Consider the following 47,614-nt stretch of genomic DNA (forward strand, 5'->3'; position numbering starts at 1 on the left):
TCGTCTCGTCGAACTTCGACTTGGCGCGCTCCTTGACCATCTTGATGGCATCCGCGAGCGGATAGAGCTTCTCGCGATCGACGCCCTCGCGGGCCTTCTTCAAACGCTTTCCGATTGACATGGCCCGTTACCCCGCAACTTCCAGACCCATCGAACGGGCAGAGCCCTCGACCATCTTCATGGCCGATTCGATGTTGTCGCAATTCAAGTCCTTCATCTTCTTCTCGGCGATCTCGCGCACCTGCGCCTTGGTCACCTTGCCGGCCTTGTCACGGCCCGGCGCCTTCGATCCGGACTGGATCTTGGCGGCCTGCTTGAGGAAGTAGGACATCGGAGGGGTCTTCATCTCGAAGGTGAAGGACCGGTCCGCATAGATCGTGATGATCACCGGGATCGGGGTGTTCTTCTCTTCCTTCTGGGTCTGCGCGTTGAACGCCTTGCAGAACTCCATGATGTTGAGGCCGCGCTGACCAAGCGCGGGGCCGATCGGGGGCGAAGGATTCGCCGCACCGGCCGGGACCTGAAGCTTCAGGTATCCGGTCACTTTCTTTGCCATTTATCACTCCTGTTGTGCCGGACAGGGCCGGCGGTTTCAGGTTCCGTGGTTCGGTTGAAGGGGCTGGCGACCGCCTCCTCCCTCCCACGGCCTCTCTACTTGACGCGAGGCATATACCCCGCGCCGTCCGGTCAGACCACCTTTTCGACCTGACCGAATTCCAGTTCCACGGGGGTCGCGCGGCCGAAGATCGACACCGCGACCTTCACGCGCGAGCGCGCCTCGTCGATTTCCTCCACCACGCCGGAGAACGAGGCGAACGGGCCGTCGGCCACGCGCACGTTCTCGCCGATTTCGAACGACACCGACGCCTTCGGACGCTCCACGCCCTCCTGCACCTGGTGCAGGATCCGCATCGCTTCCGCTTCCGAGATCGGCATCGGCTTGTTTTCCGCGCCGAGGAAGCCGGTCACCTTCGGGGTGTTCTTGATCAGATGGAACGCCTCGTCGGTCAGCTTCATCTTCACCAGCACATAGCCCGGGAAGAACTTGCGCTCGGCGTCGATCTTGCGGCCGCGGCGCACCTCGGTGACCTTCTCGGTCGGCACCAGCACCTGCTCGAACAGCTCTTCCAGCCCGCGCTGCTTGGCCTGCTCACGGATCGATTCCGCGACCTTCTTCTCGAAATTCGAATAGGCGTGAACGATGTACCAGCGCTTGTCCATCAATTGAGTTCCCATGCTCATCAGTGGATGCCCAGTATCAGGGTGATGAGATAGCGGATGATCTGATCCGCGGCGAAGAAGAAGATCGAGGCCAGCGCCACCATCACGAACACCATGATGGTGGTGATGGTCGTCTCGCGGCGCGTCGGCCAGGTGACCTTGGCGGTCTCCGAGCGCACTTCCTGCAGGAATTTGAACGGGCTGAAAGCCATCGTGAGATCCGCGTCCGTTACCGGACGATTGCAACGTTTCAAGGAATCCGAACAGCCGACCTTGCGGACCCAGCCCTCGTTTGGAAGGTTGAGCCGATAAACGAGCTCGAATGTTCGGGGAATTAGGCCGCGCCGGATATCCGCCATCTAAGCGGGCCGGCTGCGAGTGCCGGGTATCTACTGCGAGACCGGCCAAACGTCAAGGTCGGCGGGGTCGCGCCCGGCGCCCGCCCGGTTCGGGCAGATCGGATATTGGTCTCTCCAAATCAAGGGCTTAGCCGGCACTCTGCGACACCCTGGCGTCCTGTCGAGATCAGGATCGTTCGTCTCGCCTCGTCTAGGCCAAGGTCTAGGCCAAGCCGGGTCCTGGCGGCAGCAGCATCGATACAAGCAGTCCGCTCGGCTCCCGCAGCCTCAACGCGATGCTGCCGCCATGGCGCTTGGCAATATCCTGCGCGATCGATAGCCCCAGCCCGAAGCCCCCCTCCTGCCGGGCGCTGTCGGCCTTGAAGAAGGGCTCGAACACCTTGTCGTGGAGCGCCGGCGGAATGCCCGGACCGTCGTCGGCCACCTCGATCTCGATGTGGCCGGCCTCCGTGAGGCGAAGCATCACCGCGACCTTGCTGCCGTGCTTGACCGCGTTCTCCACGATATTGGTGACGGCGCGCGACAGCGCGCGGGGCCGACAGGCATAAGGCAGACGCGCCGGCCCGGCATAGGATACCGCGTGGCCCATGTCGGCGAAGTCCGAGCAGATGGTCTGCAGGAAGCTCGGCAGGTCGATGAACGACGCCGCCTCCGAGCGGGCATCCTCGCGCAGATACTCCAGGGTCTCGTTGATCATGCGCGTCATCTTGGCGATATCGCCCAGCATCGCCGGGCGCAGGGTGTCGTCGCCGACGCGCTCGGAACGCAACCTGAGCCGGGTCAGCGGCGTCCGCAGGTCATGACTGATGGCGGCGAGCATGCGGGTGCGGTCGTCGAGCAGCGCTGCGATACGCGTTCGCATGTCGTTCAGCGCGTCGGCGACCTGGGCGATTTCGAGCGGACCGCGCCGGCGCAACACCTCGGGAGACCGCGGCGAGCGGCCGAACGAGGTCGCGGCACGCGCGACGTCGGCCAGCGGCGCGATCACCCAACGCACCGCATAGACCGACAGCAGCAGCATGGAGATCAGCACGATGATCCCGCCTCCGGCCACCGGGCGGAGCAAAAAGGACCAGAAGCCGCCCTTGACCGCAACGTCGGCCATCAACGCGTGGCCGTCGTCGAGCTTCACGACCACCTGTGACGACGAGCCTGCCGGATGGCGCAGTTCTTCCAGCAACTCAATGCCAGACTCGGCCGCCAGCTGCCGAAACGCTCTTATGGAAAACGGCCGCGTCTCGCCGACCGTCCGAGGCACGAGTTCGCTCAATGCGACGCGCCTGACGTCGAGACCGCCGCGCCTGGCTGCCGCCAGCAGTTCATCGGCGTCGGTTGGCGTCTTCGTGGAGCGCAGAAGCTGCGTGAGCTCCGCGACCCGCCCGGCCAGAAACTTCTGCGTGTCGTTGACTGAGGGAGAATCAAACAGAAAGATCACGGTCGCCGCGGCGAGCGTGATGCCGATCAATTCCGAGAGCGCGACGAGGCTCATGAGTTGCGCAGCGACGCTGCGCGGCATCAGCCGCTGCGCCCATCCCATCATATCTGCTCGACCGCAGGCGTGAACACATAGCCGCCGAGCCGCACCGTCTTGATCATCGAGCGGTCCCTCGGATCCGGCTCGATCTTCTGCCTGATGCGGCTGATATGCACATCGACGCTGCGCTCGACCGACGCAATCAGGCCGCCGAAGGCCTGCTCGATCAATTGCTCGCGCGACAACACCTGCCCCGGATTGCGGCAGAACGCCAGCAGCAGATCGAACTCGGCACCGGTCAGCGTGATCCGGACGCCCGCGGGGTCATGCAGCTCACGGGTGGTGGGGTTGATGCGCCATCCGGCAAAGGTCAGCGGACGCGGCCGTGACCGCGACGAGGCGCCGCTCTCGACGCGGCGCAGCAGTGCCCGGATACGGGCGACCAGTTCGCGCGAATTGAACGGCTTGGTGACGTAGTCGTCGGCACCGAGTTCGAGGCCGAGGATGCGGTCGATGTCCTCGCCGCGCGCGGTGACCATGATGATCGGAATCGAAGACGACATGCGCAGGCGTCGGCAGATGCTCAGCCCATCCTCGCCCGGCAGCATCACGTCGAGCACGACGAGATCAAAACTCTCGCGCTTGAGCAGCGCATCCATCTCCACCGCCGAGCCGACCAGCACCGGCCTGAAGCCGTTGTCCTCAAGCACCTCGGCCAGCATGCGCGCGATATCGGCATCGTCCTCGACGCAGAGGATGCGTGCGTTGGTGACGGGGAAAGCCACGAGGTCATATTCCAGGATTTGCATCACGGCATTTTAGAGGCCTCGGCCCCAAATGCGCAGCGCGCAAATATAGCGTTTTGTTAAGCCTGCACGGCCAAATGTGGCTCAAATAGGTCGCGCGGTTTCGCGAGCTACATCTGACTTAATATCTCTTAATCCCGACCCGGGCGGCCCTGCTCTATCGTGACGTGCGATCGTTCGTGGGGTGAGCGGTCGTTCGAGGGGTACATGAGAGTCGAATTTCTGCCGGACGTCGCGACTGATGCGCGGAGCACGGGCCGGGCGTCGCGCAATGGTCAGCCCAATCGGTCATCCCTGCTTGCCGGCGCTGCGATTGCGGTGGCGTTGTTGTCGGGCTGCGCCAGCGCACCGATGACGCGGGGCGGGTCACTGGCATCCTACGACAATCTCACGCCGTCCGACGGCGTGCTGGCGAAATCGCTGGTTCGCGTCAACAAGGACGAGGTCCTCGCTGCGAAGACGGTGCGAATCGTTCCGACGACCTTCGCGCAGGCGGCTTCGCCGACGCTGTCCGAGGAGCAGAGACACCTGGTGGCCAACGCGATCGATCGCTCGCTGTGCGTCGGCCTGAGCGAGCGGCTTCAGGTCGTTGGTCCCGATCAGCCTGCGGATCTGTCCGTGCACGCGCTTGTCACCCAGGCGGCCCCTACCGACGAGGTCGCGGCGGGCACTTCCAAGGTGGTCAGCTTCCTGCCGAGCGCGCTCGGCGCAGGCGTGCCGGTGCCGGTGCCGCGGTTGCCGGTCGGGCTTGGCAGCTTGACCGTCGAAGCCGAGGTGCGGGATCAGGCCAGCCGCCAGCAGGCGGCGATGATCTGGGCCCGCGGGGCGAATTCGTTCACCAACTCGCCGATGGTTTCGAGCGCCGGTGACGCCTACGATCTCGCCCCTTCCTTCAGCGACGATTTCAGCAAGCTCGTCGTCACCGGCGCTACGCCATTCGGAAAGGCGCCGGAGCTGCCATCGTTCGACAAGATTGGCGCAACGTTCGGCGGCAAGCCGAAATACGCGGCCTGCGAGGCGTTCGGCCGCAGTCCCGGCCTGGTCGGAATGGCCGCCGGCAAGCTTGGCCTGCCGCCGGAATGGTCGGACAAGGCGCCGGCGGCAGCTGGCCAATAGACAGCCTAGCCGACGAAGCTCTTCTGCACCGCCTGGTCGAGCGTGGCGCCGCCGACATAGCGCTGGCGCAGCTCGCGCTTGAGCAGCTTGCCGCTCGGGTTCTTCGGCAAGGCATCCACGAAGATGACCTGCTTCGGCACCTTGAAATGGGCCATCGACGCCGCGCAATGCTTGATGACGGCGTCGGCATCGAGGCTCTGGCCGGCCTTGACCACGACGATCGCGGTCACCGCCTCGATCCAGCGCGGATCGGGCAGCCCGACCACCGCAACCTCCGACACCGAAGGCAGCCGGTAGATCATCTCCTCGACCTCGCGGCTCGCGACATTCTCGCCGCCGCTCTTGATCATGTCCTTCACGCGATCGACGACGCTGATGTAACCGTCGGCATCGACGATCGCGAGGTCGCCGGAATGAAACCAGCCGCCAGCGAACGCCGCCGCGGTCTTGACCGGATCATTGTAGTAGCCGGACAGGAGATGCGGCGAGCGGTGCACGATCTCGCCGACTTCCCCGACCTTGACGTCGGTCATGTCCGGCCTGACCACCCGCGTCTCGACGTTGATCGCGGGCTTGCCGGCCGAGCCGGCCTTCGGCAGCTGGTCCTGCGGTGTCAGCACGGTCGCGAGCGGCGCGATCTCGGTCTGGCCGTAGAAATTCCAGAACTTCACCTCGGGCAGCCGGCGCTGCAATTCGAGCAGCACCTCGACCGGCATGATCGAGGCGCCGTAATAGCCCTTGCGCAGGGTCGACAGATCGGTGCGGTCGAACGCGCCCGAGCGCAGCATCGCGATCCAGATCGTCGGCGGCGCGAAGAACGAATTGATCTTGTGGGCCGCGATCAGCGCCAGGACATTGTCGGGCACCGGCTTGCCGGTAATGAGGCTGGTGGCGCCGAGATAGATCGCGGGCCCCAGGAAAACGTCGAGCTGCGCGCAGTGATAGAGCGGCAGCGCGTGCAGCACCGTGTCGTCGGTCGCCATGCCACCGTCGATGATGCAACTGACATACTGCCACATGACAGCTTCATGGGTGAGGATTGCGCCCTTCGGCAGCGACTCGGTGCCGCTGGTGTAGATAATCTGCGCTGCATCGCGGCTGTCCACCGAGACATCCGGCGCCGACGCGTCGCTGTGCAACAGGCTGTCGAATGTCGTGATGCCGTTGGGCGCGGTGGCCGGATCCTCGCCGGGCAGCCAGACCAAGGTCTCGACCGCCGAGCCCTTGGCGGCCGCAGCCTGCGCCGTCTCCACGAAATCGGGGCCGACCGCGAGCAGCTTGGCGCCGGAATTGGCGAGGATGAAATTGATCTCGTCCGGATTGAGCATGAAGTTGATCGGCACCAGGACTGCGCCGATCCGCGCCACCGCAAAGCGCAGCGCGGCGAAGCCGTGCGAGTTGCGCGACAGCACCGCGACGCGATCACCCTTCGCAACGCCAAGCCCGAGCAAGCCGCGGCCGAGCCGATTGCAGATCGCGTCCATCTCCGCAAAGCTCCAGCTCACCTCGCCGCAGATCAGCGCGGTCTTGCCGGGGTAGCGCTTTGCCGACCGGCGCAACAGATCGCCGATGCTGTGCTCGCGGGCGCGCTGGATGGTTGCTGCGATGTCTCCGCTCATTAAGTCCCTCCCGAATGTGCTTTCTGTCGTTGTTTTCCGTCTTGTCTTGGCCGCTCCGTCCCTATTGCCGCGCGGCGTAAGCGTGTTCCATGTAGGTGTGCTCGACCGAGCGATCGAGCGAGGCGATCTTCTCGAAGCCGCGCCGCCAGTCCTGCAAATGCCGCCGCGTCCACAGCACGCCGGCCTCCTTGTCGCGCCGCTTGATCGCGTCGAGCAGATGATGGTGTGCCTCGACCAGCCGCGCGCCGCCCTCCGGCACGCCGCCCACGATCATCTCGGTGGTCGGAAAGAACAGTTGCGCGGCGGGCTCGCGCGCCAGCTGCAGCACGCGGTTCTGCGAGGCCTTGGCCATCAGCACATGGAATTCCGCATCGAGCTCGGCGAGTGCCGCGGGATTGCCGACGACAGCCGCGCTGCGCTCGAGATTGCCGGCAAGCTCGGCGATGTTCTCCTCGGTCGCGCGCTCCACCGCGCCCTCGACGCTTGCGACCTCCAGCGTCATCGAGGTCTCGAACAATTCGCGGAACGTCACCTCGTGCAGGATCAGCGCGCGGGACAGTCGCGTCGCGAGCTTGTTGTAGCGCGGCAGGCAGGCTTGCAGCCGGCGGCTGGAATCGCGGCGGATCAGCCCGCCCTCCTCGAGCACGCGAATGCCCTCGCGCACCGTCGAGCGGTTGACGCCGAACTGCGCTACCAGCTGCTGCTCGGTGCCGATCGGCTCGCCCGGCTTGATCCGGCCGTTGATGATCTCGCGTTCGATCGCGTCGGCGACCTTCTGATAGGCCGGCGCGACATCGATACGCCTGAACAGCGGCGTGGTGGGCATCTTCAGCTCCCCCGGACCCCGATTGTCGTTTGTCCGACAAAGGATAGGCGAAGGCCCTTGAGGCGTCAAACCGGCGATATTCGGCCTGATTGTCGCACCTAGGCGGCCGGAATTGACACCGGAACCGGGCAAATCTAGCTTTGTCGGACAAACTGATAAGAACACCTCGGGGAGGCACACCATCATGAAATCCATCGTCACGAGTCTGTCCGCCGCCGGCCTGATAGCGGCTGTGCTGGCAGGGCCGGCGCTCGCGCAGCAGGCGCCGCTCAAGATCGGCGTGCTCACGGATTTCCAGTCGGTTTATTCGGACATCGGCGGCGCCGGCAATGTCGAGGCCACCAAGATGGCGATCGAGGAGTTCGGCGGGTCGATGTTCGGCAAGCCGATCGAGCTCGTCACCGCCGACGCCCTCAACAAGGCCGACGTCGCCGCCACCATCACCCGCAAATGGTACGAGGCCGAGAATGTCGACATGATCATCGACATGCCGACCTCGGCGACCGCGCTCGCCGGCATGGAGATGTCGAAGCAGTTCGAGAAGATCATGATCGTGACGGACGCGGCGAGCTCCGACATCACCGGCAAGTCCTGCTCGCCCTACACGCTGCACTGGACCTACGACACCTATGCCAACGCCCACACCGTCGGCAGCGCGATCGTGAAGAACGGCGGCGACACCTGGTTCTTCATCACCGCCGACTATCTGTTCGGCCATTCGATCGAGCGCGACACCGGCGACGTGGTCCGCGCCGCCGGGGGCAAGGTGCTCGGCAGCGCGCGGCATCCGCTCAACACGCCGGACTTCTCGTCCTTCCTGCTGCAGGCGCAGGCTTCGAAGGCCAAGATCATCGGCATGGCCAATGGCGGCGCCGACACCATCAACACCATCAAGCAGGCCTCCGAATTCGGCATCGTCGCGGGCGGGCAGAACCTCGCCGGCATCGTGATGTTCATCTCTGACATCCACAGCCTCGGGCTGAAGCTCGCGCAGGGCCTGATCATCACCGAGGCCTACTACTGGGATCTCAACGACCGCACCCGCGCCTTCGGCAAGCGCTTCTTCGAGCGCATGAAGCGGATGCCAACGATGAACCAGGCCGCGACCTACAGCGCCACCCTGCACTACCTCAACGCGGTAAAGGCCGCCGGCACCAAGGAGACCAAGCAGGTTTTGGCCAAGATGCGCGCGACCCCGGTCCGCGACGCCTTCACCGATAACGGCATGGTCCGCGAGGACGGCCGCATGGTGCATTCGATGTTCCTGTTCGAGGTCAAGAAGCCCGAGGAATCGAAGGCGCCGTGGGATTATTACAAGGTGCTCGCCGAAGTCCCCGGCGACCAGGCGTTCCGGCCGCTGAAGGACGGCGGCTGCCCGCTCATCAAGTAGGCAAACATGATCATGGCCGGGGTCCAGGACCTCGGCCAACACCTTCAAATGATTGGGTAAAAGCTGGCAGGAGTGGCAGGGCTCGAACCTGCGACCCCCGGTTTTGGAGACCGGTGCTCTACCAATTGAGCTACACTCCTGCAGGGAACCCGCGTCGCCGCCGGTTCGCGCCGTTTCAAGCACAGGGCATGGCCGGTTTGCAAGGGCGAAGCGGTGAAGCTTCTGTTCATTGCAAAACTTCTGCGCCAGACTTCGGCGATCACCCCGCGTCGGCACCTCGCCGCAAGAATCAAGAACCAGGGAGAGACCATGAACGCTCAAACCGCCACCAAGCACGCCACCAGCCCGACCACCCCGTCCCTCCCCCTCGCCAAGCCCGAATCGATCGGGCTGTCGAGCGCGCGGCTGCAGGCGATGTCCGACACCTTCCGCCGCGAGGTCGACAAGGGAACCGTGCCGGGCGTGACGGTGCTGGTGGCACGGCGCGGCCAGATCGGCTGGTTCGACGCGATCGGCCGGCAAAGCCCGACCGCCTCCGCGCCGATGGCCCATGACACCATCTTCCGCATCTTCTCGATGACCAAGCCGATCGTCTCGGTCGGCATCATGCAGTTGCTGGAGGACGGCCACTTCCTGCTCAACGACCCCGTTGCGAAATTCATCCCCGAATTCGCCGAGACCAAGGTCGGCGTCGAGAACAACGGCAAGCTCGAGCTGGTCGCGGCGAAGCGGCAGATGACGATCCAGGACCTGCTCCGCCACACCTCCGGTCTGACCTACGACCACACCGGCAACGGCCCGGTGCAGCAGCTCTACCAGCAGTCGCGGCTGCGCAGCCGCAAGATCACCAATGCCGAGCACGCCACCATGCTCGCCGGCATGCCGCTGGTCTGCCAGCCCGGCGCCGAATGGAACTACAGCCGCTCCACCGACATCCTCGGCCGCATCATCGAGGTCGTCAGCGGCAAGACGCTCGGCGCGTTCCTCACTGAGCGCATCCTCTCGCCGCTGCAGATGACCGAGACCGCCTTCCACACCGGGGAAGCCAATGCCGGCCGCCTCGCCGAGGCGTTTGCCAACGACCCCTGGACCAACGAGAAGGTGCAGCTGTTCAACATGCTGGAGAAGCCGGCGATGGAATCCGGCGGCGGCGGATTGGTCTCGACCACGATGGACTATGCCCGCTTCGCGCAGATGCTGCTGGGTGGCGGCTCGCTCGACGGCACCAGGATCATCGGCCGCAAGACGCTCGAATTCATGGCCTCCGATCACCTCGGCGCCGGCGTCAAGATCCAGGGCACGCTGGTGTCGCCCGGCCACAGTTTCGGCCTCGGCTTCGCCGTGCGCATGCAGCAGGGCATCGCGCCGTTCTCCGGCTCGGTCGGCCAGTATTTCTGGAGCGGCATGGCCGGCACGTTCTTCTGGATCGATCCGAGCGAAGACCTGATCGCGGTCTTCATGATGCAGGGCCCGGGCCAGCGCGAATATACCCGCTCGCTGGTGCGCAACGGGGTGTACGCGGCGGTAGAGTGAGGCGAGCACGCCTCCCCTTGCTCCGTCATGCCCGGGCTTGTCCCGGGCATCCACGTCTTTGGGGTCGCAAAGGAAGACGTGGATGGCCGGGACAAGCCCGGCCATGACGACAATGCGCGACCTCGGCGACGCCGGCGTCAGCTGATCGTCGCGCCGCCGTCGATCACGATGGTCTGGCCGGTCATGAAGTCGCCGGCCCGCGAGCCCATCATCACGGCGGCGCCCGCGATCTCGTCCGGCACGCCGATCCGCAGCAGCGGCGAGCGCGCGGTCGAGGCCTTCAGATTGTCCGGATTGTCCCACAGCGCCTTCGCGAAGTCGGTCTTGATCAGGCCCGGCGCGATGCAGTTCACGCGGATATTGTGCTTGCCGTACTCGCAGGCGAGGTTGCGCGCGAGCTGCATGTCGGCGGCCTTGGAGATCGCGTAGGCGCCGAGGATGGTCGAGCCCTTCAGGCCGCCGATCGAGGACACGATGATGATCGAGCCGTCCTTGCGCTCGATCATCTGCGGCACCACCATCGAGATCAGCCAGTTGTTGGCGACGATGTTGTTGTCGAGGATCTTGCGGAACTGATCGTCGGAGATGCCGGCGAGCGGACCGTAATAAGGATTGGACGCCGCGTTGCAGACCAGCACGTCGATCTTGCCGAAGGCGCGGTTGCTCTCGTCGACCAGGTTCTGCAGGTTTTCCTTCGACGAGATGTTCGCCGCGATCGCAACCGCGGTGCCCTTGCCGTAGCTGTCGTTGATCTCCTTCGCCACCTGCTCGCAGACGTCGGCCTTGCGCGAGGAGATCACGACCTTGGCGCCGTGCTCGGCCATGCGCTCGGCGATCGCGCGTCCGATGCCGCGCGTCGAGCCGGTGATGACGGCGACTTTTCCCTTCATGTCGAACAAGGTCATGTTTCTCTCCCTGATGTTAAGTGTTCGTCTTAGCGTCATTCCGGGGCGACGCACCAGCGTCGAACCCGGAATCTCGAGATTCCGGGTCTGGTCCTTCGGACCATCCCGGAATGACGATCACGCAAGCTTGCTCGCCGGCCTGACTTCAGGTCCGGACGGCTGATGCATCGCGGCGTGGCGCGGATCGGCAATCCACGGCTGTTGGTTCACCATCGGCAGCCGCCAGGTCGACAGGCCGGCGCTCGCGATGTGATCGAGCCGCGTCACCGAGACGTTGTCGACGTCGAAGGACAATCCGCGGTCCGGCTGGCCGCCGAGCGCCAGCCCGACCGCGGCCTTGATCACGCCGCCATGGCCGACGGCGATGATATTCCTGCCCGCTTCCGCGGCGGTGATCCGCACAATGGTGCGGCAGACGCGGGTATAGAGATCCATGTAGCTCTCGCCGCCGGGCGCGGGCTCGTTGACATCGGCGAACCAGGCCGTGCCCGGCGGACGGCTGGCGAGAAACGCGGCGCGGTTCATGCCCTGCCATTGGCCGAGATGCTGCTCGGCGAAGTCGCGTTCCTGCGTCATGCTTTCCGGCTTTGGAAACCCGGCAGCCCAGATCGCGTCGGCTGTCTTGTGTGTGCGTTTCAAATTGCTCGAATACCAGACCGCATCGCGCGGCAGCATCTTGGCGACCGCCTCGAACACTTCGGTGTCGCCGGTGTCGCAGTCGATATCCTCTTGCCCGTAGATGTTGCCGCCGTCGCTGCGCACCGGCGCGTGGCGAACCCACCACCACCGCGTCACCTTCACGTCAGGCTTGTCTGGATTGGACATCGGATGAGCCCTTCAATAGTGTCCCGTCTCGCTGTACGTCACGCCGCACATCGCCTCAAGTGCTTCGGACGTTTGAAATTTTGTTTGAATTCCGTCGCGCGGCAGACGCGTCGGGGATCACATGAACAGGGAGAAAATCATGGGCCGCCTCGAAGGCAAATCCGTCATCATCACCGGCGCTGGCAGCGGCATCGGCCGCGCCGCCTCGCTGCTGTTCACCAGGGAAGGCGCCAAGCTGATCGCGGTCGATCGCACCGAGGGCGTGAACGAGACCGCCAAGCTGGTGCGCGACGCCGGCGGCACCGTTGAAGCCGTCACCGCCGATGCCGGCTCGGAGAGCGACGTGAAGGCCTTCATCGAGAAGGCGGTTTCGAAGTACGGCAAGCTCGATGCGATCTGGGCCAATGCCGGCGTCAGCGGCGGTCTCGTCCCGCTCGCCGACCAGACCGTCGAACATTGGCAGGAAGTGCTGCGCGTCAATCTGATCGGCCCGTTCCTCGCGATCAAGCATTCGATCCCGCACATGACGAAGCAAGGTTCCGGTTCGATCGTCTGCACCGCCTCCGTCGCGGGCCTGAAGTCGGGTGCCAGCGGACATCCGTATGGTGCGAGCAAGGCCGGCGTCATCAGCCTGGTGCAGACCACCGCCTACTCGCTCTCCGGCACCGGCGTGCGCATCAATGCGGTGTGCCCAGGCCTGATCGAGACCGGCATGACCAAGCCGGTGTTCGATCGCGCCAAGGAGCGCGGCACCCAGGACAAGATCGGCCAGCTCAATCCGCTCAAGCGCGCCGGCCAACCGCACGAGCTCGCCGCGATGGGATTGTTCCTGGCGAGCGATGAAGCGTCCTACGTCAACGGCCAGGCCATCCCGGTCGACGGCGGCCTGACGGCGTCGATGCCGTATACGGGCAAGCCGATTTAGCAAGGGCGCTCTCCGTTCGCTGGGCCTGCCAGTCCGTGTGACGCGACAACGGCGCCACATTCACAACTGTGGTCCCTGCGAAAGCAGGGACCCATACGCCGCGGCGCGTGTTGAGAACGGGACTCGTCGTCGCAGCATCGTTCAACAATCAGCATTTGTGGTTATGGGTCCCTGCCTTCGCAGGGACGACACCGAATATGTGGATGGGAGAGCGCAGCGAAACCCACCATGCTTCCGCGCCGATCAAAGTCGATCGGTTTCGCTGCGCTCTACCCAACCTTGCGCTGACTCATGGCCAGTGCCGTGCAATAACCGCCGGCAACGGTCCGAATATTGCTTGGCCTCGGAAGGCCAACCAGCTGTTATACTTCGCTGGCAGGATCGCCCGCACACTCGTCATTCCTCGCACAGTCCCTCGCAAACGAACAAGCAATGCAAAATCAACGTCCCGACCGCATCCGCAAGCTCTTGGCCGACCTCGTCGCCTTCGACACCGTCAGCGACCGCAGCAATCTGCCTCTGATCGACTACATCGAGCGCTACCTCGCCTCGCTTGGCCTCACGGGGCAACGCATCGTCGATGAGACCGGACAGAAATCCTCGTTGTGGGTCACGATCGGCCCCGAGGACAAGGCCGGGCTGGTGCTGTCGGGGCATACCGACGTCGTGCCGGTTGTGGGACAGGATTGGAGCCACAACCCGTTCGAGCTCGTCGAGCGCAATGGCCGGCTCTACGGCCGCGGCACCACCGACATGAAAGGCTTTGTCGCCGTCTGCCTCGCGATGGTTCCCGAGATGCTCGCGGCCGATCTGAAAACGCCGATCAATCTTGCCATCTCCTATGACGAGGAGATCGGCTGCGTCGGCGTGCGGCCGATGCTGCGCGAGGTCGCGCGCAGGCCGATCAAGCCGCTCGGCTGTTTCGTCGGCGAGCCGACCCAGATGCAGGTGATCATCGGGCACAAGGGCAAGCACGGCGTGCGCGCCACGTTCCGCGGGCTCGCCCGCCACTCCTCGATCGCGCCTGACGGCGTCAACGCCATCGAATATGCCGCCGACCTCATCACCGAAATCCGCCGCCGCGCCGCGTTGCTGGCCGCGGATGCCGAACAAGGCAGCCTCTACGATGTCCCGCACTCGACCCTGCTCACCAGCATCGTGCATGGCGGCGCCGCGCTGAACATCGTGCCCGACAGTTGCGTGGTGGAATTCGAATGCCGCGGCATCGGCATCACCGAGTCGAGAGAAGTGACAGACGCGATCATCGCCTGGGCGAAGGCCGAGATCGAGCCGGCGATGCGCAAGCGGCACCCCGAATGCGGCATCGACTTCGAGGAAATCCTCGACTACCCCGCGCTCGACACCGCCGCCGACGCTGCGATCGTCACGCTCGCCAAGCAATTTGCCGGCCGCAACGACCACGCCAAGGTCGCCTTCGGCACCGAGGCCAGCCTGTTCGTCAGCATGGCGGATGTGCCCTCCGTCGTGGTCGGCCCCGGCTCGATCGCACAGGCGCATACGCCGGACGAGTTCGTCGAGATGTCGCAGCTCGAGGCCTGCGGCGCATTCGTCGCGCGGCTGATCGCACATTGCGCGAAGTGATTTGCAAATGACTGCGTAGGATGGGTAGAGCGAGCGAAACCCATCACCTCGTATCCGCGGCGCCATGATGGGTATCGCTGCGCTCCACCCATCCTACGGATCACGGATGCCTCACAGCCCGTCCGGCGGCAATCCCGGTCCGGTCGCGGCGGGGCGGAGCTTGTCGCGCTTGCGCTCGCGGTAGAAGGCATAGAGGCCGGAGGCGACGATGATCGCGGCACCCGCGAGCATTGGACCGTCGGGCTTGTGGCCGAAGGCGAGATAACCTGTCAGCATCGCCCACGGCAGTGCGGTGTAGCGGAACGGCGCCACCGCCGAGATGTCGCCTGTGCGCAGCGACACGATGATGCACTGGTAACCGATCAGGATTAGCACCGCGGCGAAGGTGAGCAGGCCGAGCGCATTGCCGGACGGCGGCCGCCAGCCGCCGAGCGGGACAAGGACGACAGCACCCGCCGTCGTCACGGTCACGGTGGTGAGCAGCGTGATGAACACGGTCGGCAAGTGCTTCGGGATGCGGCGGGTGGCGAGATCGCGTACCGCGCAGAATCCGACCGACGCCAGCGCCAGCAGCGCAGCCTGGCTAAAGCCTTCCGCGCCGGGCCGAACGATGACGAGGACGCCGATGAAGCCGGCGGCGATCGCCAGCCAGCGCCGCCAGCCGACCGGCTCGCCGAACACCAGCGCGGCGCCGAGCGTGATGACCAGCGGCAGCGCCTGGAAGATCGCCGAGGCGTTGGCGAGCGGAATCTGCGAGATCGCCGAGAGATAGGTCAGCGTGCCGCCGATCTCGCCAAGGACGCGCAGTCCGACCGGCCAGATCAGCAGCGCGCCAAAACTGCGCAACGCGTCGCGGTACCAGGCGAGCGCCGCGACCAGCACCATCGCGACCAGGCCGCGGACGAGCAGGATCTCGCCGATGTTGAGCTCCGCCGACACCGCCTTGGTGATGGTGTCGTTGACCGTGAAGCTGGCCATGGCCGCAGCCATGAACAGGCTGCCGCGAAGGTTCGAGGAGAGGGTCAAAATGAAAATGTCCGATCAGGACCAGGGCGGCCGTTGACCGGACTGACTTGCCAAAGCGGCAGCGCGAACTCAAGTCACAGATGGCTACAATGCGGAAACATGCCGCACCTTGCAGCGGCGGCGCGATCTTGCTCTCTCGCCCCGCTCTTGCGGGGTCGAGACGAGCGCAGCTCGCTCTTAGAGGGTTGGGGTGAGAGGCTACCTCGGCAAACCCGGTGACAGATGAACTCGCGGAGAGTCCCCCTCACCCGGATCGCATTTCGCTTCGCTGCATGCGTTCCGACCTCTCCCCGCAAGCGGGGCGAGGTGAAAGCAAAGCGGCGCGAACCCTGCGGGATCGCGCCGCGTTCCTGGATCAGGTTGCGCCGGCCTTCTGCGCGTATTCCCATGACGCCTGCGACAGCGGCACGGTGCGCTTGGCCGACTCGAGGGCCTTGGCATTCGACGCGGTGCCGTCGCGCACCCGCCCCGCAATGCCCTGCGTGATGCCCGCAAGGCGGAACAGATTGTAGGAGAAATACCAGTTCAGGTCGGGCACCGGGATGCCGGTCACGTCGCAGTAGATCTGCGCCGCCTCATCCTGGCTCGGAATGTTCAATGCCTTGAGGTCGGCATTGACGAGGCCCGGCATGGTCCACTGCATCAGCAGATAGGTGAAGTCGGCCATGGGATCGCCGAGCGTCGACAATTCCCAGTCGAGCACCGCCTGCACCCGCGGCTCGGTGGCGTGGAAGATCATGTTGTCAAGGCGATAGTCGCCATGCACGATCGAGACGCGCTTCTGCTCCGGAACGGTTTTCGGCAGCCACTCGGCGAGCTTCTCGAATTCGGGAATGTGCTGCGTTTCGGAGGCGCGGTACTGCTTGGTCCAGCGATCGACCTGTCGCGCAAAATAATTGCCGGGCTTGCCGAAATCGCCGAGGCCGATCGCCTCGGGATTGAACAGATGAAGCTTGGCCAGCGTCTCGATCTTGCTGGCGAAGATCTTGCGGCGCGCGTCGGGCTCCTGGGTCGGTAGCGTCGGATCCCAGAACACCCGCCCCTCCTCCATCGACATGATGTAGAAGGCCGAGCCGATCACCGCGTCGTCGGTGCACAGCGCGTAGGCTTTCGCGACCGGGAAATTCTGCTTGCCGAGCGCCGCGATCACGCGGAACTCACGATCGACCGCATGCGCCGACGGCAACAATTTACCGAACGGCTTGCGCCGCATCACGTAGTTGCGGCCGGGGGTCTCGAGCTTGTAGGTCGGGTTGGATTGGCCACCCTTGAACTGCAGGACCGTGAGCGGGCCCTGATAACCCTCGACGTGTTCCCTCATCCAGGCGTCGAGACTGGCCTCGTTGATACGATGGCGCTCCTCGACTTCCCTTGTGCCGGAAAATTCTTCGTCTTTCCTGACGCCGTCCGCCACGATGACGCTCCCTCAACTCGATTTTTCAAGGAGCGCGTCGGGGCGCTCCCTCAATCAGGCTGGCACGCCAGCCTGATCTCTCTTTTTCATTCTGAGCACGATGTGCGCGCGAACGCCATGCGTTCCGCATCATGCTCAGTGCGACGTGTTTGCATACTTCCGAAGTTCAAGTCTGGCAATGGCGCGATTGTGCACTTCGTCCGGACCGTCGGCGAGACGGAGCGTGCGGATGTGGGCATAGGCGCGGGCGAGGCCTGCTTCGTCGGAGACGCCGCCGCCGCCATAGGCCTGGATCGCCTGGTCGATGATCTTCAGCGCCATGTTGGGAGCCGCGACCTTGATCATCGCAATCTCGGCCTGCGCGGTCTTGTTGCCGACCTTGTCCATCATGTCGGCGGCCTTGAGACAGAGCAGACGGTTCATCTCGATGTCGGCGCGGGCCTCGCCGATGCGCTGCTCCCAGACCGAGTGCTCGATGATCTTCTTACCGAACGCGGTGCGCGAGGCGAGCCGCTTCACCATCTTCTCCAGCGCCTCCTCGGCCTGGCCGATGGTGCGCATGCAGTGATGGATGCGGCCCGGACCGAGTCGGCCCTGCGCGATCTCGAAGCCGCGGCCTTCGCCAAGCAGGATGTTTTCCTTCGGCACGCGCACGTTCTCGAGCAGCACCTGGGCGTGGCCGTGCGGCGCGTCGTCGAAGCCGAACACCGGCAGCATCTTCTCGACCTTGATGCCGGGGGTGTCGAGCGGCACCAGGATCTGCGACTGCTGCTGATGCTTGGCGGCGTTGAAATCGGTCTTGCCCATCAGGATCGCGATCTTGCAGCGGGGATCGCCGACGCCCGACGACCACCATTTGCGGCCGTTGATGACGTAGTGGTCGCCGTCCTTCTCGATGCGGGTCTCGATGTTGGTGGCGTCGGAGGAAGCGACCGCCGGCTCGGTCATCAGGAAGGCGGAGCGGATCTCGCCGTCCATCAGCGGGCGCAGCCATTTGCGCTTCTGCTCCTTGGTGCCGTAGCGGATGAACACTTCCATGTTGCCGGTATCGGGGGCGGAGCAGTTGAACACTTCGGACGCCCAGGAGATGCGACCCATCTCTTCCGACAGCAGCGCGTATTCGAGATTGGTCAATCCCGCGCCATGGAATTCATCGTCCTCATGCGAGGACGGCGGCATGAACATGTTCCAAAGGCCTTCGGCCTTCGCCTTCTTCTTCAGATCCTCGAGGATCGGGATCACCTTCCAGCGCGGGCCCTCGGCGTCCTGCCTGTCGTAGATCGGCACGGCGGGGCGAACATGCGCTTTCATGAAAGCCTGAACGCGCTCCAGCCACTCCTTCTGCTTGGGCGACATCGTGAAATCCATGGGACGCTCCTCGTTTCCTAGACTTGGGCCGCTGACCCGGGCGGATGACCTGGGCCGTAGCCATTTGTCGACATTGTTGACCCCGCCTCCGCGGCTCGCAAGGGCGTTCGCGGAAGGGCGGCGGTGGTGTGCCAGAAGACCGCCCGCAATGCGCGGATTGACATTTCCGGCTCTTCAAACGATAGTTTCATACAAATGTTTGAAATGCAACTCCCTGTCGTCTTCGTCATTCCCCGGCGTACCGCGGAATAACGGAAAGGCTCCCAGCCATGGCCAGCGACCAGACCCGATCCGCCATTCTCGCCGCCGCCGAGCGGCTCTATGCCGACCGCGGCTTCGGCGACGTCACGCTGCGCGACATCGTCGCGGAGGCGAACGTCAACCTCGCGGCGGTGAACTATCATTTCGGCTCCAAGGACGAATTGATCGCGGAGCTGTTCGTCACCCGCAGCATCCAGACCAACCGCGAGCGCCTCAACGAACTGCGGGCGGCGGAGGAAAAAGGCGGCGGCCGCGCCGCGATCGAGGACATCATGCGCGCCCTCGTCGGCCCCACCCTGCGCGGCTGCCTCGGGCCGGATCGCGAGGGCTCGACCGCGGCGCGCTTCATGATCCGCGCCTCGATCGAATCCGTGCCGCCGATCCGTCGCATCAAGAATCGCGAGGTGGATCATTTGCGGAAATTCGCCGCCGCGATGCGCCGCGCGATGCCGGCCAGCAGCGACACCGAGCTCTATTGGGGCCTGCACTTCGCGCTCGCGATGGCGCATCACACCATCCGCGAGAAGGAACGCCTGCTGCGGCTGTCGGAAGGCAAATGCGACCTCGACGACGTCCGCGCCATCATCGACCGCGTGGTCACGGTCTCGGTGATGGCGCTGACGATGGGCGACGTGCCGAGCAGGCCGGCCGCGCGGCCGGTCGCGATGCACGGCCGGCTGACGCGCCAGGATCTGTGAAGCGAGGGCGCCGCTGCGGCGCCCTGCCCTTACACCATCGCGATGCAGTCGATCTCGACGTCGAACGGCCCGGTCCATTCCGGGATGCAGACGAAGGTCCGCGCCGGCGGCTGGTGCGGGAAGTACCTTGCATAGACTGCATTGAAGGTTGTGAAGTGCTTTGCCGAGGTGCAGAACACGTTGCACTTCATCACATTGTCGAGCGTGGCGCCGGCCGCCTCGAGGCATTGCTTGAGCTGCTCCATGACCAGCTCGCTTTGCCGCTCCATCGACGCGCCGGCGGCGAACTCGCCGGTCGCGGGATCGAACGGCGGCAGGCCGGAGACGAACACCATGTTGCCGGCCCGGGTCACCGGCGATGCCGGCGCCTTCCAGCGCTCAAGCCAGCTCGAGATCGGCTCGACGCGGACCACTTCCCGTTTCATGATGGGCACCTTCGATGAGGGATCGATGGCGCCAACCTAGCAGGTGGATGTCAATTATGCTTCGATATTGATCGAAGTGTTATTGCGCGGGCTCCACTGTCTAACCGTCATCCTGAGGAGGCCGCGCAGCGGCCGTCTCGAAGGATCGACGGGCACCAGCCGGCCCGTTCATCCTTCGAGACGCGGCCAAGTGGCCGCTCCTCAGGATGACGGAACGGTGGCCCGCGGCCTCGAAGTCAGCGCCTACAATATCCCCTGCGCCTTCAGCCCCTCGACCTTGGCGTCGTCATAACCGATGGTCGCCAACACTTCGTTGGTGTCGGCCCCTAACAGCGGCGGGGCGCGGTATTCGGTGATCGGCGTGCCCGAGAAGGTCAGCGCGTTGCGGATCAGCGACAGGTTCGGCTCGAAGGGATGGTCGACCTTGACCCGCATGCCGCGCGACTGCACGTGCGGATCGCTGAACACCTGCTCGAAATTGTTGATCGGGCCGGACGGCACGCCGGCCTCCTCGAGCTTCTCCAGCCAGTAGGCCACCGGATGCTTCAGGAACAGCCCGGCGAAGATCGCCATGATCTCCTTGCCGTGCACGACGCGGTCGTTGTTCTTGACGAAGCGCTTGTCGCTCGCGAGCTCGGGCTCGCCGAGCACGGCGCAGGTGCGCTGGAACTGGCCGTCATTGCCGACCACGAGCATCAGCTCGCCGTCGGTGCAGCGGAACACGCCGGCCGGCATGCCGCCATTGCCCCAGGTGCCGCGGCGCGGCGGGGTCTTGCCATTGACGAGGTAGATCTGCAGCCAGTGCGACAGCGACGCGATCACCGTGTCGAACAGGCAGACGTCGATATGCTGCCCTTCCCCGTTGTTGGCATCGCGATGGTAGAGCGCCGAGAGGATGCCGATCGAGGTGTTCATGCCGGTCATGTAGTCGACGATCGAAGGGCCGACCTTCATCGGGCCCTCGCCGGGCTCGCCGTCGATATGGCCGGTGACGCTCATCAGCCCGCCCATCGCCTGCAGGATCGCGTCATAGCCGGCGCGCGGCGCGTAAGGTCCGGTCTGGCCGAAACCGGTGACCGAGCAATAGATGATGCCGGGGTTGAGCTGCTTGATGGTCTCGTAGTCGAGGCCGTAGCGCTTGAGATCGCCGACCTTGTAGTTCTCCATCATCACGTCGGCCGTCTTGGCGAGCTCGCGGATGATCGCCTGCCCTTCCGGCTTGGCGATGTTGACGGTGACCGACTTCTTGTTGCGGTTGGCGCAGAGATAGAACGAGTTGTTGTTGTTCTGCTTGCCTTCGGGGTCGGCGAGATAGGGCGGGCCGAAGGCACGGGCGTCGTCGCCGCCGCCGGGCCGCTCGATCTTGATCACCTCGGCGCCGAGATCCGCCAGCATCTGGGCCGACAGCGGGCCCGCGAGCACCCGCGTCAGGTCGAGAATCTTGATGCCCGAGAGTGGCAGAGCCGACATGAACGTTCCTCCAAATCTTGATATCTTGATTGTGTGGCGCCGGGCCGCTGCCCGCGCGCGCTCAAGCCTGCCGATACACCATTTTGGTGTGGCGAGCACTGCATTGTCGGCATGAAGCCATCCCCGGGCGGCCTATGTGCGGCGCACCGGCGGTATTTGGCCGGAACCGGCCGGCCCCCGCCCGGATTGCCGCCACGCGAAATTGTGAAGATGGCCGACACCGATTTGCCTTGGCGTCAGCGGTATTTTGCCGCGACGAGGAGGAAAAGATGCGGACGATCACGACGGTCGGGTTGCTGCTGACGCTGGTTGCGGCCGCGATGCCGGCGGTGGATGCGCGCGGCGGCCACGGCCATGGCGGCGGGCACGCGATGCATGGCATGCACTTTGGCGGCGCCACTGGCGCCGGCGGTTTTGCCGACGACAAGCACCACGGCAACGATGCCTTTACCAAGGCAGCTTCGGATGAGGAGGACCGCCTGCTCAACAGCAAGCTGAAGAGCATCTGCCGCGGCTGCTAGGACGACATCCAGCGAAGCCGCGCCAGGATCGCGCGGCCCATGATCCAGTCCTTGTCGCTTTCGGTGAGGAACGGAAGCTCCTGCGTGAATTGCGTCACGCGCTGCCGGTAAGTGGCCCGGGCGAATGAATTGGTTATATCGGTTCCCCAGTGGCAGCGTTCCGGGCCGTAGGCGTCGAACAGGCGGTGGATATGCGGGATCACGTCGCGAAATGGATATGGCTCAGTCGAAATCAGCGGGATCGACGACAGCTTCACCGATACATTCGCATATTTTGCGAGCGCGGCCGCCTGGACGATAGCTTCCGGCACCATGTTGTTTTCCGATGAGCCGGGACGAGGGCGAAGTCCCGCGCCGACGCCCATGTGATCGATGATGAGCGTAAGTTGCGGGTGCCGCTCGGCGATGCGGGCGAACAGCGACGTCTGCCCCTCGGTGAGAAACATCACCGGCAGGCGGGCCTTCTCCGCCGCCGGCCAGAACCAGTCCGCGGTCCCGTCTGTCAGCCACGCCGCTTCGCCGGGGCCGAAGTTCAACCTCACGCCCAGTACGCCGGGCTGGTCGCGCCAAGTCGCCAGCCGTGCCGCGCGGTCGGGCTTGTCGAGGGCGACACGCGCCATGATGGCGAAGCGGCCCGGATACCGTCTGACTGCCTCTTGGGCATAATCGATGCGCTCACCTTCAAGCGACACTGGCGGAACGATGATGACGCGGTCGACGCCAGCCTCGTCCATCAGTGGAATGATTCGCTCGATGGTGAAGGGCTCCGGAAGCTGCGGTTTGGCACCGGGGAGCCAGGGTCTTTCCGGGGTGCTCGCCGGCCACAGGTGAACCTGCGAATCGACGATCACTCGTTTTTGCGGCGCGACTGCTGCCGTGGCGCGTTGCATTGACAGCGCGACGCCGGTCGCGACGGTGCCGGTCAGAAAATGACGGCGAGAAGGCATGTAATCTCCTTCCTGTTCGATAGCTTTGCTCACGACACAATGGTGATCGACACGGCGCCCCCTGGGCTGGGGTCAAAGCAAATTGGCTCGCAATATTGAAGATCACATCAGGAAATTGCGGCCGTAGAAATAGGGCTCAAGGTCAATTTGCGCCGCAACAATCTTGAACCACGCATGTCTCGGTTGGACCCTGGCGCGGCGGCGATGCGTAGCGACTTACGACGCGATCGCCTGCCGCGGCTGCGCGGTGGCGCCGATCAGCTTGCCGATCTCGGGCTTGCAGCCGCCGCAATTGGTGCCGGCCTTCAGGCAGCGGCCGATCGCATCGACGCTGTCGGCGCCCTTTTTGATCTCGGCGGTGATCTGGTGCCGTCCGACGCTGAAGCAGGAGCAGACGATCGGGCCGACATCCTCGCCCGCGCCGAACGGCCGTCCGGCGAGCAGCGCCATCCGCGCATTGGCCGACAATTGCTGTTCGGCGAACAGCCCGGTCAGCCAGGCCCGCGACGGCAGCGTGTGATCGGGCGCGATGAACACACAGCCCTCGAGCCGGCCGTCGCGCACCGCCGCGTAGCGGAAGCGGCCCGCGGCCGGATCGCGATAGGCGATCCATTCGATCTCGACACCTTCGAGGCCGAGCTGCGCCCGCGCCCAGTCGCGCCAGCTCTCCGGGCGGGTATCGAGCGCAAGTTCGAGCCGCGTGCAATCGCCGGCCTTGCCGTAAACCCAATAGCCGCTGGCCGGACGCCTGATCGCGTCGCGGCTCAGGATGAAGGCGTGCCATTTCGGCGCGTAAGGATCGGCCCTGACCGGCGTGTGCTTGGACTCCGGCTGGCCGGACAGCGGATCGACCGCCGGATTGACCAGCGCGTTGACGCGGCCCTCGCCGGCGAACTCCTCGTTCCAGTGCATCGGCACGAACACGCAGCCGCGGCGCTGGTCGGCGCTGACCACGACGCGCGCGATCATCTCGCCCCAGCTGCTGGTCAGCCGCACCAGCCCTTCGTTTTGCAGCCCGGCCTGCCGCGCGTCCTCGGGGTGGAACTCGGCATAGGGCTCGAAGACATGCGCCATCAATCGTCCGGTTTTTCCGGTCCGGGTCATGGTGTGCCACTGATCGCGCACGCGGCCGGTGTTGAGCACCAGCGGAAAGTCGCGGCTGGTGGCGTGGCGCGCCGCGCGCGGCGCCACCGGCACGAAGCGCGCCTTGCGGTCCGGCGTGAAGAATTGCTGGCTCTCGAACATCCGCGGCGTGCCGGCCGGATGGTCTGACGTCACCGGCCACTGCACCGGCGCCAGCGCGTCATAGGCGTCATCATCCAGCGTCGCCAGCGCCGAGATGTCGAAATCGCGCCGGCCGCTGTTCTCGAAGCCCGACAGTTCGGCGTGCTCGCGGAACACCTCGGCAACCGAAGCGTAGTCGAAGCCGGAATACCCCATCCGGACGGCGACGTCGCAGATGATGCGCCAGTCGGCGCGCGCCTCGCCCGGAGCTGCCAGGAACGGCCGCTGCCGCGAGATCCGGCGCTCGGAATTGGTGACAGTGCCGTCCTTCTCGCCCCACGCCAGCGCCGGCAGCAGCACGTCGGCATGGCGCGTGGTGTCGGTGTCGCGCATGCAATCCGTCACCACGACGAGCTCGCAGGCGTCGAGCGCGGCGCGCGCGCGATCGGCATCCGGCAGGCTCACCACCGGATTGGTCGAGATAATCCACACCGCTTTGATGCGGCCGTCGGCGATCGCATCGAACATGTCGACCGCCTTCAGCCCGGCCTTTTCCGCGATCACCGGCGCACGCCAGAACCGCTGCACCAGCGCGCGATGCGCGGGGTTGTCGATCTCCATATGCGCGGCGAGCTGGTTAGCGAGCCCGCCGACCTCGCGGCCGCCCATCGCGTTGGGCTGGCCGGTCAGCGAGAACGGCCCCATGCCGGGACGGCCGATGCGCCCAGTCAGGAGATGACAATTGATGATGGCGTTGACCTTGTCGACGCCGCTCGACGACTGGTTGATGCCTTGCGAATACAGCGTGACGACGCGCTCGGTCCGGGTGAACCAGTCGAAGAACAGCCCGACCGCGCCTTCGGTCAGGCCGCAGGTCGCCGCGGTCTGCGCCACGGTCTGGCCGCCGACCTGCTTGAGCGCGTCGACGACACCCGTCGTGCAATTGCCGACAAAGCCGCGGTCGACCGCGTTGCTGCCGGCAAGAAAGGCGAACAGGCCGTTGAACAGCACGGAGTCGCTGCCCGAGCGCAGCGGCAGATGCAGATCGGCGCCCTCGCAGGTCGCGGTGCGGCGCGGATCGATCACCACGATCTTGCAGGCCGGGTTCTTCTCCTTCGCCGCCAGCATGCGCTGGTGCAGGATCGGATGGCACCAGGCGGCGTTGGAGCCGACCAGCACCAGAAGGTCCGCCTGCTCGAGATCCTCGTAGCAACCCGGCACGGTGTCGCTGCCGAAGGCGCGCTTGTGCCCGGCGACGCTGGAGGCCATGCACAGCCGCGAATTGGTGTCGATATTGGCGGTGCCGACGAAGCCCTTGGCGAGCTTGTTGATGACGTAATAGTCCTCGGTCAGCAGCTGGCCGGAGACATAGAACGCGACCGCGTCCGGGCCGTGCTCACGAATAATGCGATTAAAGCCATCGGCGACGCGATCGAGCGCGTCGTCCCATGCCGCCGGCGCGCCGTCCACCATCGGCTCGAGCAGACGCCCGTCGAGATCGATGGTCTCGGCGAGCGCCGAGCCCTTGCTGCAGAGCCGGCCGAAATTGGCGGGATGCTGCCTGTCGCCCGCGACGGTGACGGCACCCGCCGCGTCCTTCGACGCGATGACGCCACAGCCGACACCGCAATAGGGACACGTGGTCTTGACGGACATTGCCTGACCGCTCAGCTCACCGCAGCCGCCTGCCGCACCGACAGCCAGACAATGCCGTTCTCGACCTTGGCCGGATGGGTATGGGTGCAGCCCTCGTCGGGCGCGACTGCCTGCCCGCTCGCCAGCTCGATGACGAAGTTATGCAGCGGGCAGGTCACGCGCTTGTTGTGCACGATGCCCTGCGACAGCGGCCCGCCCTTGTGCGGGCAGCGGTCGTCGAGCGCGAACACCTCGTCGCTCTCGGTCCGGAACACCGCGATGTTGCCGCCCGGCGTGCGCACCACGCGCGAGCCGAGCCGCGGAATGTCGGTCAATGCGCCGATTTCGATCCACTGGGTCATGCGAGCTCCAATTCGGCGAGAGGCGCGAACTCGTTGCGGTCGACGCCGCGGCTGGCACGCTCAGCCCACGGATCGGTCTGCGCGAACTGCTGCGAATAGGCAAAGCGGGCGAACAGCGCCTTGCGGTTCGCAACGTCGTCGACCACGCGCTTCCTGATCTGCTCGAGACCGACGCGGTCGCACCATTTGTACATGCGCTCGAGATACCAGCCCTCCTCGCGGTAGAGCTGGGTCAGCGCCACGATCACCCCGAGGCATTCATCCTCGGTCTCGACCTTGGTCAGGAACTCGGTGCCCTTGATGTGCAGTCCGGCGGCGCCGGCGAAATGGATCTCGTAACCGGAATCGACGCAGACCACGCCGACGTCCTTGCAGGTCGCTTCCGCGCAGTTGCGCGGGCAGCCGGAGACGCCGAGCTTGACCTTGGCCGGCGTCCACGATCCCCACATGAACTTCTCGAGCTTGACGCCGAGGCCGGTGGAATCCTGGGTGCCGAAGCGGCACCATTCGGAGCCGACGCAGGTCTTCACCGTGCGCAGGCCCTTGGCGTAGGCGTGGCCCGACACCATGCCGGCGTCGTTGAGGTCGGCCCACACCGCAGGCAGGTCCTCCTTCTTGACGCCGAGCAGGTCGATGCGCTGGCCGCCGGTGACCTTCACCGTCGGGATGCTGAACTTCTCGGCGACGTCGGCGATCGCGCGCAGCTCGCTCGGCGTCGTGACGCCGCCCCACATCCGCGGCACCACCGAATAGGTGCCGTCCTTCTGGATGTTGGCGTGGACGCGCTCGTTGATGAAGCGCGACTGCTGATCGTCACGATATTCACCAGGCCAGGTCGCGAGCAGATAGTAATTCAGCGCCGGACGGCAGGAGTGGCAGCCATTCAGGGTCTTCCACTCCATGAAGCGCATGACCGCGGGAATGGTCTTGAGCTGCTGCTCGACGATGACGCGGCGAACGTCGTCGTGGCTGTGATCGGTGCATTTGCACAGCGGCTTGACCTTCGGCGCCGCCGAATAGTCGCCGCCGAGCGTGAACGCCAGCACCTGCTCGACAAGGCCGGTGCAGGAGCCGCAGGACGACGACGCCTTGGTGTGGGCGCGGACATCGTCGAGCGTGAACAGCTTCTTCTCGCTGATCGCCTTGACGATGGCACCCTTGCAGACGCCGTTGCAGCCGCAGACCTCGGTCTCGTCGCTCATCGCGGCAACCGAGCTCTGGCCGCTGACGCCACCATCGCCGAGATTGGCGGCGCCGAACACCAGGCGCTCGCGCATATGCGAGACGTCGGTGCCGTCACGCAGGTGCTGGAAGTACCAGGGGCCGTCGATGGTGTCGCCATAGAGCACGGCGCCGACGATCTTCTTGTCCTTCAGGATTATGCGCTTGTAGACGCCACGGTTGGCGTCCTGCAGCACGATCTCCTCCTTGTCCGGCCCCGGTGCGAAGTCGCCGGCCGAGAACAGGTCGATGCCGGTGACCTTCAGCTTGGTCGAGGTGACCGAGCCGTCATAGGTGGCGAAACCCTTCATCGCGAGGTGGTTGGCGCAGACCTTGGCCTGGTCGAACAGCGGCGCGACGAGACCGTAGGTCTGGCGGCGGTGCTGCACGCACTCGCCGACCGCGTAGATGCGGCCGTCATAGGTCTGCATGGTGTCGGAGACGACGATGCCGCGCTCGCAATAGAGTCCGGCCTTCTTGGCGAGCTCGAAATTCGGGCGGATGCCGACCGCCATCACCACGAGATCGGCCGGCAGCTCGGTGCCGTCGCCGAAGCGCACGCCGGTGACGCGGTCCTCGCCCAGGATCGCCTGGGTCTGCGCCGGCATCTTGAACACCATGCCGCGCTCTTCCAGCGACTTGCGCAGGAGCCCGCCGGCCACCGGATCGAGCTGACGCTCCATCAGCGTGTCGAGCAGATGCACGACCGTGACGTTCATGCCGCGCTTCATCAGCCCGTTGGCGGCCTCGAGGCCCAACAGGCCGCCGCCGATCACGACCGCGTTGCGATAGTCGGTCGAGGCCTTGATCATGCGATCGACGTCATAGATGTCGCGGAAGCCGATCACGCCCGGCAGGTCCTTGCCCGGCAGCGGCAGCATGATCGGATTTGAGCCCGTCGCGATCAAGAGGCGGTCATAGGGCACGCGCTCGCCGGCTTCGGTGACGACCTCGCAGGTGCGGCGGTCGATCATGGTGACAGTCTCGCCCTTGCGCAGCGTGATGTTGTTGTCCTCGTACCAGTCGACGGTGTTGAGCATGATGTCGTCGACGGTCTTCTCGCCGGCGAGCACCGGCGACAGCAGGATGCGGTTGTAATTGCCGTAAGGCTCGGAGCCGAACACCGTGATGTCGTAGAGATCGGGCGCGCGCTCCAGCAGCGCCTCGACCGTCCGGATGCCGGCCATCCCGTTGCCGATCACCACGAGCTTCTGCTTGGTCACTTTGTCGAGCATGGTCTGCCTTTCAATTCCGACGGCGCTGCGCAGCGACGCGGCGTGCGTCGTTGATGGGCACCGATAAAGGTTTGGAGTTGTAGGAAGCCCAGCCGCGGGCGCAGACCGTCTTCGATGACGACCGATGTTCCGTTATTGATTGTTATTCAAAACGCGTGCCAACTCGCGGCGGGCGAATCCGGCTGCAAAATCAACAGGTTTCCGGCCGACCAAAATCCGCCGGGTCGCCCGCCGCGCCGACAGCCGGCCGAAATTTTAGCCACGCCGATGATCTCTTGTGCATCACAGCATCGCTGGCCGTGATGGCGATCGCGAAGTCGCATTTGATGCGCAATCGCACCGGCTTGGCGCATCGCACAAAAAAGCACCAGCGTGCGCGTTTGCGCGGCGGCACTTGCCGCAAGCCACGCCACGTGCGGCCGCGGAACGCTGTTCGCGATTGCGCGGCAACGTCTTGCGACTGCACGGCAAAGCGACGCGACCCGATCGATGGCATGGTAATTGCTGACCACAGCTGTCGACGGAGTGCGTCTCAACGACGAGCGCGCTCAGCATTCACCCACATTCCATTTGTCTGCGCTTGAGACGGCCGCGCCTTGTGCGGCTGCCTCCGCCGCATCAACGCGAGATGCTTGCGATGAAGCTAGCCGAGTTCAAGAAGGCAGGTCACTGGCCGACACTGCTTGCCGCGTTCCTGTACTTCGACATCAGTTTCATGGCGTGGGTCGCGCTCGGACCGCTGATCGTCTACATCGCGCGCGACATGAATCTGGCGGTGAACGAGAAGTTCACCTTGGTCGCCATTCCCGTGCTCGCCGGCGCGCTGCTGCGCGTGCCGATGGGCATTCTCGCCGACATCATCGGCGCCAAGCGCACCGGCATCATCGCCCAGTTCGTCGTGATCGCCGCGACCGCGGCGGTATGGCATTTCGGGCTGACCAGCAAGTTCGCGATCGAACTGTTCGGGCTGGCGCTCGGCGTCGGCGGCGCCTCGTTCGCGGTCGCCCTGCCCCAGGCGAGCCGCTGGTATCCGCCGCAATATCAGGGCGTGGTGATGGGGATTGCCGGCGCCGGCAATATGGGCGTCGTGCTCGACACGCTGCTTGCACCGACCATTGCCGAGCATTGGGGCTGGCAGGCCGTGTTCGGCTGCCTCTTGATTCCGATGCTGATGGTGCTCGCCTATTACGCGTTCGCAGCCAAGGACGCGCCGGGCGAGCGCAAGAAGGTCTCGCTCCAGGCTTACGGCGCGCTGCTGAAGGATTCCGACAGCCGCTGGTTCATGTTCTTCTACTTCATCACCTTCGGCGGCTTCGTCGGCCTCGCCAACGCGCTGCCGCTCTATTTCACCGTGCAGTATCATGTCTCCGGCGTCGCGGCCGGCATGCTGGTCGCGCTGATCGTCGCGTTCGGCTCGGGGTTCCGTCCCGTCGGCGGCATGATCGCCGACCGGATCGGCGGCATTCGTTCGCTGTCGATCCTGTTCGGCGTCGTGGTCGCCGCCTATCTTGTCATCGCCTTCATGCCGGAGGGCCCGACCGCGCCGACGGAGGCCGGCTGGGCGTTGACCGAACTGCCGCGCATCGCCTGGATCTCGGTGCTGCTGTTCTCGATCGGCGTGCTGGCGCTCGGCATGGGCAACGGCGCGGTATTCCAGCTGATCCCGCTGCGCTTCCGTCACGAGATCGGCCTGATGACCGGGCTGGTCGGCTGCGCCGGCGGCGTCGGCGGCTTCTTCCTTGCCCAGACGCTCGGCTTCGCCAAGGGCATGACCGGCGGATTCGGGGCGGGCTTCCTGTTCTTCGGCGGGCTGGCGTTGCTTGGCTTCATCGGACTTGCCATGGTCAAGGTCCGCTGGCGCACCACCTGGGGCGCGGTGTCGGGAGCGCGCGTCTGAGGACTCCGCTCCGCAATGTGACGGGGCTCGGACGTGGCGAACGGTTCGCAACGGGACTTGGGGGTGCGCGTCGGCTTCGCCAGCGAGACCGGCAAGCGCGCCGCCAATGAGGATTATGTCGCGGCCTGCCTCGGCCAGCCGGGCTCGGTCCATCGCGACGTCGTCGCCGCGGTCGCCGACGGCGTCGGCGGCCACAAGGGCGGACGCGAGGCCGCGGAGGTCGCGGTCCGCAGCTTCATCGACGCCTATTATTCGCTGCCCGAGACGCTCGGCGTCCGTCGCCGCGCCGCGCGGGCGCTGGAAGCCGCCAACAGCTGGATCTACGGCCAGGGCCGCGTCGATGCTGGGCGCAGCGGCATGGCCTGCGCGTTCTCCTCGATCATCCTGTCGCGGCGGCAATGTCATGTGATCCATATCGGCGACACCCGTGCCTATCGCCTGAGCGACGGCCGGCTGGAACGCCTGACGCAGGACCATATCGCCGGCCGCGGGGACCTCGCCCACATGCTGAGCCGCGCCATCGGTTTCGAGGAGTTCGCCCGCTTCGACTACACGTCCCTCGGGCTCCGGCAACACGACCGTCTCCTGATCTGCAGCGACGGGGTTCACGGCGCGCTCGGCGATTTGCGCCTCCAGCAATTGCTGGAGGAACGCACGCCGCCCGACGAGTCCGCGCGCAGCATCGTCGATGCCGCCCTCGGGGCCGGCAGCAGCGACAACACGACCGCGCTGGTGCTCGACGTCGTCGACCTGCCGCCGGCGGACCGCGACGATCTTACGCACGCGATCGCGACGCTGCCGATCCTCGATCTGCCGGTGACCGGCGATACGATCGACGATTTCAGCCTCGGCGACGTCTTGTCCGACGGGCGCTACAGCCGCCTGTTCAAGGCGACTGACAAGCGCGCCGGCCGCGAAGTGGTGCTGAAGTTTCCACATCCACGGGTCGCGAGCGAAGGCTCCTACCGCCTCGCCTTCGTGCGCGAGGCCTGGGTCGCGGCGCGCGTGCGCAGTCTCTGGATCGGCGAAATCATCGAGGTGCCGGCGGAGCGGCAGACCAGGCTCTATTCGGCGATGCCGCTCTACGAGGGTGAAACGCTGGAGCAACGGCTTGGCCGCGCGCCGCGGCTGTCGCTCACCGAGGGCATCGCGATCGCAACCAAGCTGGTGCGCGCGGTCACCGCGCTGCACCGCGCCGGCATCATCCATCGCGACATCAAGCCCGACAACGTGATCCTGCTGAAGGACGGCGGGTTGCGCCTTGTCGATCTCGGCGTCGCGCGGGTGCCGCTGCTCGAGGATTTTCCCGCCGAGGACATTCCGGGCACCGCGAGCTACATGGCGCCGGAACTGTTCGGCGGCAAGGCCGGCGACGAGGCCTCCGACCTGTTCGCGCTCGGCGTCACGGTCTACCGCATGTTCACGGCGAACTATCCTTTCGGCGAGATCGAGCCGTTCTCGCGGCCGCGCTTCGGCAAGCCGGCGCCGCTGTCGCGCTACCGGCCGGACCTGCCGGCCTGGCTCGACGCGGTGATCGGCAAGGCGCTCAGCGTCGATCCGGCGCAACGCTTCGGCGATGCCATCGAGTTCGCGCACGAACTGGAAAACGGCGCGACCTGGGCCGGCCCCGCCGTCGCGACCCGCAAGTCACTGCACGATCGCGATCCCGTCACCTTCTGGAAGGTGCTGTGCGCGATCCTGGCCCTGGTCGTCGTCGTGCTGCTGGCGCGGCACTGAGCATTGATGAGATCAAGTTGAAGACCGCCTGTACTCCCTCTCCCCGTTCTTACGGGGTCGAGACAAGCGAAGCTTGCTCTTAGAGGGTTGGGGTGAGGGGCCGTCTCCGCGTATTCGGAGATAGCTGCATGTGCAGAGACTCCCCCTCACCCGGAACGCATCTCACGATGCGTCATAGCCGAAGCTCTGGCTTCGGCGTTCTTGAGAACGGCCGCCGAAGGCGGCCTATGCCTCTCCCCGCACGCGGGGGCGAGGTGAAGCGGAGTTTGCAGCTCAGGACCCGGCGCGCCGGATCGTGATCCGGGTCTCGTCGGTCATGTCCTTGAGCTCCTTGTTCGGCTCGCGGTAGAGATGACGCTCGATCTCGACCGTGCGGCCGTCGGTGGTCTTGGTGCATTTCTCGTCGACAAATACGCCGCCGACCTCCTGCTTGTCGGCGCCCGGCTGTGCCTTCGAACAGGTCCAACCGTCCTCGCCATAGCGCGATCTCGCCTGTAGGCCGAGCAGGAACGCCTTCTTGCGCAGATAGAGCCGCGCCTTCGGATCGGTCTCGATCATGAGCGCCGCGATCTTGGCGTCCTTGTCGATCATGACGGTGAGGATCGCGGGATGGCCGCCGACCATGGTGCCTTCCCGCCCGCTCTCGCGATCATACTCGAAGCGGATGCCGCGCAGCTGGTCCGGTCCGGCCTGGCAAGCCTGCCACTGCGCCCAATCAGCCAATCTGTGGGTCTTCTCTCCGACGCAGGTCAGATTAATGTAGCCCGCGTCCGGCACGCTGCTGATCGCCATTCCGACGCTGATGTCGCGCAGGTCTCCCGCGGTCGCCATCGCCGGCACCGCTGCCGTGACGGTGACAGCGAAGACCAAGCCACGGATTGCCGATCCTTGCTTGCTCATGGCTTTGCCTTCTCGCTCTGGTCGGACGGCGCCGCGGCGTGGCCGGCCTCCTTGTAGATGTTGCAGACCCGCGAGCCATCGCCGAAGAACGCGATGCACTCATCGTAGGTCGGCTCGCCCTTGCCTTTGACCCGGGCGAGCACGTAATCGGCGACGGCCTCGATCTCGTTCGGCCGCAGGAACACATTCGCCTCGGGCGGCATGCGGTCCGCGACGTCCTGCCGGGTCATCTCGTAGCATTTCGTGGTGTCGTAGGAGCCGCGCACGAAGAACGGCATGCCGGTGCCCGGCCGCCCGCACGTCACGGTCTCGATGATCTGCTCGCGGGTCAGCTCGGTCTTGCGCAGCGACAGCGCGTCGCCGCCATAGCCGCCGCCGCCATTGCCGTGCCATTTGTGGCAGCCGACGCAATTGCCGCGCTTGAACACCGCCTTGCCCGCATCGGTCGGATCGCTCGCCGACTGCGCTTGCGCGGTACCGGTGGATCCCATCACCAGCGCGCAGCCGAGCCACGCGCCAACCAGCCATACTTTTTTCATTTGTCTTGTTTCTTGTCTTTTTTCTTGTCTTTCTCGGCCAAATCGACGCGGGAGGCCTCGGTGAGAGGCCTCCCGCGATTGCGACGTCAAAGGGCGAACACGTAGAGCATCGAGCCCGGCTGCATCCGCTTCAGCTCGGGCGTGGCATCGATGAACCACTTGTCCCAGGCACCGCCGAGGCCGACCAGGATCGCGACATACTGCTTGCCGTCCACCGAGAACGTCATCGGGGGCGCGTTGACGCCGCCGCCGGTGTTGAACTGCCAGAGCTGCTGCAGCGATTTCGCGTCATAGGCGATCACCTCGCCGGACGGCTGTCCGGAGAACACGAGGTCGGGCGTTGCCAGGATGCCGCCGAGGTTCGGGAATTCGGTCTCCGCCTTCCCCGCCACCTTGCCGGTGGTGACGTCGATCGCGGTGACGCTGCCGGTGATCTTGACCGGCTGGCTCGGTCCGCCGCCCGTGAAGAACTCGCGCTTCTTCAACTTGTCCGGCGTCGTCTCCTCGACCGTGATCCGGTTGCAGCTCTCGATCACCGGGATGTACCAGAGCTTCAGGTTCGGATTATACGCGGTCGGCGGCCAGTTCTTGCCGCCCATGTTGCCGGGGCAGATGTCCGTCACCTTGTTGGTCCGGCTTGGCGTCACCGCCGCGTTGTAGCGCTGCACGCCCTGCTTCGGATCATACTCCACCGGCTTGCCGGATTCGGGGTCGAGACCCTTGGTCCAAGTCACCTTCTTGACGAACGGCAGACCCCAGATGAACTTGCCGCTGTTGCGGTCGATCGCATAGGCAAAGCCGTTGCGGTCGGCCTCGAGCGCGAGCTTCTGCGTCGTGTTGTTCGGACCGGGGACGTCGACCAGCACGTTCTCCGCCACGCTGTCATAGTCGTAGGGATCGTTCGGCGTGTGCTGGTAGTGCCACTTGATCTTGCCGGTGTCGGCATCGAGACCAAGCGAGGAGTCGGTGTAGAGGTTGTCGCCGGGCCGATACTCGTTGTCCCAGTCCGGTCCGGGATTGCCGACGCCCCAGACGATGGTGTTGGTCGAGGGGTCGAAGCTGCCGGTGACCCAGGTCGATCCGCCGCCGCTCGCCTTGGCGTCCTTGTCGTCCTTCCAGGTCTCGTGACCCGCCTCGTCCTTGCCCGGGATGGTGTGGGTGCGCCACACTTCCTTCTGGCTCTTCAGGTCGGTCGCGGCGATCCAGCCGCGAATGCCGTATTCGGCGCCGGCCACGCCGGTGATCGCCATGTCCTTGACGATCAGCGGTGCGCCGGTGATCACCTCGCCCTTGTCGGGATCGGCGACCTGGCGCTGCCAGGCGACCTGCCCGGTCTCCTTGTTGGTCGCGATCAGGCGGCCGTCGAGCGTGTGCGAGACGACGAGGTTGCCCCACAATGCGACGCCGCGGTTGTCGACGCCGCAGCAGGCGACCGCGCCGGCCCAGTCATGGTCGGTCTTCGGGTCCATCTTCCAGAGCAGCACGCCTTTACCGCCATGCGCATCGATCTTGTAGACCGAACCCCAGCCGTCGGTGACGTACATGAAGCCGTTCTCGACGATCGGCGTTCCCTCCAGGCCGCCATGCGACCAGATTCCGCCGCCCTCGACGCCGCCGAGATGCATGGTCCAGGCGACCTTCAGGTTCTTGACGTTGTCCTTGTTGATATCGGCCAGCGACGAGAAGCGCGTCGCCGAATAGTTCTTGTGGTGGTGCAGCCAGTTGCCTGCTTCCTTGTCAGCATTGAGCAGACGGTCCTGATTGACATCGTCGGCGAGCGCCAAAGAGCCCGCGAAGGTCGCTGCGGATGCTACTGCCGCGGCGAGCATATGCGACTTTACCCAATTCAACCTTGTCATGAGTTCATTTCCTCCGGATCTAGCATTCTTCATTGATCGAACCGCCCGTCACACACGGGCGGTCACGCGAGAAGCCTTGAGTCCCGGCGCGTGGCTGTGCGCCACCCGCCGCCTTCTTGAGTCACTTGTGTTAGGTCACTTCTGGACCTGTACCTCCGTCTCGATGGTGCCTGCTTTCTGAAAAACGATCGCGCATTTGAAGGTCTCGCCCGGCGTGAGCGCCTGACGCATCTGCAGAAGCATGACGTGATAACCGTCACGCTTCAGCTCGAGCATTGCCTTTGCCGGCACTGGTATATTGGATATCGAGCGCATCGCTGGTGCGCCCTCGCCGCGATCCACAGTATGACGCTCGGAAAAATTCGCAACCGGGCAGCGGACACGAAGCAGCGCATCGGCGCTGTCGGCCTCGTTCTTGATCGTCATCGTCAACGGAAGGTCCCCGCCCGCTTTGTCGACCGCCGGCACGCGCGCGTCCACAATCTGCAAGGACTCGTTCGCGGCGGCGTTATGCACCACTCCGAACGTGCTGATCAGGCAGAATAATGGCAACGCGATCCATGATCGGCACGCAACGGCGCAATGCAACCCCCGCTCGAACGACATCAAGTTCTCTCCCAACATGATTTTTGCAGCATTGTTTCACGCTTCGTCGTGCGCTGCCAGCAATAGATCGCGAACGCTGATCAATGCGATTTCGGCACGCATGGCGGCCATGCTAACTTCTTGCGCATGAGTGCTCTCGATAAACTTCCGCCGATAGAGCGCGACGCAGCACATGCCGCACTGCGTCAGGTGATCGGCACCGCGGCGATCGACGCCGTCACATCCGTCTCGGGCGGCGCAACGTCGGCGCAATTGTTCCGGATCCATGCAGGCGGCGAGAATTATTTGCTCCGAATCGAAGGAATGCCGAGCCCGCTGCGCAATCCGTTTCAGTATGTGTCGCTCAGGATCGCGGCCGAGGCCGGCATCGCGCCGCGACTCCATTATGTCGACGAGGCCTCGCGCATCGCGGTGATGGATTTTGTGCAGCGGCAGCCGCTCGGCCGCTATCCCGGCGGCCTGCCGGCGCTGGCGAAGGCGCTCGGCGAATTGCTGGCGCGCCTGCAGGCGACGCCGACCTTTCCCGCTTTCGTGCGCTACCCCGACATCGTGGCCCGGCTCTGGGCCCATGTCGGCCGCACCGGCCTGTTCGCGCCCGGCGTGCTTGAGCGCTGCAACGCGCATCTCGCGCGGATCCGCGCGGCCTATGCCTGGGACGAGGCCAACTCGGTGTCGAGCCACAACGACTCGCTCCCCGCCAACATCCTGTTCGACGGCAACAGGCTCTGGATGATCGACTGGGAATCCGCCTATCGCACCGATCCGCTGGTCGACCTTGCGATTGTCGGCGACAGCCTGGCGCGCACGCCGAAGCTGGAAAACATCCTGCATCGTGCCTGGCTCGGCCGCCCGCTCGACGAGGCGCTGCGCGCACGGCTCGCACATGTCCGCGCGCTCACCCGGCTCTACTATGCCGGCGTGCTGCTCAGCGCATCCGCGACGGCGCCGCGCGCCACACCCGACACGAGCCTCGCAGCACCGACGCTTGCCGAGCTCGCAGAGGCTACACGCGCCGGCTTGCTCAAGGCCGGCACGCCGGCGGCCAAGCACGTGCTGGGCAAGATGTTCGTCGCCTCATTCCTGACCGAAATCGAGACGCCCGGCTTCGATCTTTCGGTCTGACGTTCAACCCGGCGGATCGAACGTCGACGGAAAACTGCGGCGCAGCTCACTGCGGCACCGGGTGCAGCCTTGCGAGCTGGTCGAGCGACAATTCGGCCTCGCGATCGCTCAGGGGAAAACGCACGATCACGTCCTGACGCGACAGCTGGCCCCACAGCCCGTCCGACGACCATTTCTGCGGCTCGGGTCCGCGCGGACCGTCGACCCAGATGAAATACCATTCCGCCATCGACGCGACCAAAGCTCCTCGCCGGAACATTGGTCCTTCGCCGGCCAATCCGCAACGCCCGATTTCGGGCGCGGCGCGGCAGGTGGGCTATTCGTACGGCGTGCCGTCCTTGTGCAGGAAGCGGCCGTCGGAGCTCGGGCTCATCATGTCGATGTCGGAGCAGGTGATGACGTCGGCGCGCGAGCGCGAGCCGACATCGAGATAGGTCGCCGTCATCTGCGACCTGTTGATCAGATGATGCCCGTTGCCGGAGTTTTTCGGAAATGCCGCGCAATCGCCGGCCCGCAGCACCGTCTCGCCGCCGTCTTCCACCAGCACCACTTCGCCCGCGAGCACATAGACGAACTCGTCCTCATCCGAATGCCAGTGGCGCTGGCTCGACCAGTTGCCGGGCGGCAGCCGCATCAGGTTGACGCCGAAGTCGGCGAGCCCGCCGGCATCACCGAGACGCTGCCGCGCCCGCTCGGCGCACGGCGCGGCGAACTCCGCCGGATAGCCGGTCCCCTTGCGTTCCGGCACGTTTGCAAGGTCGATCCTGGGCATGGCGTCTCTCCGGCGGTCGGTGGGCGAACGAGCGATCGGGCCGGCGGCAATCCGTCCATGGAAGGCGCCGGCAGCAGGTTCCGAGGTCAGCCGCCAAATCGCTTCACCAGTTTTGAACTTTTGGCCGTGCTGATCTGCTGACCGGTCAAATCGCTTCCCACGCTCAATCCCTTCGTCATCAAGTTGCTGCGCAGGGCGGCCTGCTTCTCATCGGCGTAATCTACGTCGACGTGGTCGAGACTCATCAAATGCCCAAGTTCATGGGCCCACGCGCGTCCGTTGGCAAAGTCATTGCCATACCATTGGACAAAGCTTGCCGGCTCGGGATCGCTATGAAGGTATGAGCTGCCACCGGCCGAGAGATTGACAATCGGGTTGACGAGATAAATGTGGACCGCGTTGTCGGGAGCATGCCGGAGACTGAGAACATCCAGCACGCGCTGGTCATTGTTGCGCGCGCTCTTCGCCATATCGAGCGGTTTATCTTCCACGTAATCATTGATCACGAACGCGATCTTGGCCTTCGCCCAGATCTTATTGACCACATCCAGTGCCTTCTTGGCGGCCTCGCCACTCCATTTTTGAGGCTCGGCGACACCTTTCTCGGCAAATGGCGTGACGTAGATTTTCAGCGGAATTGACATGTGCGTCTCCAACGCTAGAGATTTCCACGACACCTGCGGTGGGGGTCCACGCGTCGACGTCCGGATCCCGAGGACGCAGATTTCGATTCTTTCGGGACTCGCACGTCTCAGCTCGAGCGGATCGGCGTTGCTTCCAGATAGACGCAGTTCGCGCTCCTATGGAAGAGGCCCGCGGCGCGACAAACAGCCGAAACGAGCCGGCTGAACCTTGTCGACGCCACCGAGACTAACGACGCGGCCGCCACACCCTGACGATCCGCGCGAGCATCGCTTGAGCATGCGGGTCAATTCCGAGATCACTATCGAGAGATGGAACTTCGCTTGGCGAAGCCACCCGGATGGCGGCACTGCCAGCCATTCCGGCGCCAAAGATAAAAATCAGATATTTCAATATCTTACAGGTCAACTGACATTTGTTCGGCCGTCCGCCACCGGCCCTACACGCTTCGGTGTATCCTTGAACATTCTCGCTTCCCCAAGCGACAACATCAGGAATGGATTGGACTCAGGATTGTTACCGTACGGAGGCATGCCGGCGCTCGTAACGCTTGACGCAGTGGAGTTTGCGCGCGGCCACCTTCGATAAAGCTGCCGTTGTTTTGAGCCGATTTTGGACGTTCGCCATGCGCTACACGCTCCTCCGAGTTCTTGTTGTTCTTGCTGCTTCAGTTCTCCTGGCGTCTCAGCCAGCCTGGGCAACGAAGCGAGTGGCTTTGGTGGTCGGAAATTCGAACTATCAAAATGCGCCATTGCTTCCAAATCCTGCCAATGATGCCACCGCAATCGCCGCGACCTTGAAGGGCGCCGGGTTCGATTTGGTGGAGTCCCGGCTGAACCTGACCTCGAGCGACATGCGGCGGGCACTGAGGGATTTCGCCGACCAAGCTCGCGATGCAGACATCGCCATCGTCTACTATGCAGGTCACGGAATCGAGATCGACGGGACGAATTATCTGATTCCGACGGATGCCAGGCTTGAACGCGACACTGATATCTATGACGAGGCCTTCTCGCTCGATCGCGTCCTGCTGGCTATCGAGCCCGCGAAACAGCTCCGCGTCGTGATCGTTGACGCCTGCCGCAACAATCCATTCGCCGACACGATGAAGCGAACCGTCGCTTCGCGCGCGATCAGCCGCGGGCTCGCCCGGGTAGAACCCGCCGTATCCAATACGCTGATCGCGTTTGCGGCCAAAGCCGGACTAACCGCACTCGACGGCAACAGCACGAACAGTCCCTACGCGACGGCGCTGGTGAAATATATCGCAAAGCCTGGACTCGACCTGCGCAGGGCTTTCGGCTTCGTCCGCGATGATGTCTTGCAAGCCACCGGTAATCGACAGGAACCCTACGTTTACGGATCGCTGGGCGGTGAGGACGTTGCGCTCGTACCAAAGGCCGAGGAGCCGGCGCCGCCGCCGGCTAACGCCTCGTCGGAGATTCGTCGCGACTACGAATTGGCCCTGCAACTGGGTAACAAGGCCGCTATGAGCGCGTTCCTCGCCCAGCATCCCGACGGCTATTACGCAAATCTGGCCAAGCTTCAGCTCAATCAGATCGACGCGGAGGACGCGCGCGTCACCGCCACCAGGAAAGCGCAGGAAGCGGAGCAGCAGAAGGCTCGGCTTGCGTCCGAAGGTGCCCAGCGAGCGGAGCAGGAAAAGGCGGCCGCAGATTTCAAGGCTGCGGAGGATGCCCGCATCGCGGCAGAAAGAACAAAGCAGGCAGCGCAGGACCAAGCTGCTGAGGCTGAACGGAAGCGGACCGCATCCCAAACCTCAACGGTCGCCATGCTTTCCGCGAACGGACCCGCGCCCGACAGCGCCAGGCCGGATAATATTGCAACCGCTACCCCATCGCAGAATAGCGAGGGCGCGAAGGTTGCCGCCTTGAACACGGCGCCGCCGCAGGAGGATCTTGCCAAATCGGTGCAGAGCGAATTGAGCCGGGTTGGCTGTTTTACTGGCTCCATCGACGGTGAGTGGAACGCGGCCTCGCGTCGCTCCCTGACCCTGTTCAACCGGCACGCCGGAACCAAATTTGACGTCAAGCTTGCAAGCCTCGATGTGCTCGATGCGATCAAGCTGAAACCGGCCCGGGTTTGCCCGTTGATCTGCGAGCATGGCTACAAGGCCGACGGCGATCAGTGCCGCAAGATCACCTGCGCCGAGGGCTCGTTCCTGAACGAGGATAACGAATGCGAGAAGCGGCGCGGGAAAAAGCCGGTGGCGAAGCGCAACATGGATGAGCGGCCGTCGCGCGCCGATCGTCCGGTCCGCGAGAGGCCCGAGCCGCAAGCCGACGTTCCCCGACGACAGGCGACGGCCAGACCCTCTGGTGGCAGCGGCCAGATCGTGTGCGATGCTTATCTATGCCGCCCGGTCCGTCGCGGGTGTCATCTCGATTACCGTGGCGGCGGAGGTCCCGGCGGCGGTACCGGCAATGTCGAGGTTTGCAACTAGGACGGCATGCAGGGCGGCGCGCCCGAGATCGGGCCGCCGTCTCCTCCCCGCAATCGGCAATGCCGGGGGCAAGGGAACCGAACCGCGGGGCCCTGCACGCAAGACGCCGGACAGCAGCCTCGGCCACAAGAATATTCACCACATGATCCCGCCGGACGGTCTCCTCAACCGCCCGGGTAGCCGTAGCAACGCAATCGCTGACCTACTTGATGGAGTATGACTTGATGTCGAACGACCAATTGTTCGGCAACAGTCTTCCGCCGCCGCTGTCCGGTATCCGCAGCTGACTGGTCCAATCCGAGAGATAGCTCAACGTGTCGGCCGGCCCCTGAAGCTTGCGCTGAACGTCCGGCAAATCCAGCAATTGCACACGTCGCTCGCTCAGGATCGCAACGATCACGGCGGACCCGGCCGGCGGCGCGACGACATATTCAAATCCACGCTGCTGTGCCGCCGGCGTCGGAACAATGAATTGGACACCAGGCTTCACAAGATTCATGTCGGGTCCGACCGACTGCGCCAATAGCTCGGCAGTCGGGAAGATCTGGGACATCCGCCCTTCCGCATCCACATCCACCAGCATCAGATAGCCGGGCTTCCTGGCGGTTACGCCGAATGACACCTTGCCGCCAATGTTGACCGTTGGACCCGGCAGGATCTCAAGCGCCACGCCGGCAGCATTTGCCGCGCCGCGCGAGGCCTGTACGCGCCAGAGCAATGGAGCGTTCGTCGCACCTCCCGATGGAGAGGCCGATGGCGGCGGCGCCGCGAGCGCGACGCCGCTTCCCGCCAGCAACAGCACGATCGCGAACCATGATTGCTTGCGGCATACCAGTTCCGCTGGCGACATGGCCCGCTGCCCCAGGATTGTCAGGGAACGCTGAAGAAGCCGATTGACGCGATCCGCGCGTCCGCCGGCAGGTAGCGCTCCAGACTCTTGATCACCTGCCCCGAGGCGCGGCGCCGGTTGAGCTGCATCAGGACCGTCTCCAGATCGACCATCCGCTGCTGCGAGGTCACCGCGACGATCTGCTCGGCGCCGAACGGCTCGCCCACCCGGAGAGGCAGTCGCAGATTTGCCGATCGAGCCAGCGCGGCATCGGACCCCACCGGATACAGTATTTGGATGGTTCCATCACCGGACACGTTGAATAGCAGCACAGCCCGCGAACCGACGTCGGACAATTCGACCTCGACGGTCTGGCCGCTGCGCTGCTGTCGATCATCCGGCCAAATACGCATCAGCTGCGGCGACCGCGTCGCCATGCGCTTAAGCTCCCGAATTGCCGCGGTTCGGTTGACCACTGTCGTCAAACCGCCAACGTCAACGCCATAGGCGACCACGTCGCCCCAGGCGATCACGTCATGAGACACGGGGTCCCAGATCAGGTCGGGATTATCAGTCGGTTGAACTGCCTGCACGCTGGCGTCCTGTGGCTTGAGACTGGTGAAATAATTCATCTTGCCGTCAAGCGCCGCCAAACGGATCGGCGTGGTGAGGCGGAACGGCGGCAGCGCGGCACTGGGCGCGGCCGCGGCGCTCGCAGCGGCACTGGTTGGAGCAGTTTGCGACTTAGCCGTAACGGCCGGCGGCGCGGGAGATTGTTTCTCGGCGGACGCGACGTTAGCAACCTGGCCGGAGGCAGCTCTCGCGGCCGTCCCCTGGATCAGCACCACGCCGCGCGTCAATTCGAAGGCGACCTCGGTTTCCGGCATCTGGGCCGGCGACGATACCGTCACGATGTTCTGGCGCTGGTCGGACAGTTGATAGACCACCTGCCGAACATTGCTGAAAAGCTCCTTCAGGGTCACCTTGCCATCATGGTTGATGTCCGCGTTGCCCTCCACGGCCCGGGCTACGGCATAACTCAGGGCGCCGCGCAGGCCGTCGATCCCGGGAATCCGCACTTCCGGCGCCTTGGTGTGCCGATCGACCGCGGCGATGAACGCGGTGTGGTCGAGATCGAGTTCGGACTTCGGGTCGTCGCTGCTCGACACCGGCTTCAATTCATCGACCAGCAGCGTGTAGCGCGGCACCTGTCGAAAGCTCATCTCGGCCGCACGCGGATCGATATCGCGCACCATTCCGCCGCCATGGCAGGTATCCGCGACGAAGATCACCCTTGCGCCGCGCAATTCGAACTGCCGGATGAAATGATTGAATTCGCTTCCCAGAATGCGCTCGACCGATCCGGCCGGGGTGGTCGCGAATTCGGGCAGCAGGAACACGTTCTCCATTCCGTCCGGTTCGGAGCCCTTGATCCGCTCCGGCTCCTGCGTGCCGTGGCCTGCGATCGACAGGAAGACGAGATCGTTGCTCTTTGTCCGCTCCACCAGTGAGCTGATCTCGCGCAGCACGCTTGCCCTGTCGGCCTGTGCATTGGTCAGCTCGACCACATCGCTGACGCCCATGGTCCTCAGGCTGGACACGATGTCATTGGCGTCGGCGACCGCGCCCTTCAATTTGCGTACATGCTGGTAGTCGTCGATGCCGATGACGAGCGCCCGGAGAGCCGCACCGTCGGGATTGCTTATCGACAGTTCACCCGCCGCATGCGCGTGCTGGAGTGGCAGGCCGATCAACGCAGCGAGCAGGATGGCGGCACACAGCCAACCGGTCCTTCGATCAAAGCCCCTGAGCGTTCGCATCGCGATCCACCTCGATATCAACCAGGTCCGCCCTGGAACCACGCCGGCAAGGCAGAGCGGCAGGAGTGCCGTCCGGACCTCCAGAAACCAGCGCGCAGGCGGTGATCCATGTTCATCTGTAGCCTTGGCAAGACCTCAGGTTCAGCGCCGTTTATTCGCCGTCTTGCGGCCTGTCGGCGCCTCGGTCTCCTGATAGGCGTTCGCGGAAACGGTCGCCTGATCGTCTGCGAACGCCCGAAAGCGGACCGGAACGTAACCGCGCGCGAGCAGGCTTGCGAGCGGATAGACGTTGCGGCAGACCCGACCGTTGCAGCCACCCGTCGAGGATTCCATGACCTCGGCCTTGCGATCGGGCGTAAACCGCAGGAACAACATCACGTGGGAACCCGGCTTGTTCAGGGCGTCGCCAGGCTTGAGGTCCCAGGGGTTGGTCACAGGTGCGGCGATCGCGGGGATGGCGGCGGTCGTGTAGTGGACGGAAAGTCCCCACGTGGCACTGACGAATGCCGAACAGTCGACGCCGGCCACATCCGGCCGTGGCTCGTTGCGGGTGCAGACATTGCCCGCCAGCGTCCCGCTGTCGATCCGCTGCCGGAAGTTCGCGAGCGAACCGTGGCACCCCCAGCAATAGGGCACGCCGCGCACTTCCTGGTTTATCTTGCCCTGCAGGTACCACGGCCGGCGAATACGGCTGAAACCGGAGCATTGGCTGTCGGGATCGCTGCCGTAGTTGGCCGGTGTCAGCTTCCACTGAATGCCCTCAAAGGCGAAGGCGGTCTCGATCGCCTGCTGACGATTGGACGGCCGCACGGCAGCGGTCGCATTGAACTTGATATCCGGCCGCGCCGCCGCCGGCGCGGCCGCCGTGCGCGATGGCCTGACGTCAATGACGGATACCTTCCCCAGGGGGCGGAAGCCGACACCGACCACCTCGACACCATCCGGCTTGGTGCGCAGAAAATAGACGTCGCCATCGCCCGAAACGGTGACGAACCGCCGGGTCACGGGCGTGTTCTCCAGCGGCAGCTCGTAGATACCCTCTAGGCGTCCGTTCGCGGCATAGCGTGCGACGAAGGTGGAGGCATTCTTGCCCGACGGAGGAATGTCCTCGGCCAGCACGTAGAAGCGGTCGCTGTTGTCGATCTCGAGAAACTCAACGGTGCCGAGCTGGTTGCGGACGCGCAGGCCGAGCTGACCGATGGTCTCGTTGGATACCATGGTCTGGATTTCGACCCGAACGCCGGCATTGCCCTTGTCGGGAATGATATCGGCGATCACCGATCCCTTGCTGCGCGAGGCGATATATTGCCGGTCGGGCTGTCGCGTCGTCCTCACGATGGCCGCGCGCGTATTCTGATCGAGCAAGTCGGTCGGGCTGCTCAGCGCCTGCGAGCCCATCTGGGCGAAGGCCGAAATGGCGACCTGGTCGTCGGTTCCGCGGGATGAGACTTCCTCCAGCTGGATCTCGTCTCCACCCAGCCCGCGTGTGGACTGTCCTGGTGCCGCCTTCAGCATCCGCACGCCGCCGTCCCAAACCATGATGTCGTCGTTATGGACGACGAGGTCGGTGGGCTGCACATCGCCAGGCATCTTCAGGATGTCGGGAGCCGTGTTCGGTTGTTTGGGGTCGAATTGCAGAATACGGCCATTGATTTGATCGAGCACAAACAGGTTTCCCTGTCCGTCAGCGCTGAGCGCTTGCGGGCCCGCGAGTTCGACGTCCTGGCTGGCCGCGACGATCCCCACCATGGATGCAGCCGAACCGCCGGCAAAGCTTCGCACGACCGTATCGTCGGCCCTTGCCCCGGTGGCCGCTATGGCCGCGCCGACGATAGAGAGCCAGATCCAGCTAGATCGACGAAGCATATCCGCCTCAATGTAACCGAACCGAATGCGGCGTCAGTCCGACTAATCCAAGACTGCCTAATCCAAGACTGCGCGAGTGCAGCGTCAATTAGTGGCGAGCAACCCCGATCCCGTTCAACTCTTTCACTGGACGGTGATAGTCCGAACTCCTTCAGCTTGCAGTGCAAAATCATGGCCAGAAACAGATTTGAGCAAGTCAGCGAAATCCAGCCAGACGCGATTACTCTGGTTTTGAGGCGCGACAATGCCGGTGCCTCCGGGTCAATCGTGTTGCCGGCCGCCGCAAGCGGGGGACGCCTGAACAGCGACCAGGTCAGCGCCCATATGCCGGCCCAGGATGCCTTTCGCGGCGCAATCCGTCTCGCCAATGACATGAAGCTCGCGATCGTGGTTTGCGACCCCGATGGCGTCTGGAAGCCGGAATGGGGCGACCTCTACCAGGCGATCGATTGACCCACACGGACAGACGCTGCGGCGCCGCATGGAGGCCGGCATGGCAAATGGAGCGTTAAGCGGGCTGTCGTTGAGGTCGCGAGCCTTGATGATCGCCCTGTTGGCCGCAACCGGCTGGCCTGCGCGGGCAAATGATTCCGCGGCCGAATTGTCCATCGGCGGGCTGCAATTCGTCCGCACCAAGGACGTGGCCATGGCGAGCGAGGAGCTTCATATCGGGCTGGACCGGGTCACCGTTCGCTACCAATTCGTCAACCAGACGAGCAAGCCGGTTGCGCTCACTGTCGCCTTTCCGCTGCCCGACATCGACCTGTCCGAAGCCGAGAACATTGCCCTTCCATCGAGCGATCCGGTCAACTTCGTCGCGTTCGAGACCAGGATCGACGGCAACGCGGTGCCGCTGACCATCGATCAGCGCGCCATGGTCGGCAACAAGGATGTCACCGCCCTCCTCCGTCAGTTCAAGCTGCCTTTGCTGCCGCTCGGTGATCGGGAGATCCGAGTCGCCGACCTGCCGGCGACAACCCGCACCAAGTTGATCGACGACGGCCTTCTGATGCCTGCCGGCATGAGCGACAACGGTCGCCAGCAATATACGCCCGGCTGGGTAACCAAGACATCTGCCGTTCGCGAGCAGGTGTTTCCCGCGGCGCGTACCGTCACGGTCGAACATCAATATCGCCCGAGCGTCGGCTCCAGCCCTGACACGGTCCTGCGCTCGGGTCTGCGTCGCAGCGCGGCACTGGGACCGGAAGTCGAGCGGTACAGGAGAGACTATTGCGTTACGGATGCGTTCCTTGCCGAATTGGACAAGCGCACAGGTGACAGCCAGGCCAATACCGCAAAGCTGCAGGAGCGGCGCATTTCCTACGTGCTCAAGACAGGTGCGAACTGGGCGGGTCCAATCCGGTCCTTCACGTTGACGATCGATCCCGGCGGCGACGACCGTCTGGTCAGTTTTTGTCCTGGCCGGCTCAAGCCCTCATCTGCCGACAATGCACGGCAGTTCACGGCAAGCGACTTCGAGCCGGATGCCGACCTGAAGATCTTGATGATCGGCAAGTTCTGAACGCCGGCTCAATTGGTGAGCATGACATAGCGTCCAGCCGCGGTGATGGCCACGTTGCCGCGTTGAGCTTCGCTCGTCGCCTGCAGGAAGAATGTGTCGGCAGCCATCGGTCGCGGCTGGCGCAATGAATCCAGAACCCGCGGGGCTGCGACGGCCAACAGGAGTTGCGGACCGGTCGTGCGCTCCATCGGCAGGGCAAAGGACAGCGAGTCGACGCCCGGCTTCAGGAGATAGGACAGGCTGCGCACCTCGCCGCGATCCGAGACCATGAGCAGTTCCACCACCCGGTTGGCAAAATTTTCGACGGTCCCGTTGAGGGTCTCGCCGGCCTTCAGCTCCGTCGCCGACAGGTTGATGCGCGGCGCACGCGCTTGATCGCTTCCGACCTGACTGAGGAATTTGACGGCCGGACATTGTGCCTGATTCACCTGCCTGACGCCGACCGAAGCCTCAAATCCCTGCTCCTTTCGAAACGCTTTATCGAAGGTATCGAACGGGGCGGTCGAAGCGCCGAAGCCTTCAATGACGGCTGCGCTTGAGCTCACGGCAACAGGCAGGATGAAGAAGCAGTCGCCGCCCGCATATTGGGCGACATATTTGCGGATGCGCTCGGCTCGACCCGGCCCGTCGG

General features: G+C 64.6%; 44 protein-coding genes, 1 tRNA gene and 1 pseudogene (1 of these 46 cut by a window edge). 15 read left to right on the top strand and 31 right to left on the bottom strand.

Annotated elements, in window-relative coordinates:
- The 6 genes from rplA to IF803_RS15720 all read right to left on the bottom strand — a co-directional run.
- Nucleotides 1–121 carry the start of a 50S ribosomal protein L1 gene (gene rplA / locus IF803_RS15695; protein WP_018272150.1) on the bottom strand. The gene continues 572 nt to the left of window position 1, outside the view, so 121 of the gene's 693 nt are visible here — the first part of the coding sequence; the start codon lies at nt 119–121; its stop codon lies off the left edge, out of view.
- A 6-nt stretch (nt 122–127) separates the two neighbouring features.
- A complete protein-coding gene (gene rplK / locus IF803_RS15700) occupies nt 128–556 on the bottom strand; it encodes a 50S ribosomal protein L11 (protein ID WP_028339327.1) in 429 nt (142 codons plus the stop codon).
- Between the two features lie 131 nt (nt 557–687).
- On the bottom strand, nt 688–1,221 hold the full coding sequence (nusG, locus tag IF803_RS15705) for a transcription termination/antitermination protein NusG (protein ID WP_016840553.1): 534 nt from the start codon (nt 1,219–1,221) through the stop codon (nt 688–690).
- A gap of 20 nt (nt 1,222–1,241) precedes the next feature.
- Nucleotides 1,242–1,433: a preprotein translocase subunit SecE gene (secE, locus tag IF803_RS15710; RefSeq protein ID WP_016840554.1), complete on the bottom strand. Its 192-nt coding sequence runs from the start codon at nt 1,431–1,433 to the stop codon at nt 1,242–1,244.
- Between the two features lie 349 nt (nt 1,434–1,782).
- Nucleotides 1,783–3,069, bottom strand: a complete 1,287-nt coding sequence (locus IF803_RS15715; RefSeq protein WP_461192701.1) for an ATP-binding protein — start codon at nt 3,067–3,069, stop codon at nt 1,783–1,785.
- A gap of 47 nt (nt 3,070–3,116) precedes the next feature.
- A complete protein-coding gene (locus IF803_RS15720; protein ID WP_375763040.1) occupies nt 3,117–3,863 on the bottom strand; it encodes a response regulator in 747 nt (248 codons plus the stop codon).
- A 204-nt stretch (nt 3,864–4,067) separates the two neighbouring features.
- On the opposite strand from IF803_RS15720, the gene IF803_RS15725 reads away from it, so the two are divergent.
- Entirely contained in the window at nt 4,068–4,976 is a 909-nt protein-coding gene (locus IF803_RS15725) for a DUF3313 domain-containing protein (RefSeq protein WP_461192702.1), read from the top strand.
- A gap of 5 nt (nt 4,977–4,981) precedes the next feature.
- Here the strand turns inward: IF803_RS15725 and IF803_RS15730 are convergent, their stop codons facing one another.
- The gene (locus IF803_RS15730; protein WP_461192703.1) at nt 4,982–6,595 is read right to left on the bottom strand and encodes an acyl-CoA synthetase; all 1,614 of its coding nucleotides are present in this window, start codon (nt 6,593–6,595) and stop codon (nt 4,982–4,984) included.
- A gap of 61 nt (nt 6,596–6,656) precedes the next feature.
- Nucleotides 6,657–7,421 carry a FadR/GntR family transcriptional regulator gene (locus tag IF803_RS15735; RefSeq protein ID WP_018272155.1) on the bottom strand — a complete coding sequence of 255 codons (765 nt, stop codon included), beginning with the start codon at nt 7,419–7,421 and terminating at the stop codon, nt 6,657–6,659.
- Nucleotides 7,422–7,605: 184 nt separating this feature from the next.
- Here IF803_RS15735 and IF803_RS15740 point away from each other — a divergent pair, with 184 nt between their 5' ends.
- Nucleotides 7,606–8,811: an ABC transporter substrate-binding protein gene (locus IF803_RS15740; protein WP_461192704.1), complete on the top strand. Its 1,206-nt coding sequence runs from the start codon at nt 7,606–7,608 to the stop codon at nt 8,809–8,811.
- 64 nt (nt 8,812–8,875) lie between these two features.
- Here IF803_RS15740 and IF803_RS15745 read toward each other — a convergent pair.
- Nucleotides 8,876–8,951: transfer RNA gene (locus IF803_RS15745), tRNA-Trp, on the bottom strand.
- Between the two features lie 169 nt (nt 8,952–9,120).
- Here IF803_RS15745 and IF803_RS15750 point away from each other — a divergent pair.
- On the top strand, nt 9,121–10,344 hold the full coding sequence (locus tag IF803_RS15750) for a serine hydrolase domain-containing protein (RefSeq protein ID WP_461192705.1): 1,224 nt from the start codon (nt 9,121–9,123) through the stop codon (nt 10,342–10,344).
- Nucleotides 10,345–10,481: 137 nt separating this feature from the next.
- Here the strand turns inward: IF803_RS15750 and IF803_RS15755 are convergent, their stop codons facing one another.
- Together IF803_RS15755 and IF803_RS15760 are read right to left on the bottom strand one after the other, a co-directional pair.
- Complete coding sequence (locus tag IF803_RS15755) at nt 10,482–11,249, bottom strand: SDR family NAD(P)-dependent oxidoreductase (RefSeq protein WP_026192903.1); 768 nt, start codon at nt 11,247–11,249, stop codon at nt 10,482–10,484.
- Between the two features lie 117 nt (nt 11,250–11,366).
- On the bottom strand, nt 11,367–12,074 hold the full coding sequence (locus tag IF803_RS15760; RefSeq protein ID WP_461192706.1) for a histidine phosphatase family protein: 708 nt from the start codon (nt 12,072–12,074) through the stop codon (nt 11,367–11,369).
- 139 nt (nt 12,075–12,213) lie between these two features.
- On the opposite strand from IF803_RS15760, the gene IF803_RS15765 reads away from it, so the two are divergent.
- Together IF803_RS15765 and argE are read left to right on the top strand one after the other, a co-directional pair.
- The gene (locus IF803_RS15765; RefSeq protein WP_038380474.1) at nt 12,214–12,999 is read left to right on the top strand and encodes an SDR family NAD(P)-dependent oxidoreductase; all 786 of its coding nucleotides are present in this window, start codon (nt 12,214–12,216) and stop codon (nt 12,997–12,999) included.
- Nucleotides 13,000–13,431: 432 nt separating this feature from the next.
- Nucleotides 13,432–14,601: an acetylornithine deacetylase gene (gene argE, locus IF803_RS15770; protein ID WP_461192707.1), complete on the top strand. Its 1,170-nt coding sequence runs from the start codon at nt 13,432–13,434 to the stop codon at nt 14,599–14,601.
- A gap of 111 nt (nt 14,602–14,712) precedes the next feature.
- Here the strand turns inward: argE and IF803_RS15775 are convergent, their stop codons facing one another.
- From IF803_RS15775 to IF803_RS15785, 3 genes are all read right to left on the bottom strand, one after another.
- On the bottom strand, nt 14,713–15,627 hold the full coding sequence (locus IF803_RS15775) for a DMT family transporter (RefSeq protein WP_028339337.1): 915 nt from the start codon (nt 15,625–15,627) through the stop codon (nt 14,713–14,715).
- Nucleotides 15,628–15,982: 355 nt separating this feature from the next.
- The gene (locus IF803_RS15780; protein ID WP_018272167.1) at nt 15,983–17,041 is read right to left on the bottom strand and encodes a phosphotransferase family protein; all 1,059 of its coding nucleotides are present in this window, start codon (nt 17,039–17,041) and stop codon (nt 15,983–15,985) included.
- 135 nt (nt 17,042–17,176) lie between these two features.
- On the bottom strand, nt 17,177–18,409 hold the full coding sequence (locus IF803_RS15785) for an acyl-CoA dehydrogenase family protein (RefSeq protein WP_461192708.1): 1,233 nt from the start codon (nt 18,407–18,409) through the stop codon (nt 17,177–17,179).
- 269 nt (nt 18,410–18,678) lie between these two features.
- Between IF803_RS15785 and IF803_RS15790 the strand changes: the two genes are divergently transcribed.
- Nucleotides 18,679–19,368: a TetR/AcrR family transcriptional regulator gene (locus IF803_RS15790; RefSeq protein ID WP_137479802.1), complete on the top strand. Its 690-nt coding sequence runs from the start codon at nt 18,679–18,681 to the stop codon at nt 19,366–19,368.
- A gap of 29 nt (nt 19,369–19,397) precedes the next feature.
- Here the strand turns inward: IF803_RS15790 and IF803_RS15795 are convergent, their stop codons facing one another.
- Together IF803_RS15795 and IF803_RS15800 are read right to left on the bottom strand one after the other, a co-directional pair.
- Nucleotides 19,398–19,793, bottom strand: a complete 396-nt coding sequence (locus IF803_RS15795) for a RidA family protein (RefSeq protein ID WP_461192709.1) — start codon at nt 19,791–19,793, stop codon at nt 19,398–19,400.
- Nucleotides 19,794–20,036: 243 nt separating this feature from the next.
- Nucleotides 20,037–21,263: a CaiB/BaiF CoA transferase family protein gene (locus IF803_RS15800; protein WP_461192710.1), complete on the bottom strand. Its 1,227-nt coding sequence runs from the start codon at nt 21,261–21,263 to the stop codon at nt 20,037–20,039.
- A 269-nt stretch (nt 21,264–21,532) separates the two neighbouring features.
- On the opposite strand from IF803_RS15800, the gene IF803_RS15805 reads away from it, so the two are divergent.
- On the top strand, nt 21,533–21,784 hold the full coding sequence (locus IF803_RS15805; protein WP_411783321.1) for a hypothetical protein: 252 nt from the start codon (nt 21,533–21,535) through the stop codon (nt 21,782–21,784).
- Here the strand turns inward: IF803_RS15805 and IF803_RS15810 are convergent.
- The 4 genes from IF803_RS15810 to nirB all read right to left on the bottom strand — a co-directional run bounded on the left by IF803_RS15810 (nt 21,781) and on the right by nirB (nt 28,408).
- On the bottom strand, nt 21,781–22,731 hold the full coding sequence (locus tag IF803_RS15810; RefSeq protein WP_461192711.1) for an amidohydrolase family protein: 951 nt from the start codon (nt 22,729–22,731) through the stop codon (nt 21,781–21,783). The genes IF803_RS15805 and IF803_RS15810 overlap by 4 nt on opposite strands.
- A 216-nt stretch (nt 22,732–22,947) precedes the next feature.
- Nucleotides 22,948–25,611, bottom strand: a complete 2,664-nt coding sequence (locus IF803_RS15815) for a nitrate reductase (protein WP_461192712.1) — start codon at nt 25,609–25,611, stop codon at nt 22,948–22,950.
- Between the two features lie 11 nt (nt 25,612–25,622).
- Entirely contained in the window at nt 25,623–25,952 is a 330-nt protein-coding gene (gene nirD, locus IF803_RS15820; protein ID WP_411783316.1) for a nitrite reductase small subunit NirD, read from the bottom strand.
- A complete protein-coding gene (nirB, locus tag IF803_RS15825) occupies nt 25,949–28,408 on the bottom strand; it encodes a nitrite reductase large subunit NirB (RefSeq protein WP_461192713.1) in 2,460 nt (819 codons plus the stop codon). The genes nirD and nirB overlap by 4 nt, the downstream gene beginning before the upstream one ends.
- A 114-nt stretch (nt 28,409–28,522) precedes the next feature.
- Here nirB and IF803_RS15830 point away from each other — a divergent pair, with 114 nt between their 5' ends.
- The 3 genes from IF803_RS15830 (at nt 28,523) to IF803_RS15840 (ending at nt 32,042) form a co-directional block, all read left to right on the top strand.
- The gene (locus tag IF803_RS15830; RefSeq protein WP_461192714.1) at nt 28,523–28,711 is read left to right on the top strand and encodes a hypothetical protein; all 189 of its coding nucleotides are present in this window, start codon (nt 28,523–28,525) and stop codon (nt 28,709–28,711) included.
- Nucleotides 28,712–29,045: 334 nt separating this feature from the next.
- Entirely contained in the window at nt 29,046–30,305 is a 1,260-nt protein-coding gene (locus IF803_RS15835) for an MFS transporter (protein ID WP_461192715.1), read from the top strand.
- Nucleotides 30,306–30,368: 63 nt separating this feature from the next.
- On the top strand, nt 30,369–32,042 hold the full coding sequence (locus tag IF803_RS15840) for a protein kinase domain-containing protein (RefSeq protein ID WP_461192716.1): 1,674 nt from the start codon (nt 30,369–30,371) through the stop codon (nt 32,040–32,042).
- Nucleotides 32,043–32,315: 273 nt separating this feature from the next.
- Here IF803_RS15840 and IF803_RS15845 read toward each other — a convergent pair whose 3' ends face one another.
- From IF803_RS15845 to IF803_RS15860, 4 genes are all read right to left on the bottom strand, one after another.
- Nucleotides 32,316–32,942: a hypothetical protein gene (locus IF803_RS15845; protein ID WP_229158948.1), complete on the bottom strand. Its 627-nt coding sequence runs from the start codon at nt 32,940–32,942 to the stop codon at nt 32,316–32,318.
- Complete coding sequence (locus IF803_RS15850) at nt 32,939–33,481, bottom strand: c-type cytochrome (RefSeq protein WP_461192717.1); 543 nt, start codon at nt 33,479–33,481, stop codon at nt 32,939–32,941. Before IF803_RS15850 ends, IF803_RS15845 begins: the two co-directional genes overlap by 4 nt.
- Before the next feature lie 86 nt (nt 33,482–33,567).
- A complete protein-coding gene (locus IF803_RS15855; RefSeq protein WP_245288655.1) occupies nt 33,568–35,340 on the bottom strand; it encodes a PQQ-dependent dehydrogenase, methanol/ethanol family in 1,773 nt (590 codons plus the stop codon).
- A 135-nt stretch (nt 35,341–35,475) separates the two neighbouring features.
- Nucleotides 35,476–35,946 carry a copper chaperone PCu(A)C gene (locus IF803_RS15860; RefSeq protein WP_080583245.1) on the bottom strand — a complete coding sequence of 157 codons (471 nt, stop codon included), beginning with the start codon at nt 35,944–35,946 and terminating at the stop codon, nt 35,476–35,478.
- A gap of 126 nt (nt 35,947–36,072) precedes the next feature.
- On the opposite strand from IF803_RS15860, the gene IF803_RS15865 reads away from it, so the two are divergent.
- Nucleotides 36,073–37,068, top strand: a complete 996-nt coding sequence (locus IF803_RS15865) for a phosphotransferase (protein ID WP_461192718.1) — start codon at nt 36,073–36,075, stop codon at nt 37,066–37,068.
- 46 nt (nt 37,069–37,114) lie between these two features.
- Here the strand turns inward: IF803_RS15865 and IF803_RS15870 are convergent, their stop codons facing one another.
- From IF803_RS15870 to IF803_RS15880, 3 genes are all read right to left on the bottom strand, one after another.
- Nucleotides 37,115–37,297, bottom strand: coding sequence for a hypothetical protein (locus tag IF803_RS15870; protein WP_245288656.1), 183 nt, complete (start codon nt 37,295–37,297; stop codon nt 37,115–37,117).
- An 87-nt stretch (nt 37,298–37,384) separates the two neighbouring features.
- Nucleotides 37,385–37,840: a cupin domain-containing protein gene (locus IF803_RS15875; protein WP_461192719.1), complete on the bottom strand. Its 456-nt coding sequence runs from the start codon at nt 37,838–37,840 to the stop codon at nt 37,385–37,387.
- 86 nt (nt 37,841–37,926) lie between these two features.
- Nucleotides 37,927–38,484, bottom strand: coding sequence for a zinc metalloprotease (locus IF803_RS15880; RefSeq protein WP_028339353.1), 558 nt, complete (start codon nt 38,482–38,484; stop codon nt 37,927–37,929).
- A 623-nt stretch (nt 38,485–39,107) separates the two neighbouring features.
- Here IF803_RS15880 and IF803_RS15885 point away from each other — a divergent pair.
- On the top strand, nt 39,108–40,946 hold the full coding sequence (locus tag IF803_RS15885; protein WP_461192720.1) for a caspase family protein: 1,839 nt from the start codon (nt 39,108–39,110) through the stop codon (nt 40,944–40,946).
- Between the two features lie 202 nt (nt 40,947–41,148).
- On the opposite strand, the gene IF803_RS15890 is transcribed toward IF803_RS15885, so the two are convergent.
- Both IF803_RS15890 and IF803_RS15895 read right to left on the bottom strand, forming a co-directional pair.
- On the bottom strand, nt 41,149–41,796 hold the full coding sequence (locus tag IF803_RS15890; protein ID WP_461192721.1) for a DUF4384 domain-containing protein: 648 nt from the start codon (nt 41,794–41,796) through the stop codon (nt 41,149–41,151).
- Nucleotides 41,797–41,816: 20 nt separating this feature from the next.
- Nucleotides 41,817–43,529 (bottom strand): caspase family protein, encoded by a 1,713-nt coding sequence (locus IF803_RS15895; protein WP_461192728.1) that lies wholly within the window; start codon nt 43,527–43,529, stop codon nt 41,817–41,819.
- On the opposite strand from IF803_RS15895, the gene IF803_RS15900 reads away from it, so the two are divergent.
- Complete coding sequence (locus tag IF803_RS15900; protein WP_461192729.1) at nt 43,419–43,700, top strand: hypothetical protein; 282 nt, start codon at nt 43,419–43,421, stop codon at nt 43,698–43,700. The genes IF803_RS15895 and IF803_RS15900 overlap by 111 nt on opposite strands.
- A 36-nt stretch (nt 43,701–43,736) precedes the next feature.
- On the opposite strand, the gene IF803_RS15905 is transcribed toward IF803_RS15900, so the two are convergent.
- The gene (locus IF803_RS15905; protein ID WP_461192722.1) at nt 43,737–45,461 is read right to left on the bottom strand and encodes a hypothetical protein; all 1,725 of its coding nucleotides are present in this window, start codon (nt 45,459–45,461) and stop codon (nt 43,737–43,739) included.
- Nucleotides 45,462–45,632: 171 nt separating this feature from the next.
- Here IF803_RS15905 and IF803_RS15910 point away from each other — a divergent pair, with 171 nt between their 5' ends.
- Together IF803_RS15910 and IF803_RS15915 are read left to right on the top strand one after the other, a co-directional pair.
- Entirely contained in the window at nt 45,633–45,914 is a 282-nt protein-coding gene (locus tag IF803_RS15910) for a hypothetical protein (protein ID WP_092082356.1), read from the top strand.
- An 88-nt stretch (nt 45,915–46,002) separates the two neighbouring features.
- On the top strand, nt 46,003–46,983 hold the full coding sequence (locus IF803_RS15915; protein ID WP_461192723.1) for a DUF4424 domain-containing protein: 981 nt from the start codon (nt 46,003–46,005) through the stop codon (nt 46,981–46,983).
- Between the two features lie 8 nt (nt 46,984–46,991).
- On the opposite strand, the pseudogene IF803_RS15920 reads toward IF803_RS15915, so the two are convergent.
- Nucleotides 46,992–47,614: pseudogene (locus IF803_RS15920) on the bottom strand (serine/threonine-protein kinase); the annotation flags it as partial.

The organism is Bradyrhizobium sp. UFLA06-06 (genome assembly GCF_054820065.1).

Bases quoted from the DNA above. Each gene is read 5' to 3' on its own strand.
- rplK (WP_028339327.1), bottom strand. From the start codon at position 556: ATGGCAAAGAAAGTGACCGGATACCTGAAGCTTCAGGTCCCGGCCGGT.
- nusG (WP_016840553.1), bottom strand. From the start codon at position 1,221: ATGGACAAGCGCTGGTACATCGTTCACGCCTATTCGAATTTCGAGAAG.
- secE (WP_016840554.1), bottom strand. From the start codon at position 1,433: ATGGCTTTCAGCCCGTTCAAATTCCTGCAGGAAGTGCGCTCGGAGACC.
- IF803_RS15715 (WP_461192701.1), bottom strand. From the start codon at position 3,069: ATGAGCCTCGTCGCGCTCTCGGAATTGATCGGCATCACGCTCGCCGCG.
- IF803_RS15720 (WP_375763040.1), bottom strand. From the start codon at position 3,863: ATGCAAATCCTGGAATATGACCTCGTGGCTTTCCCCGTCACCAACGCA.
- IF803_RS15725 (WP_461192702.1), top strand. From the start codon at position 4,068: ATGAGAGTCGAATTTCTGCCGGACGTCGCGACTGATGCGCGGAGCACG.
- IF803_RS15730 (WP_461192703.1), bottom strand. From the start codon at position 6,595: ATGAGCGGAGACATCGCAGCAACCATCCAGCGCGCCCGCGAGCACAGC.
- IF803_RS15735 (WP_018272155.1), bottom strand. From the start codon at position 7,421: ATGCCCACCACGCCGCTGTTCAGGCGTATCGATGTCGCGCCGGCCTAT.
- IF803_RS15740 (WP_461192704.1), top strand. From the start codon at position 7,606: ATGAAATCCATCGTCACGAGTCTGTCCGCCGCCGGCCTGATAGCGGCT.
- IF803_RS15750 (WP_461192705.1), top strand. From the start codon at position 9,121: ATGAACGCTCAAACCGCCACCAAGCACGCCACCAGCCCGACCACCCCG.
- IF803_RS15755 (WP_026192903.1), bottom strand. From the start codon at position 11,249: ATGACCTTGTTCGACATGAAGGGAAAAGTCGCCGTCATCACCGGCTCG.
- IF803_RS15760 (WP_461192706.1), bottom strand. From the start codon at position 12,074: ATGTCCAATCCAGACAAGCCTGACGTGAAGGTGACGCGGTGGTGGTGG.
- IF803_RS15765 (WP_038380474.1), top strand. From the start codon at position 12,214: ATGGGCCGCCTCGAAGGCAAATCCGTCATCATCACCGGCGCTGGCAGC.
- argE (WP_461192707.1), top strand. From the start codon at position 13,432: ATGCAAAATCAACGTCCCGACCGCATCCGCAAGCTCTTGGCCGACCTC.
- IF803_RS15785 (WP_461192708.1), bottom strand. From the start codon at position 18,409: ATGGATTTCACGATGTCGCCCAAGCAGAAGGAGTGGCTGGAGCGCGTT.
- IF803_RS15790 (WP_137479802.1), top strand. From the start codon at position 18,679: ATGGCCAGCGACCAGACCCGATCCGCCATTCTCGCCGCCGCCGAGCGG.
- IF803_RS15795 (WP_461192709.1), bottom strand. From the start codon at position 19,793: ATGAAACGGGAAGTGGTCCGCGTCGAGCCGATCTCGAGCTGGCTTGAG.
- IF803_RS15800 (WP_461192710.1), bottom strand. From the start codon at position 21,263: ATGTCGGCTCTGCCACTCTCGGGCATCAAGATTCTCGACCTGACGCGG.
- IF803_RS15805 (WP_411783321.1), top strand. From the start codon at position 21,533: ATGCGGACGATCACGACGGTCGGGTTGCTGCTGACGCTGGTTGCGGCC.
- IF803_RS15810 (WP_461192711.1), bottom strand. From the start codon at position 22,731: ATGCCTTCTCGCCGTCATTTTCTGACCGGCACCGTCGCGACCGGCGTC.
- IF803_RS15815 (WP_461192712.1), bottom strand. From the start codon at position 25,611: ATGTCCGTCAAGACCACGTGTCCCTATTGCGGTGTCGGCTGTGGCGTC.
- nirD (WP_411783316.1), bottom strand. From the start codon at position 25,952: ATGACCCAGTGGATCGAAATCGGCGCATTGACCGACATTCCGCGGCTC.
- nirB (WP_461192713.1), bottom strand. From the start codon at position 28,408: ATGCTCGACAAAGTGACCAAGCAGAAGCTCGTGGTGATCGGCAACGGG.
- IF803_RS15830 (WP_461192714.1), top strand. From the start codon at position 28,523: ATGACGACCGATGTTCCGTTATTGATTGTTATTCAAAACGCGTGCCAA.
- IF803_RS15835 (WP_461192715.1), top strand. From the start codon at position 29,046: ATGAAGCTAGCCGAGTTCAAGAAGGCAGGTCACTGGCCGACACTGCTT.
- IF803_RS15845 (WP_229158948.1), bottom strand. From the start codon at position 32,942: ATGAGCAAGCAAGGATCGGCAATCCGTGGCTTGGTCTTCGCTGTCACC.
- IF803_RS15850 (WP_461192717.1), bottom strand. From the start codon at position 33,481: ATGAAAAAAGTATGGCTGGTTGGCGCGTGGCTCGGCTGCGCGCTGGTG.
- IF803_RS15855 (WP_245288655.1), bottom strand. From the start codon at position 35,340: ATGACAAGGTTGAATTGGGTAAAGTCGCATATGCTCGCCGCGGCAGTA.
- IF803_RS15860 (WP_080583245.1), bottom strand. From the start codon at position 35,946: ATGTCGTTCGAGCGGGGGTTGCATTGCGCCGTTGCGTGCCGATCATGG.
- IF803_RS15865 (WP_461192718.1), top strand. From the start codon at position 36,073: ATGAGTGCTCTCGATAAACTTCCGCCGATAGAGCGCGACGCAGCACAT.
- IF803_RS15870 (WP_245288656.1), bottom strand. From the start codon at position 37,297: ATGGCGGAATGGTATTTCATCTGGGTCGACGGTCCGCGCGGACCCGAG.
- IF803_RS15875 (WP_461192719.1), bottom strand. From the start codon at position 37,840: ATGCCCAGGATCGACCTTGCAAACGTGCCGGAACGCAAGGGGACCGGC.
- IF803_RS15880 (WP_028339353.1), bottom strand. From the start codon at position 38,484: ATGTCAATTCCGCTGAAAATCTACGTCACGCCATTTGCCGAGAAAGGT.
- IF803_RS15885 (WP_461192720.1), top strand. From the start codon at position 39,108: ATGCGCTACACGCTCCTCCGAGTTCTTGTTGTTCTTGCTGCTTCAGTT.
- IF803_RS15890 (WP_461192721.1), bottom strand. From the start codon at position 41,796: ATGTCGCCAGCGGAACTGGTATGCCGCAAGCAATCATGGTTCGCGATC.
- IF803_RS15900 (WP_461192729.1), top strand. From the start codon at position 43,419: ATGCTGGTAGTCGTCGATGCCGATGACGAGCGCCCGGAGAGCCGCACC.
- IF803_RS15905 (WP_461192722.1), bottom strand. From the start codon at position 45,461: ATGCTTCGTCGATCTAGCTGGATCTGGCTCTCTATCGTCGGCGCGGCC.
- IF803_RS15910 (WP_092082356.1), top strand. From the start codon at position 45,633: ATGGCCAGAAACAGATTTGAGCAAGTCAGCGAAATCCAGCCAGACGCG.
- IF803_RS15915 (WP_461192723.1), top strand. From the start codon at position 46,003: ATGATCGCCCTGTTGGCCGCAACCGGCTGGCCTGCGCGGGCAAATGAT.